This is a genomic window from Streptomyces sp. NPDC030245, from assembly GCF_055572995.1.
Map to the genome: position 1 here is coordinate 1 of NZ_JBVICF010000011.1, position 56230 is coordinate 56230.

At 70.5% G+C, this 56230-nt stretch carries 55 protein-coding genes (1 of these 55 cut by a window edge); 21 read left to right on the forward strand and 34 right to left on the reverse strand.

From position 1 onward, the window contains the following. Positions 1-201, forward strand: a 201-nt coding sequence (locus ACZ4Z4_RS27125; RefSeq protein WP_468332568.1) for a fructose-bisphosphatase class II, incomplete at its 5' end; no start/stop codon positions are given. Positions 202-285: 84 nt separating this feature from the next. On the opposite strand, the gene ACZ4Z4_RS27130 is transcribed toward ACZ4Z4_RS27125, so the two are convergent. Both ACZ4Z4_RS27130 and ACZ4Z4_RS27135 read right to left on the reverse strand, forming a co-directional pair. Further along, positions 286-699, reverse strand: coding sequence for a WhiB family transcriptional regulator (locus ACZ4Z4_RS27130; RefSeq protein ID WP_468332571.1), 414 nt, complete (start codon positions 697-699; stop codon positions 286-288). Positions 700-827: 128 nt separating this feature from the next. Continuing rightward, the gene (locus ACZ4Z4_RS27135; protein WP_468332575.1) at positions 828-1490 is read right to left on the reverse strand and encodes a DUF1707 SHOCT-like domain-containing protein; all 663 of its coding nucleotides are present in this window, start codon (positions 1488-1490) and stop codon (positions 828-830) included. 183 nt (positions 1491-1673) lie between these two features. Here ACZ4Z4_RS27135 and ACZ4Z4_RS27140 point away from each other — a divergent pair, with 183 nt between their 5' ends. Beyond that, positions 1674-3341 carry a fumarate hydratase gene (locus tag ACZ4Z4_RS27140; RefSeq protein WP_468332578.1) on the forward strand — a complete coding sequence of 556 codons (1668 nt, stop codon included), beginning with the start codon at positions 1674-1676 and terminating at the stop codon, positions 3339-3341. Positions 3342-3411: 70 nt separating this feature from the next. Here ACZ4Z4_RS27140 and ACZ4Z4_RS27145 read toward each other — a convergent pair whose 3' ends face one another. Then, positions 3412-4962, reverse strand: a complete 1551-nt coding sequence (locus tag ACZ4Z4_RS27145; protein WP_468332581.1) for a ricin-type beta-trefoil lectin domain protein — start codon at positions 4960-4962, stop codon at positions 3412-3414. A gap of 122 nt (positions 4963-5084) precedes the next feature. Here ACZ4Z4_RS27145 and ACZ4Z4_RS27150 point away from each other — a divergent pair, with 122 nt between their 5' ends. From ACZ4Z4_RS27150 to ACZ4Z4_RS27165, 4 genes are all read left to right on the forward strand, one after another. Beyond that, positions 5085-6497 (forward strand): class II fumarate hydratase, encoded by a 1413-nt coding sequence (locus tag ACZ4Z4_RS27150; protein WP_468332584.1) that lies wholly within the window; start codon positions 5085-5087, stop codon positions 6495-6497. A gap of 106 nt (positions 6498-6603) precedes the next feature. Further along, the gene (fomD, locus tag ACZ4Z4_RS27155; RefSeq protein WP_468332587.1) at positions 6604-7290 is read left to right on the forward strand and encodes a cytidylyl-2-hydroxypropylphosphonate hydrolase; all 687 of its coding nucleotides are present in this window, start codon (positions 6604-6606) and stop codon (positions 7288-7290) included. A gap of 116 nt (positions 7291-7406) precedes the next feature. Continuing rightward, entirely contained in the window at positions 7407-8048 is a 642-nt protein-coding gene (locus tag ACZ4Z4_RS27160) for a class I SAM-dependent methyltransferase (protein WP_468332590.1), read from the forward strand. A 63-nt stretch (positions 8049-8111) separates the two neighbouring features. Next, positions 8112-10157, forward strand: a complete 2046-nt coding sequence (locus tag ACZ4Z4_RS27165; protein WP_468332593.1) for an ATP-binding SpoIIE family protein phosphatase — start codon at positions 8112-8114, stop codon at positions 10155-10157. 78 nt (positions 10158-10235) lie between these two features. Here ACZ4Z4_RS27165 and ACZ4Z4_RS27170 read toward each other — a convergent pair whose 3' ends face one another. After that, positions 10236-12497 (reverse strand): transglycosylase domain-containing protein, encoded by a 2262-nt coding sequence (locus tag ACZ4Z4_RS27170; protein ID WP_468332596.1) that lies wholly within the window; start codon positions 12495-12497, stop codon positions 10236-10238. A gap of 239 nt (positions 12498-12736) precedes the next feature. Between ACZ4Z4_RS27170 and ACZ4Z4_RS27175 the strand changes: the two genes are divergently transcribed. From ACZ4Z4_RS27175 to ACZ4Z4_RS27185, 3 genes are read left to right on the forward strand one after another with little or no spacing between them, the layout of a single operon-like run. Beyond that, positions 12737-13264 (forward strand): PadR family transcriptional regulator, encoded by a 528-nt coding sequence (locus ACZ4Z4_RS27175; protein ID WP_468332600.1) that lies wholly within the window; start codon positions 12737-12739, stop codon positions 13262-13264. Next, on the forward strand, positions 13261-13947 hold the full coding sequence (locus tag ACZ4Z4_RS27180; RefSeq protein WP_468332603.1) for an ABC transporter ATP-binding protein: 687 nt from the start codon (positions 13261-13263) through the stop codon (positions 13945-13947). Before ACZ4Z4_RS27175 ends, ACZ4Z4_RS27180 begins: the two co-directional genes overlap by 4 nt. Next, the gene (locus ACZ4Z4_RS27185; RefSeq protein ID WP_468332606.1) at positions 13944-16289 is read left to right on the forward strand and encodes an FtsX-like permease family protein; all 2346 of its coding nucleotides are present in this window, start codon (positions 13944-13946) and stop codon (positions 16287-16289) included. The genes ACZ4Z4_RS27180 and ACZ4Z4_RS27185 overlap by 4 nt, the downstream gene beginning before the upstream one ends. 82 nt (positions 16290-16371) lie before the next feature. Here ACZ4Z4_RS27185 and ACZ4Z4_RS27190 read toward each other — a convergent pair whose 3' ends face one another. Continuing rightward, positions 16372-17316, reverse strand: a complete 945-nt coding sequence (locus ACZ4Z4_RS27190) for a LysR substrate-binding domain-containing protein (protein ID WP_468333474.1) — start codon at positions 17314-17316, stop codon at positions 16372-16374. Between the two features lie 140 nt (positions 17317-17456). Between ACZ4Z4_RS27190 and ACZ4Z4_RS27195 the strand changes: the two genes are divergently transcribed. Beyond that, positions 17457-18011: a peroxiredoxin gene (locus ACZ4Z4_RS27195; protein WP_384547246.1), complete on the forward strand. Its 555-nt coding sequence runs from the start codon at positions 17457-17459 to the stop codon at positions 18009-18011. A 16-nt stretch (positions 18012-18027) separates the two neighbouring features. Further along, entirely contained in the window at positions 18028-18558 is a 531-nt protein-coding gene (locus ACZ4Z4_RS27200; protein WP_468332609.1) for an alkyl hydroperoxide reductase, read from the forward strand. Positions 18559-18618: 60 nt separating this feature from the next. On the opposite strand, the gene ACZ4Z4_RS27205 is transcribed toward ACZ4Z4_RS27200, so the two are convergent. The 4 genes from ACZ4Z4_RS27205 to ACZ4Z4_RS27220 all read right to left on the reverse strand — a co-directional run bounded on the left by ACZ4Z4_RS27205 (position 18619) and on the right by ACZ4Z4_RS27220 (position 23586). Next, a complete protein-coding gene (locus ACZ4Z4_RS27205; protein ID WP_468332612.1) occupies positions 18619-19947 on the reverse strand; it encodes an AI-2E family transporter in 1329 nt (442 codons plus the stop codon). 138 nt (positions 19948-20085) lie between these two features. Then, complete coding sequence (locus ACZ4Z4_RS27210; RefSeq protein WP_468332615.1) at positions 20086-20805, reverse strand: aggregation-promoting factor C-terminal-like domain-containing protein; 720 nt, start codon at positions 20803-20805, stop codon at positions 20086-20088. 389 nt (positions 20806-21194) lie between these two features. After that, positions 21195-22517 (reverse strand): PhoH family protein, encoded by a 1323-nt coding sequence (locus tag ACZ4Z4_RS27215; protein ID WP_468332619.1) that lies wholly within the window; start codon positions 22515-22517, stop codon positions 21195-21197. A 307-nt stretch (positions 22518-22824) separates the two neighbouring features. Then, positions 22825-23586, reverse strand: coding sequence for an isoprenyl transferase (locus tag ACZ4Z4_RS27220; protein WP_468332622.1), 762 nt, complete (start codon positions 23584-23586; stop codon positions 22825-22827). 129 nt (positions 23587-23715) lie between these two features. Between ACZ4Z4_RS27220 and mgrA the strand changes: the two genes are divergently transcribed. Next, entirely contained in the window at positions 23716-24753 is a 1038-nt protein-coding gene (gene mgrA / locus ACZ4Z4_RS27225; protein ID WP_468332624.1) for an L-glyceraldehyde 3-phosphate reductase, read from the forward strand. A 47-nt stretch (positions 24754-24800) separates the two neighbouring features. On the opposite strand, the gene ACZ4Z4_RS27230 is transcribed toward mgrA, so the two are convergent. The 15 genes from ACZ4Z4_RS27230 to ACZ4Z4_RS27300 form a co-directional block, all read right to left on the reverse strand. Further along, positions 24801-25355, reverse strand: a complete 555-nt coding sequence (locus ACZ4Z4_RS27230; RefSeq protein WP_468332626.1) for a hypothetical protein — start codon at positions 25353-25355, stop codon at positions 24801-24803. Positions 25356-25885: 530 nt separating this feature from the next. Then, positions 25886-26257, reverse strand: a complete 372-nt coding sequence (locus ACZ4Z4_RS27235) for a winged helix-turn-helix transcriptional regulator (RefSeq protein ID WP_468332630.1) — start codon at positions 26255-26257, stop codon at positions 25886-25888. A gap of 28 nt (positions 26258-26285) precedes the next feature. After that, on the reverse strand, positions 26286-27086 hold the full coding sequence (locus tag ACZ4Z4_RS27240) for a class I SAM-dependent methyltransferase (protein ID WP_468332633.1): 801 nt from the start codon (positions 27084-27086) through the stop codon (positions 26286-26288). A gap of 27 nt (positions 27087-27113) precedes the next feature. Beyond that, on the reverse strand, positions 27114-27764 hold the full coding sequence (locus tag ACZ4Z4_RS27245) for an OmpA family protein (RefSeq protein ID WP_468332637.1): 651 nt from the start codon (positions 27762-27764) through the stop codon (positions 27114-27116). Positions 27765-27767: 3 nt separating this feature from the next. Beyond that, positions 27768-28376 carry a hypothetical protein gene (locus ACZ4Z4_RS27250; protein WP_468332640.1) on the reverse strand — a complete coding sequence of 203 codons (609 nt, stop codon included), beginning with the start codon at positions 28374-28376 and terminating at the stop codon, positions 27768-27770. A gap of 32 nt (positions 28377-28408) precedes the next feature. Then, entirely contained in the window at positions 28409-28957 is a 549-nt protein-coding gene (locus tag ACZ4Z4_RS27255; protein WP_468332643.1) for a pilus assembly protein TadG-related protein, read from the reverse strand. Between the two features lie 53 nt (positions 28958-29010). Continuing rightward, entirely contained in the window at positions 29011-29229 is a 219-nt protein-coding gene (locus ACZ4Z4_RS27260) for a hypothetical protein (protein WP_362996249.1), read from the reverse strand. 249 nt (positions 29230-29478) lie between these two features. Further along, positions 29479-30369: a DUF5936 domain-containing protein gene (locus tag ACZ4Z4_RS27265; protein WP_468332646.1), complete on the reverse strand. Its 891-nt coding sequence runs from the start codon at positions 30367-30369 to the stop codon at positions 29479-29481. Between the two features lie 34 nt (positions 30370-30403). After that, on the reverse strand, positions 30404-31351 hold the full coding sequence (locus ACZ4Z4_RS27270) for a type II secretion system F family protein (protein ID WP_468332649.1): 948 nt from the start codon (positions 31349-31351) through the stop codon (positions 30404-30406). Further along, the gene (locus ACZ4Z4_RS27275) at positions 31348-32685 is read right to left on the reverse strand and encodes a CpaF family protein (RefSeq protein WP_468332652.1); all 1338 of its coding nucleotides are present in this window, start codon (positions 32683-32685) and stop codon (positions 31348-31350) included. The genes ACZ4Z4_RS27270 and ACZ4Z4_RS27275 overlap by 4 nt, the downstream gene beginning before the upstream one ends. 34 nt (positions 32686-32719) lie before the next feature. Next, positions 32720-33058: a TadE/TadG family type IV pilus assembly protein gene (locus ACZ4Z4_RS27280; RefSeq protein WP_468332655.1), complete on the reverse strand. Its 339-nt coding sequence runs from the start codon at positions 33056-33058 to the stop codon at positions 32720-32722. A 113-nt stretch (positions 33059-33171) separates the two neighbouring features. Next, the gene (locus tag ACZ4Z4_RS27285; RefSeq protein ID WP_468332658.1) at positions 33172-34785 is read right to left on the reverse strand and encodes an AAA family ATPase; all 1614 of its coding nucleotides are present in this window, start codon (positions 34783-34785) and stop codon (positions 33172-33174) included. 10 nt (positions 34786-34795) lie between these two features. Continuing rightward, positions 34796-35506, reverse strand: a complete 711-nt coding sequence (gene cpaB / locus ACZ4Z4_RS27290; RefSeq protein WP_398300693.1) for a Flp pilus assembly protein CpaB — start codon at positions 35504-35506, stop codon at positions 34796-34798. Between the two features lie 105 nt (positions 35507-35611). Further along, positions 35612-36523 carry a hypothetical protein gene (locus ACZ4Z4_RS27295; RefSeq protein WP_468332661.1) on the reverse strand — a complete coding sequence of 304 codons (912 nt, stop codon included), beginning with the start codon at positions 36521-36523 and terminating at the stop codon, positions 35612-35614. An 81-nt stretch (positions 36524-36604) separates the two neighbouring features. Further along, entirely contained in the window at positions 36605-37936 is a 1332-nt protein-coding gene (locus ACZ4Z4_RS27300) for an Nramp family divalent metal transporter (RefSeq protein WP_468332664.1), read from the reverse strand. A gap of 320 nt (positions 37937-38256) precedes the next feature. Here ACZ4Z4_RS27300 and ACZ4Z4_RS27305 point away from each other — a divergent pair, with 320 nt between their 5' ends. After that, the gene (locus ACZ4Z4_RS27305) at positions 38257-39600 is read left to right on the forward strand and encodes a M14 family metallopeptidase (RefSeq protein WP_468332667.1); all 1344 of its coding nucleotides are present in this window, start codon (positions 38257-38259) and stop codon (positions 39598-39600) included. A 1123-nt stretch (positions 39601-40723) separates the two neighbouring features. Here the strand turns inward: ACZ4Z4_RS27305 and ACZ4Z4_RS27310 are convergent. Beyond that, complete coding sequence (locus ACZ4Z4_RS27310) at positions 40724-41227, reverse strand: ATP-binding protein (protein ID WP_468332670.1); 504 nt, start codon at positions 41225-41227, stop codon at positions 40724-40726. A 285-nt stretch (positions 41228-41512) separates the two neighbouring features. On the opposite strand from ACZ4Z4_RS27310, the gene ACZ4Z4_RS27315 reads away from it, so the two are divergent. Together ACZ4Z4_RS27315 and ACZ4Z4_RS27320 are read left to right on the forward strand one after the other, a co-directional pair. Then, the gene (locus ACZ4Z4_RS27315) at positions 41513-42364 is read left to right on the forward strand and encodes a helix-turn-helix domain-containing protein (RefSeq protein WP_468332673.1); all 852 of its coding nucleotides are present in this window, start codon (positions 41513-41515) and stop codon (positions 42362-42364) included. Between the two features lie 12 nt (positions 42365-42376). Next, the gene (locus ACZ4Z4_RS27320; protein ID WP_468332676.1) at positions 42377-42568 is read left to right on the forward strand and encodes a hypothetical protein; all 192 of its coding nucleotides are present in this window, start codon (positions 42377-42379) and stop codon (positions 42566-42568) included. 71 nt (positions 42569-42639) lie between these two features. On the opposite strand, the gene ACZ4Z4_RS27325 is transcribed toward ACZ4Z4_RS27320, so the two are convergent. From ACZ4Z4_RS27325 to ACZ4Z4_RS27340, 4 genes are all read right to left on the reverse strand, one after another. Further along, a complete protein-coding gene (locus ACZ4Z4_RS27325) occupies positions 42640-44130 on the reverse strand; it encodes a GntP family permease (RefSeq protein WP_468332679.1) in 1491 nt (496 codons plus the stop codon). 114 nt (positions 44131-44244) lie between these two features. Beyond that, entirely contained in the window at positions 44245-44655 is a 411-nt protein-coding gene (locus tag ACZ4Z4_RS27330; RefSeq protein WP_361055398.1) for a RidA family protein, read from the reverse strand. Between the two features lie 7 nt (positions 44656-44662). Continuing rightward, a complete protein-coding gene (locus ACZ4Z4_RS27335; RefSeq protein WP_468332682.1) occupies positions 44663-45439 on the reverse strand; it encodes an IclR family transcriptional regulator in 777 nt (258 codons plus the stop codon). Continuing rightward, complete coding sequence (locus tag ACZ4Z4_RS27340; RefSeq protein ID WP_468332685.1) at positions 45436-46581, reverse strand: sugar kinase; 1146 nt, start codon at positions 46579-46581, stop codon at positions 45436-45438. The genes ACZ4Z4_RS27335 and ACZ4Z4_RS27340 overlap by 4 nt, the downstream gene beginning before the upstream one ends. Before the next feature lie 29 nt (positions 46582-46610). Between ACZ4Z4_RS27340 and ACZ4Z4_RS27345 the strand changes: the two genes are divergently transcribed. Both ACZ4Z4_RS27345 and ACZ4Z4_RS27350 read left to right on the forward strand, forming a co-directional pair. Further along, positions 46611-47930 (forward strand): amino acid deaminase, encoded by a 1320-nt coding sequence (locus ACZ4Z4_RS27345; protein WP_468332688.1) that lies wholly within the window; start codon positions 46611-46613, stop codon positions 47928-47930. A 489-nt stretch (positions 47931-48419) separates the two neighbouring features. After that, positions 48420-50030 (forward strand): N-acyl-D-amino-acid deacylase family protein, encoded by a 1611-nt coding sequence (locus tag ACZ4Z4_RS27350; protein ID WP_468332691.1) that lies wholly within the window; start codon positions 48420-48422, stop codon positions 50028-50030. A 4-nt stretch (positions 50031-50034) separates the two neighbouring features. Here ACZ4Z4_RS27350 and ACZ4Z4_RS27355 read toward each other — a convergent pair whose 3' ends face one another. Both ACZ4Z4_RS27355 and ACZ4Z4_RS27360 read right to left on the reverse strand, forming a co-directional pair. After that, positions 50035-50925 carry a trypsin-like serine peptidase gene (locus ACZ4Z4_RS27355; protein WP_468332694.1) on the reverse strand — a complete coding sequence of 297 codons (891 nt, stop codon included), beginning with the start codon at positions 50923-50925 and terminating at the stop codon, positions 50035-50037. Positions 50926-51023: 98 nt separating this feature from the next. Continuing rightward, complete coding sequence (locus ACZ4Z4_RS27360; protein WP_468332696.1) at positions 51024-52466, reverse strand: cellulase family glycosylhydrolase; 1443 nt, start codon at positions 52464-52466, stop codon at positions 51024-51026. A 110-nt stretch (positions 52467-52576) separates the two neighbouring features. On the opposite strand from ACZ4Z4_RS27360, the gene ACZ4Z4_RS27365 reads away from it, so the two are divergent. Further along, positions 52577-53173: a hypothetical protein gene (locus tag ACZ4Z4_RS27365; RefSeq protein WP_468332699.1), complete on the forward strand. Its 597-nt coding sequence runs from the start codon at positions 52577-52579 to the stop codon at positions 53171-53173. A gap of 137 nt (positions 53174-53310) precedes the next feature. Here ACZ4Z4_RS27365 and ACZ4Z4_RS27370 read toward each other — a convergent pair whose 3' ends face one another. Continuing rightward, positions 53311-53514, reverse strand: a complete 204-nt coding sequence (locus ACZ4Z4_RS27370) for a cold-shock protein (protein WP_468332702.1) — start codon at positions 53512-53514, stop codon at positions 53311-53313. A 323-nt stretch (positions 53515-53837) separates the two neighbouring features. Further along, positions 53838-54185 carry a MerR family transcriptional regulator gene (locus ACZ4Z4_RS27375; protein WP_468332705.1) on the reverse strand — a complete coding sequence of 116 codons (348 nt, stop codon included), beginning with the start codon at positions 54183-54185 and terminating at the stop codon, positions 53838-53840. A 273-nt stretch (positions 54186-54458) separates the two neighbouring features. Between ACZ4Z4_RS27375 and ACZ4Z4_RS27380 the strand changes: the two genes are divergently transcribed. The 3 genes from ACZ4Z4_RS27380 (at position 54459) to ACZ4Z4_RS27390 (ending at position 55842) form a co-directional block, all read left to right on the forward strand. Then, positions 54459-54836, forward strand: coding sequence for a hypothetical protein (locus tag ACZ4Z4_RS27380; RefSeq protein WP_468332707.1), 378 nt, complete (start codon positions 54459-54461; stop codon positions 54834-54836). Between the two features lie 140 nt (positions 54837-54976). Beyond that, positions 54977-55396, forward strand: coding sequence for an Hsp20/alpha crystallin family protein (locus tag ACZ4Z4_RS27385; RefSeq protein ID WP_468332710.1), 420 nt, complete (start codon positions 54977-54979; stop codon positions 55394-55396). Positions 55397-55443: 47 nt separating this feature from the next. Further along, on the forward strand, positions 55444-55842 hold the full coding sequence (locus ACZ4Z4_RS27390) for a DUF2267 domain-containing protein (protein WP_468332713.1): 399 nt from the start codon (positions 55444-55446) through the stop codon (positions 55840-55842). A 123-nt stretch (positions 55843-55965) separates the two neighbouring features. Here the strand turns inward: ACZ4Z4_RS27390 and ACZ4Z4_RS27395 are convergent, their stop codons facing one another. Continuing rightward, a protein-coding gene (locus ACZ4Z4_RS27395; RefSeq protein WP_468332716.1) for a S1 family peptidase crosses the window boundary here: on the reverse strand, positions 55966-56230 show its end. The gene runs 593 nt beyond the window's last position; 265 of the gene's 858 nt are visible here — the last part of the coding sequence; the start codon falls outside the window, past its right edge; its stop codon occupies positions 55966-55968.

Consider the following 56230-nt stretch of genomic DNA (forward strand, 5'->3'; position numbering starts at 1 on the left):
AAGGGCGACAACGTCTTCTTCGTCGCCACCGGCATCACCGACGGCGAACTGCTCCAGGGCGTCCGCTACCGCTCGGCCACCGCCTCCACCTCGTCACTGGTCATGCGCTCCAAGTCGGGCACCATCCGCAAGATCGACTCCGACCACCGCCTCTCCAAGCTGCGCGCGTACAGCGCCATCGACTTCGACCGGGCGAAGTAGCCCGGAGCGTAGACGTAGCCACGTCGAAGGGGGCGTCCCGTGCGGGGGACGCCCCCTTCGGCGTAGCTGCGCAGATGTCGGGGGCTACCCCGCCGCGGCGATGCCCGTCGCGTGTGCCGCCTTCTGGAGTTCGAGGTCGCGCCTGCGCCGGCGGGCCAGGACCACCCGGCGCTCGGCGGCGGTGAGGCCGCCCCACACGCCGTACGGCTCGGGCTGGAGCAGGGCGTGCTCGCGGCATTCGACCATCACCGGACAGCGGGCGCAGACACGCTTGGCCGCCTCCTCACGGGAGAGCCGCGCCGCGGTCGGCTCCTTGGACGGGGCGAAGAACAGTCCCGCCTCGTCGCGCCGGCACACGGCCTCGGTGTGCCATGGAGCGTCATCGTCCCGATCTCGCACGGGCACCCTTCCCCGAGCACTCGACTCCGCTCGTACAGGGGATACCCCATCGCCCGGAACGGCGGCGACCTGCAGAGACTGACGCGACGGTTGCAGCACGGGTCTACTCCTGACGACGGCTTCGCGAGCGAGAGACGATGCAGCAAGCTCTACCCGCTGTGTGCGCGCCTATGCACTGAGTTCCGATGTCCGGAAGGACGGCCTCCCCGCGCCTGTCCCGTGCGCCGTCAGTGCCCGAGGTGCTTGCGCAGGCGCCGGTGCAGGTCGCGGACGAACTTGCCGCGCCTGGGCCGCGCCTCGATGCTGCCGAGGACCGCGAAGCCGTCCACGTAGACGACGGGGGCGTCCTGGTCCGGGGAGTCCAGCGTGTCCACCTCGAAGCTGCCGAGGACGCCGGTGCCGGTGCCGCGCAGCGACACGTTCTCCGGGACGCGGACCTCGACCGAACCGAAGATCGCGACGGCCTTGATGACCACCTGGCGCTGCTCGAAGATCGCCTCGCTCAGGTCCATCTCGACGCTGCCGAAGATCGCGTACGCGTGCGTGCGGCGCGCCACCCGCCAGCGGCCCCTGCGCACGGAGCCGCTGAGCACCGCGACGAGGTTCTCGTCCGCGACCGGCGGGACGACTCCGGGGGACGGCCTGGACGGCGCGGGCTCCGGCGCCCGCCCCCGGGCTGCCGCCTGCTCGTGACCCGCGGGCAGGTCCCTGATCAGCGGCTCCAGCTCGGCCGTGGTCTTGGCGCGGTAGACCCCGTCGATCCGCTCCGAGTGCTCCTCGGCGGTCAGGCGGCCCTCGGCCAGGGCGTCGCGGAGGATGTCCGCCGTGCGGTCCCGGTCGGCGTCGGATGCGCGGAGCACTGGAGGCTGTTGCTGCTTCTGGAGGTCCACGGAAGCAGCGTACCCAGACGCGATAGATCGCGACCAGACCTGTATCGCGACTATCGCCTCCATGTGTGCCGCTTCTCTACTGAGCCTTACCTCACAGGAACGGTCCGCCGGGCGCGTTCTACGCTGGTTGGCGCGTCGCCAATGGAGGCCGCGCCGCTGTCTGCCGAGTGAGGAATGGCCGTAATGCCAGAGTTTGAGTACTCCGATCTGCTCCCGCTGGGAGAGGACACCACCCCGTACCGGCTGGTGACCTCCGAGGGTGTCTCCACCTTCGAGGCCGACGGGCGTACGTTCCTCAAGGTCGAGCCGGAGGCGCTGCGCAAGCTCGCCGCCGAGGCGATCCACGACATCCAGCACTACCTGCGGCCCGCGCACCTGGCCCAGCTGCGGCGCATCGTCGACGACCCCGAGGCGTCGTCCAACGACAAGTTCGTGGCGCTGGACCTGCTCAAGAACGCGAACATCGCCGCCGCGGGCGTGCTCCCCATGTGCCAGGACACCGGCACCGCCATCGTCATGGGCAAGCGCGGCCAGAACGTCCTCACCGAAGGTGAGGACGAGAAGGCGCTCTCCAAGGGCATCTACGACGCGTACACGAAGCTGAACCTGCGCTACTCGCAGATGGCCCCGCTCACCATGTGGGAGGAGAAGAACACCGGCTCCAACCTCCCGGCGCAGATCGAGCTGTACGCGACGGACGGCGGCGCCTACAAGTTCCTCTTCATGGCCAAGGGCGGCGGCTCGGCCAACAAGTCGTTCCTCTACCAGGAGACGAAGGCCGTCCTGAACGAGGCCTCCATGATGAAGTTCCTGGAGGAGAAGATCCGCTCGCTCGGCACGGCCGCCTGCCCGCCGTACCACCTCGCGATCGTCGTCGGCGGCACCAGCGCCGAGTTCGCCCTGAAGACCGCGAAGTACGCCTCCGCGCACTACCTGGACGAGCTGCCCGCCGAGGGCTCCCCCACCGGGCACGGCTTCCGGGACAAGGAGCTGGAGGAGAAGGTCTTCGAGCTGACGCAGAAGATCGGCATCGGCGCGCAGTTCGGCGGCAAGTACTTCTGCCACGACGTCCGCGTGGTGCGTCTGCCGCGCCACGGCGCCTCGCTGCCCGTCGCGATCGCCGTCTCCTGCTCGGCCGACCGCCAGGCCACCGCGAAGATCACCGCCGAGGGCGTCTTCCTGGAGCAGCTGGAGACGGACCCGGCGCGCTTCCTGCCGGAGACCACGGACGAGCACCTCGATGAGGCTGCCGACGTCGTCAAGATCGACCTCAACCAGCCCATGGACGCGATCCTCGCCGAGCTCACCAAGCACCCGGTGAAGACCCGCCTCTCGCTGACCGGACCGCTGGTCGTGGCCCGCGACATCGCGCACGCCAAGATCAAGGAGCGGCTCGACGCGGGCGAGGAGATGCCGCAGTACCTGAAGGACCACCCGGTGTACTACGCCGGTCCCGCGAAGACCCCCGAGGGTTACGCGTCCGGCTCGTTCGGCCCGACCACCGCCGGGCGCATGGACTCCTACGTGGAGCAGTTCCAGGCCGCGGGCGGCTCCAAGGTGATGCTCGCCAAGGGCAACCGCTCCAAGCAGGTCACCGACGCCTGTGACGCGCACGGCGGCTTCTACCTCGGCTCGATCGGCGGCCCGGCCGCGCGCCTCGCGCAGGACTGCATCAAGAAGGTCGAGGTCGTCGAGTACGAGGAGCTCGGCATGGAGGCGGTCTGGAAGATCGAGGTCGAGGACTTCCCGGCCTTCATCGTCGTCGACGACAAGGGCAACGACTTCTTCCAGAACCCGGCCCCCGAGCCGACGTTCACGCACATTCCGGTGCGCGGGCCCGGCCTGGTCTGATTTCTTCCCGCGGGTGCGCTGTGGCTGGGCGCGCAGTTCCCCGCGCCCCTTCGGGACGCGGGGACAGGCCCTAGGCGAACCGCTGGTTCGCCGCTCCCGTGCACTTCTGGAGCCGCACCGGCTCCTTGGCCCCCGCGAGGGTCAGACAGAGCCCGGTGTCGGCGGCGGGCCGCACCGTGCCGGCCTCCCGGACGAACTTCTGGTTGCCGCCGCCGTGGCAGTTCCACAGCGTCACGGCGGTGCCTTCCCTGTACGAGCCGTCGGGCACGTCCAGGCAGCGGTCCTGGGTCAGTCCGGTGTGCAGGGAGCCGCGCGCGCCGTCGTACCACCACAGCTGGTTGCGGTTGCCGGTGCACTCCCAGCCCTGGACCTTGGTGCCGTTGCGGCTCTTCGAGGCGTCGACGTCGACGCAGCTGCCGGTCGCCTCGTTCTTCAGGGGCTTGAACGCGTCGTCCCACGCCGTCTCGTACAGCTTCGGGCTGCCCGCGCTCGCCGGGTCCGCGCAGCTGGCCTCACGTGCACGGGAGTTGTGGATCTGGGTGAGGCAGGACGCGAAGGCGGCGTGGCCGCGGGCGTTGGGGTGGAAGGACTGGCGTACCGAGTTGGAGTCCGGCGGGAACGGGTTGGACAGGTCCGCGTAGAGACCGCGCGCCCAGGTGTCCTCCATGCAGACCTCGTGGCCGTGGAAGAGGCGCGAGTTGTCGAGGTAGGTCGCGCCCGCGTTCCGCGCGGCCCTGCGCATGCCGGTCTCGAAGGCGGGCACCGCGGTGTTGCGGCCCCACTCGGTGTCGGAGTCGTAGCCGAGGCCGCCGCAGGCGAGCTTGCCCGGGAAGTTCGGGTTGTCGCGGAAGTCCGGTCCGATCGGGCTCGGGTAGCCCATGGCGACGAGTTTGTAGTCGCCCTCCTGGTAGCCCGCGTCCTTCATGACGGTCTTCAGGTCGCGGATGGACTGCTCGACCTTGGGGACGAGGGCGTCGACGCGCGCCTGCCAGCCGTCGTTGTACTTGCCCGCGCACGGGCCCTGGCTGAGGAGGTAGCGGGTGACGCAGTCCGTCATCACGGGGGCGAACTGGAGGTCGTCGTTGGCGCCGATGACGAGCAGGATCGTCTTGATCTTCGTGTTGCGCGCCTTGATGGCGAGGCTGTCGCTCTGCACCAGCTCGTCGGCGTACTGCTTCTGACCGCCGATCCTGATGTTGACGGTCTGCGCGCCCGAGCAGGCGACGTTGTACGTGACGTCGGCGGGGATGCCGGTGCGGTGGATCGCGGCGTCCGGCGAGCGGTGGCACCAGTTGTCGGGGCCGTCCGTGCCCGGTTCGTAGGTGCCGACGCCCTCGCCGGATATCTCGCTGTCGCCGAGCGATATCAGGCCGGTCTTGCGGTCGGCCATGGGGCGCTCGGCCGGGCTGCCGTACAGCTTGGTGGCCTCCGCCGCCCTGATCTTCTCCAGCTCGGGCGGGAGCGGGGTGGCGGCGGCCGCCCGCGCGTCGCTCCCGTCCGCCGCCTGCGCGGGCACGGCCGCCGCCGTGCCGAGCATCGCCGTCATCGCGACCGCCGCCGCGAACGAACCTCGCAGGCGCCTGCGGCCGCTGTTTCGGCCACTGCGTCTGATGCGCTCCATTGCGCCTCCCCGGTGTGGTGTTACCCAGGGTTTTTACTGGTGGGTAGCAGGCTTGGGAATACCTGGAACAAGACAAGTGCTCAACTTTTCACGGGGTTTGAGCGGAGAGGTAGGTTCAGGGCATGACCAGCGACGCCAGCGACGACCGCACCGGCGAGTACCGGACCGAGCACGACTCCATGGGTGAGGTGCGGGTCCCCGCGCACGCCAAGTGGCGTGCCCAGACCCAGCGCGCGGTGGAGAACTTCCCCATCTCCGGGCAGGTCCTTGAACGCGCCCACATCGCCGCCCTCGCACGGATCAAGGCGGCCGCCGCCAAGGTCAACGCGGAGCTCGGGGTGCTCGACAAGGACATCGCGGAAGCGATCGCGGACGCGGCGGCCGAGGTCGCCGAAGGACGCTGGGACGACCACTTCCCCGTCGACGTCTTCCAGACCGGCTCCGGCACGTCGTCCAACATGAACACCAACGAGGTCATCGCCACCCTCGCGACCGAGCGCCTCGGCCGCGACGTGCACCCCAACGACCACGTCAACGCCTCGCAGTCCTCGAACGACGTCTTCCCGTCCTCGATCCACATCGCGGCGACGGGCGCGGTCAGCAACGACCTGATCCCCGCGCTCGAACACCTCGCCGCCGCGCTGGAGCGCAAGGCCGAGGAGTTCGCGGACGTCGTGAAGTCCGGGCGCACGCACCTCATGGACGCGACACCCGTCACGCTCGGCCAGGAGTTCGGCGGCTACGCGGCGCAGATGCGGTACGGCGTCGAGCGGCTGCGCGCCTCGCTCCCCCGGCTCGCGGAGCTCCCCCTCGGCGGCACGGCCGTGGGCACCGGCATCAACACGCCGCCCGGCTTCTCCGCAGCCGTCATCGCCGAGGTCGCGCGGGCCACGGGGCTGCCGCTCACCGAGGCGCGCGACCACTTCGAGGCGCAGGGCGCGCGTGACGGCATCGTCGAGACCAGCGGGCAGCTGCGGACCATCGGCGTCGGCCTGACGAAGATCGCGAACGATCTGCGGTGGATGGCGTCCGGGCCGCGCACCGGCCTCGCCGAGATCAATCTGCCGGACCTTCAGCCCGGTTCGTCGATCATGCCCGGCAAGGTGAACCCGGTCGTCCCGGAGGCCGCGCTGATGGTCGCCGCGCAGGTCACCGGCAACGACGCGACGGTCGCGGCGGCGGGCGCGGCGGGCAACTTCGAGCTGAACGTCATGCTGCCGGTCATCGCCAAGAACGTCCTGGAGTCGATCCGGCTGCTCGCCAACGTCTCCCGGCTGCTCGCCGACCGGACCGTCGACGGGATCACCGCCAACCGCGAGCGGGCGCGCGAGTACGCCGAGTCGTCACCGTCCGTCGTGACGCCGCTGAACAAGTACATCGGGTACGAGGAGGCGGCGAAGGTCGCGAAGCGTTCCTTGGCTGAGCGGAAGACGATTCGTGAGGTCGTCCTGGAGGCCGGGTATGTCGACCGGGGTGCCCTCTCCCTTGAGCAGCTGGATGAGGCGCTGGACGTGCTCCGCATGACGCATCCCTGACCAGCGCCCCACGCGCCGCGCCCGGCACCGTGGGCTGTGCCCACCCGTGCCGCCCTGCGGCACATTTGCCCACAGCGGGAACGGAGGCGGCGTCTAGTATCTGTGCATGACAGACCTCGACGGGAAGACGACGGCCGGTGGCGGGGTGGTGCGGTGGGCGCCCGGGGACCACATCCTGTGGCGGTACCGGGAGAACTCCGGTCACCGGGTGCACATCTGCCGGCCCGTCACCGTCGTCAGGGACACCGACGAGCTGCTCGCCGTGTGGATGGCGCCCGGCACCGAATGCGTGAAGCCGGTGATCGCCGACGGGACGCCCCTGCACCGCGAGCCGCTCGCCACCCGCTACACCAAGCCGCGCGCCGTCCGCAGGGACCGCTGGTTCGGCACCGGCGTCCTCAAGCTCGCGCGGCCCGGCGACCCGTGGTCGGTCTGGCTCTTCTGGGACCCGGGATGGCGGTTCAAGAACTGGTACGTGAACCTGGAGGAGCCCCGCGCCCGGTGGGCCGGCGGCGTCGACTCCGAGGATCACTTTCTGGACATCTCCGTGCGCCCGGACCGCAGCTGGCGCTGGCACGACGAGGACGAGTTCGCCGAGGCCCGCAGGGTGGGCCTGATGGACGCGGACAAGGCCGCTGACGTACGCGCCGCCGGCCGGGCCGCGCTCGACGTGATCGCCGACTGGGGGGCGCCGTTTTCGGACGGCTGGCAGCACTGGCGTCCCGATCCGTCCTGGGTCGTACCGCCCCTTCCGGATGACTGGGACCGTACGCCCGCGCACGTCTCGTCGTGAGACTCTTGATGCGCCCCCGCGGTTCAAACGTAGGATCGTCCTCCGCAAGGGCGCACAACAGCAACTCCGTGGGTCTGCGCGGTGCCTGACAGGACGTCATCGAGGGGCGGCAGAACGTGAGCGAGGACCGCAGAGGTCAGGCCGAGGCCTTTGACGCCATCGGGCAGCAGTACGACAGGGCCTTCCCCCACAAGGAGGGCCAGCTGGCCGCGGGCCGCCGGCTCGCGACGGCGCTCCCGCCCGGCTCCCGCGTCCTGGACGTGGGCTGCGGCACCGGTCTGCCGACCGCCCGCCAGCTGGCCGAATCCGGCCACTCGGTGCTCGGCACGGACATCTCGGCGGGCATGCTGGACCTGGCGGGAAAGAACGTCCCGGCGGCCGAGTTCCGGCAACTCGACATCGCCGACCTGCGGGCCGAAGGGCCGGGCGGAGTCGGCCGGTTCCACGGCGTCGCGTGCTTCTTCGCCCTCCTGATGCTGCCGCGCGCCGAGATCCCCGAGGCGCTGCGGCTGCTGCACGGGCTGCTGCTGCCGGGGGGCCTGATGGAGCTGTCCATGGTCGAGGCCGACCTGGACGACGCGGCGATTCCGTTCCTGGGGCACACAATCCGGGTATCGGGTTACCTGCGGGACGAACTGCGGCAGGTCGTGCGGGACGCGGGCTTCGAGATCACCGGCGAGGACACGTATTCGTACGCCCCCGCGAGCACCGACGTACCACCCGAGCACCAGATCTTTCTGCACTGCCGACGCGGCTGAGCAACGTGCAACGCTGGACGGCGCGCACGCCCGCGCAGCCCCGGACGGACGGATTCGAAACGCGTGACGGAGCACCTCACCCCCCACGAGGGTCGCAAGGCACCAGCTGCCCGGCCGACCGCCCCCGCGGATCCCCGCGGGGCGCTGCTGCGTTCCCCCGAACCCCCGGGCGACGGGCCCGCGGGCGCCCCCGTGCCGCCGTCCGGTGAGCACTCCCAGCCCTCGGCCGCCGAACCCGACCCGCACCGGCCGCGCCCCGCCCCCGAGGGCGGTGTGCCGACGCAGCCGGGACACGCGCCGGCCGCACCGGTCGGCCCGCCGGACGGTGCGGAGCGGCGCTCCGGGCAGCCGAGGCCCGCGGGGTCCGGCCCGGTGGCGATGCGGCGCGACGGCGACCGGCTGCGGTTCGTGGGCGCCGCGACCCGGCGCATCGCACGCGGCATCGACCTCGACGAGATCGTGATGGGGCTGTGCCGGGCGACGGTGCCGACGTTCTCCGACGCGATCCTCGTCTATCTGCGCGACCCGCTGCCCGTCGGCGACGAGCGGCCCACGGGTCCGCTGGTCCTGCGCCTGCGCCGCTCCGACCGGCTGCGCTCCATCGAGGAGGGCGCCGAGGACCCGGACACCGAGAGCGGCGGCACGACGCTGCCCGCGCTCCAGGTCGTCCAGTCCGACATCACCGACGTGATGGGCAGCGCCGAGCTGTGCGAGGTGCGGCCGGGCGGCGCGCTCGCCGAGGTGCTGCGCGGTGTGCGCCCGGTCTTCGCGGACTCGGCGGCGGCCCGCGCCGCGCTGCCCGAACTGCTCGGCGAGGGGCGCACCCTGCCGGGCGGTCAGCGGGGCATCCTCGCGCCGCTGCGGGGCCGCCGCCGGGTGATCGGCGCGGCCGTGTTCCTGCGCCGCCCGGACCGTCCCGCGTTCGAGGCGGACGACCTGCTCGTCGCCGCCCAGCTGGCCACCCACAGCGCGCTCGGCATCGACAAGGCCGTCCTGTACGGCCGCGAGGCGTACATCGCCGACGAGTTGCAGCGCACCATGCTCCCCGAGACGCTGCCGCGCCCGACCGGCGTGCGGCTCGCCTCGCGCTACCTCCCGGCCGCCGAGACCGCCCGGGTCGGCGGCGACTGGTACGACGCGATCCCGCTGCCCGGCAGCCGTGTCGCGCTGGTCGTGGGCGACGTGATGGGGCACTCCATGACGTCGGCCGCCATCATGGGCCAGCTGCGGACGACCGCGCAGACCCTCGCCGGGCTCGACCTGCCGCCCCAGGAGGTCCTGCACCACCTGGACGAGCAGGCGCAGCGGCTCGGCTCCGACCGCATGGCGACCTGCCTCTACGCGGTGTACGACCCGGTCTCGCACCGCATCACCATCGCCAACGCCGGGCATCCGCCGCCCGTCCTGCTGCACCTGGGCGGCCGCGCCGAGGTGCTCCGGGTGCCGCCGGGCGCCCCCATCGGCGTGGGCGGCGTCGACTTCGAGGCCGTGGAGCTGGACGCCCCCGCGGGCGCGACCCTGCTCCTGTACACGGACGGGCTCGTCGAGTCCCGGCTGCGCGACGTGTGGACCGGCATAGAGCAGCTGCGCGAACGACTCGCGGCCACCGCCCAGCTGACGGGCCCGGACCATCCGCCGCCGCTTGAGGCGCTCTGCGACGAGGTGCTCGACATGCTCGGTCCGGGCGACCGGGACGACGACATCGCGCTGCTCGCCGCCCGCTTCGACGGGATCGCGCCGAGTGACGTGGCGTACTGGTTCCTCGAACCGGAGAACGCGACGCCGTCCCGCGCCCGCCGCCTGGCGCGCAGCGCCCTGGTGCGCTGGGGCCTGGAGGAGCTGACCGACTCGGTGGAGCTGCTGGTCAGCGAGGTCGTGACGAACGCCGTGCGGTACGCGTCGCGGCCGATCACGCTGCGGCTGCTCCGCACCGACGTGCTGCGCTGCGAGGTCGGCGACGACGTGCCGCAGCTGCCCCGGCTGCGGCAGGCGCGCGCCACGGACGAGGGCGGCCGCGGCCTGTACCTGGTCAACAAGATGGCGCGGCGCTGGGGCGCCACGCGGCTGAGCACCGGCAAGGTGGTCTGGTTCGAGCTGAACCGGAGCTGAGCACCCGCCCGCGTATACGTCAGGCGCCCCGGACCGTGTCGGTCCGGGGCGCCTCTCGTGTACGCGGGTGTCCGCGGGTCAGTCCCTGCCGGGCCTGCCGTCCTCCGGATCCTCGGGGATCGTGATGGAGCTCGACGGGTCCGGCTCGTCGGTCGGCGGCTCGATCGTCGGGCTCGACGTCGACGGCGAGGTCGGCGGCGTGGACGGCGGCTTGGAGGACGGGGTCTGCGACGGCGACTTCGACGCCGTCGGGTCCTTCTCCGGCTTCGACGGGGTGCTCGACGGCTTCTCCGGCGGCTCCGACGTCGGGTCCGGGGGCGGTGCGATGGCCGCTCCCATGTCCGTGTCGAGGTCGAACGAGCTGGGCGAACCCATCGCGTCGAAGGTGTACGCCGCCCAGATCTGGGCGGGGAAGCTGCCGCCGTCGATGCGCGTCCGGCCACCGGCGCCCCTCATCGACACCTGCTGGCCCTTCTCCTTGGTGTCGGGCGCGCCCTCGCCGAAGAGGCCCACGGAGGTGACCAGCTTCGGCGTGTACCCGGTGAACCAGGCCGACTTGTTGTCGTCGGAGGTACCGGTCTTGCCGGCCACGTCCTGCACGGGGTGGCGCACCGCGCTGCCCGTGCCGTCGTCGACCACGCCGGTCAGGACCGAGGTGACCGAGTCGGCGGTGCCGCGCTTGACGACCTGCTCCCCGATCGGGTCCGGCAGGTCGACCGCGCGGTCCTTGTGCTCGACGGAGCCGACCAGGGCCGGGGTGACCTTCTTGCCGTGGTTGTCGAGGGTGGCGTAGACGCCGGCCATCTCCAGCGGGCTCGCGCCCATCGAGCCGAGGGTCTGGGCGGGCACGGCGGGCAGGCCCTTGACGTCCATGCCGAGCCTGCCCGCCGTCTCCATGACCTTGGGCATGCCCACGTCCACGCCCATCTGCGCGAAGACGGAGTTGACGGACTTGTTCATCGCCTTCTGGACGGTGACGGGGCCGTAGCTGACGCCGTCCTCGTTGGGCGGTGCGAAGGCGACCTCGCTGCCCTTGACGGGCCGCTTGCTGGTGCCGTCGTAGACGGTGCCGGCCGTGATCGGCTTGCCGTCCTGCGTCGTCGCGCCTTCCTCCAGGGCCGCGGCGAGGATCAGCGGCTTGAAGGTGGAGGCGGACTGGTAGTCGCGGCGGGTGGCGTTGTTCGTGTAGTGCTTCACGTAGTCCTCGCCGCCGTACAGGGCGAGGACCTTGCCGTTCCTGGGGTCGACGGACGCGGCGCCCGCCTGGACCCGCGCGTCCGCCTTGTTCTTTTTGCGGTCGAGCCGGTCGTTCAGCTTCTTGTCGACCGCCTTTTCGAGCTGCTTCTGCTTCTTGGGGTCGATGTTGAGCGTGATGGTGTAGCCGCCGGCCTCGAACTCGGCCTCGCTGAGGTCGCTGTTGCGCAGGACCTCGCGCTTGGCCTCGTCGACGAGGTAGCCGATCTGTCCCTCGCGGCCGGGCAGGGCCTTGGGGTCGTCCGGCTTGGGGAACTTCAGACCGGCGCGCTCGCCGGAGTCCAGCCAGTCCTCTTCGACCATGTTGTCGAGGACGTAGTTCCAGCGGGCCTTGACGAGCTTCTTGCCGGTCGGCGTCGCGGCCTGCCAGTCGTACTGGCTGGGGGCCTGGAGCAGGGCGGCGAGGTAGGCGCCCTGCTCGACGTTCAGCTTCTTGGCGTCGACGCCGTAGTAGGCCTGGGCGGCGGCCTGGATGCCGTAGGCGCCGCGGCCGTAGTAGCTGGTGTTGATGTAGCCCGCGAGGATGTCGTCCTTGCTCTTCTCGCGGTCCACCTTCAGCGAGATGACCAGTTCCTTCAGCTTGCGGCTGACCGTCTGGTCCTGCGTGAGGTAGTAGTTCTTCACGTACTGCTGGGTGATCGTCGAGCCACCCTGCTTGCCCTTGCCGGTCAGCGTGTTGAGGACGCCGCGTGCCGTGCCCTTGAAGTCGACGCCCTGGTCTTTGTAGAAGGACTTGTTCTCGGCGGCGACGAAGGTCTTCTGGACCTTCTCGGGCACCTTGTCCAGGTCGACGATCTCGCGGTTGACCTTGCCGTCCCTCGCCAGGATCGTGCCGTCGCTGTACTTGTAGACGTTGCTCTGCCTCTTCGCCGCGGCATTGCCCTCGGGGATGTCGATCACCAGGTAGAGCACGACGAAGGCGCCCATGCCGAGCAGGACGAACCCGAAGAACGTCCCCAGGATCTTCTTCCAGGTGAAGAAGCGGCGTATGCCGGTGCGCTTGGGCTTGCCCCCGCCGGACGGGCGCCCGCGCGCTGCCCTGCGGGCACCGCGCTGCCGCGCTTGTCGTTCTTCGGCTCGGCCCATGACTGAGAGTGCTCCGCTTCCGTCTAGTCAACATGCGTACGTCGAGTCAGCTCATGAAGCTAACACCGCACCCTGGGACAAACTCCTGCCGATCCGGTCTTTTGCGGACGTGACAATGAGCACCTGCCCCTAAGGAACCGACGTTCGCGGGCCCCCGATGGTTGCCCCAGGCCTCGCACAAACGCTCTCTACACAGGGCGTATACACCGCACGTATACACACGGTGTACAGTGCTCGGCATGTCCATTGGCCACACCCTTCTGGGACTCCTGGAGTCCGGCCCCCGGCACGGCTACGACCTCAAGCGCGCCTTCGACGAGAAGTTCGGGCACGACAAGCCCCTGCACTACGGGCAGGTCTACTCGACCATGTCCCGCCTCCTGAAGAACGGTCTCGTCGAGGTCGACGGGATAGAGGCGGGCGGCGGCCCCGAGCGCAAGCGGTACGCGATCACCGAAGCCGGCATCACCGATGTCCAGCAGTGGCTCGCCACCCCGGAGAAGCCGGAGCCCTACCTCCAGTCGACCCTCTACACCAAGGTCGTCCTCGCGCTCCTCACCGACCGCGACGCCGCCGAACTCCTCGATGTGCAGCGCGCGGAGCACCTGCGCCTGATGCGCATCCTCACCGACCGCAAGCGCAAGGGCGACCTCGCCGACCAGCTGATCTGCGACCACGCGCTGTTCCACCTCGAAGCCGATCTGCGGTGGCTCGAACTGACCGCCGCACGGCTCGGCAAGCTCGCCCTGGAGGTGCGCTCCGCATGACCCCCGCAGGTTCCCTTCTCGTGGCCCAAGGACTGTGCAAGTCGTACGGCCCCACCACCGCGCTCGACGGCGCGGCCTTCTCCATCCACCCCGGTGAGGTCGTCGCCGTCATGGGTCCCTCCGGCTCCGGAAAGTCGACCCTGCTGCACTGCCTCGCCGGGATCGTCCGTCCCGACGAGGGCTCCATCACGTACAACGGGCGCTCCCTGACCGGCCTCTCGGACGCCGAGCTGAGCGCGCTGCGCCGCAGCGAGTTCGGGTTCGTCTTCCAGTTCGGCCAGCTCGTCCCCGAGCTCACCTGCGTCGAGAACGTCGCGCTCCCGCTGCGCCTGAACGGCGCGAAGCGCAAGGAGGCCGAGGCCACCGCCCGTACCTGGATGGAGCGCCTGGAGGTCGACGACGTCACCGCCAAGCGGCCGGGCGAGGTCTCCGGCGGCCAGGGCCAGCGCGTCGCCGTCGCCCGCGCCCTCGCCACGAGCCCGCGCGTGATCTTCGCCGACGAGCCGACCGGCGCCCTCGACTCCCTCAACGGCGAGCGCGTCATGGAGCTCCTGACCGACGCGGCCCGCTCCACCAACGCGGCCGTCGTCCTCGTCACCCACGAGACCCGCGTCGCCGCCTACTCCGACCGCGAGATCATCGTGCGCGACGGCCGCTCCCGCGACATGGAGCGGATCGTATGAGTGCCTGGACCCGCGACCTCGCCATGGGCATACGGTTCGCCGCGGGCGGTGGCCGCGAGGGCTGGATCCGTACGATCCTGACCGCCGTCGGCGTCGGCCTCGGCGTCGCCCTGCTGCTCGGCGCGGCCTCCGTGCCGAACATGCTCCAGAACCGCGACGACCGGTCGGTCGCCCGCACGCCGGCCACGGCGACGGACGGCAAGCCGCCGAAGGCGGACGACACGACGATCTTGGTGCGCGACACCGGCACCGAGTTCCACGGGCGCACCCTGACCGGCAGGTTCCTGAAGGCGGACGGCGACCACCCGGTGCTGCCGCCGGGGCTCGACAAGATACCCGCCCCCGGCGAGATGGTCGTCTCGCCCGCGCTGCGCGACCTGCTCGACGACCCGGCGAACACGCTGCTCAAGGAGCGCTTCGGTAAGTACCGCCAGGCCGGGACCATCGGCGAGGCGGGCCTCATGTCCCCTCTTGAGCTCTACTACTACGTGGGCGCCGACCCCCTGACCTCCGCGCACGGCGCCCATCGCGTCGCACGCTTCGGCCAGGACGACTCGCTGCCCCTCGACCCGTTCCTGATGGCGCTCGTCGTGCTGATCTGCGTCGTGCTGCTCACCCCCGTGGCGATCTTCATCGGCACAGCGGTCCGGTTCGGCGGCGACCGGCGCGACCGGCGGCTCGCCGCGCTGCGGCTCGTCGGCGCGAGCGCCCGCTCGGTGCGCAGGATCGCCGCGGGCGAGGCGCTGTTCGGGGCGCTGCTCGGGCTCGTCGCGGGCGCCGTGCTCTTCCTGCTCCTGCGCGAACTGGTGGGCGTGGTCGACCTGACGAACGTCAGCGCGTACCCGTCCGACATGGTGCCCGCGCCCGCCCTGGTGGCGCTGGTCGCGGTGGCGGTGCCGGTGTCGGCGGTCCTGGTGACGCTGATCTCGCTGCGCTCGGTCGCCATCGAGCCGCTCGGCGTGGTCAGGGGCGGCAAGCAGCGCAAGCGCCGCCTGTGGTGGCGGATCGTCGTGCCGGCCGCCGGCATCGCCATCCTGCTCCTCTCCGGCCGCATCGACGCCGACATGGGCAACGAAGCCGTCAACGTGACCGCCATCGCGGTGGGTTCCGCGCTCGCCCTGATCGGGCTCAGCGCGCTGCTTCCCTGGCTCGTCGAGGCGGTCGTGGGACGGCTGCGCGGCGGTCCCGTGCCGTGGCAGCTCGCCGTCCGCAGGCTCCAGTTGACGTCGGGCACGGCGTCCCGCGCGGTCAGCGGGATCACCGTCGCGGTGGCGGGCGCGGTGGCGCTCCAGATGATGTTCGCGTCCATGCACGACGAGTTCAACCAGGTCACCGGGCAGGACCCCACGCGCGCGCAGCTGACGGTCCGCAGCATGACCGGCAGCGGCCCGCTCGCCCAGCGCATGATCGACGACTTCGCCGGGACCGAGGGCGTCACGAAGGTCATCGGGACCGTCCAGGCGTACGTCACGCGGCCCGGCGGCAAGAACGCCGACGGCATGACGCCGACCACGGAACTGACCATCGGCACCTGCGCGACCCTCCGCGAGCTCGCGGAGCTCCGCTCCTGCAAGGACGGCGACACCTTCGTCTCGCACACGGGCAGCCGGGAGCAGAACGACTGGGTGGACACGACGGCACGCCCCGGCAAGCCGGTCAACGTCGGCCCGGACCCCGACTTCAACAAGGGCGCCAAGCCGGTCCTGTGGACGCTGCCGAAGGACACACCCACGGTCCAGGCCAGGCGCAACCCGTCCGGCACCAAGTTCGACGGCATCTTCGCCACGCCCGGCGCGGTCGACATCAAGATGCTGGACGACGCGAGTACGAACTCCTGGGTCAAGCTCGACCCGAACACGCCGGACGCCGACGAACACGTACGCAACGCGGCGGCCCGCATCAGCCCGTTCCTCGGCGTCGACTCGCTGAAGGCGGTGGACCGCGACAAGCAGTACGCGTCGATCGCGCGCGGTCTCCAGATCGGCGCGAGCGTCACGATGGCGCTGATCGCCGCGTCGATGCTGGTGTCGATGATCGAGCAACTCCGCGAGCGCAAGCGCCTGCTGGCCGCCCTCACCGCGTTCGGCACGCGCCGCTCGTCGATGGCGTGGTCACTGCTGTGGCAGACGGCGCTCCCGGTCGCGCTCGGCCTGGCCCTGGCGATCGCCGGCGGCCTCGGCCTCGGCGTGGTCATGACCCGCATGATCGGCAAGAGCGTCACGGACTGGTGGTCGTTCGTCCCCCTGACGGGCGCGGGAGCGGCAATGGTGGCAGTGGTAACACTGCTGAGCCTCCCACCACTACGCAGAATGATGCGCCCGGACGGCTTGAGGACGGAGTAGGTCCCCGAGCGCCCCTGGGCCCCGCAGGGGCCGTCCAGGGGCGCGGGGAACTGCGCGAGCAACCCCCACCGGGCCTGCGGTTTCACACAACCCGCACAGGCAACGGCCGCACCGCCTCCTTCAAGGCAGAGGCCAACTCCTCATACTCGCCGGCCCGCGCAGCCCCCGTACGCATGGCAAGCGCAATCCGCCGAGTAGGAGCGGGGTCGGCGAAATACCCGGTCAGCAGCTGATTGCTGCGGGTCGTCTCGACCCGCACAGCCGTCCGCGGCAACAACGTCACTCCCAACCCACCCGCGACCAACTGAACCAGCGTGGAGAGCCCCGCCGCCGTCGTCGTGACGGGCGCATCCGCTCGGCCCGCCTCACGGCAGATGTCGAGCGCCTGGTCCCGCAGACAGTGCCCCTCGTCCAGGAGCAGCAGGTTCAGCTCCTTCAGCGCCTCGCGCGGGATCCCCTCACGGCCGCCCAGCCAGTGGTCGAGGGGGGTGACGAGCACGAAGTCCTCGTCGAAGAGCGGCAGTTCGGTGACGCCCTGCATGCCGAGCGGGACGGCGAGGAGCAGCAGGTCGAGCCGGCCCGCGGTGAGCCCTTCGAGGAGCGAGGAGGTCTGCTCCTCGTGCACCTGGAGGTCGAGGTCCGGATACTTCTCGTGGACCAGCCCGATCACGGTCGGCAGCAGATAGGGCGCCACGGTCGGGATCACGCCGAGCCGCAGCGCGCCCGTGAACGGCGCCTTCACCGCGTCGGCCTCCTCCATGAGCGCCTCGACCTCGCCGAGGACGGCCTTGACCCGCAGGGAGAGCCGCTCGCCGGCGGGTGAGAGCAGCACCTTGCGCGTGGTCCGCTCCAGGAGCTGGACACCCAGTGCCTCCTCCAGCGCGGCCACGGCCCCGGAGAGCGCGGGCTGGCTCATTCCGATCGCCGCGGCGGCATCGCGGAAGTGCAGATGCTCGGCCACGGCGGCGAAGGCGCGGAGCTGCGCCAGGCTGGGCTGTCTGCCACTGGGTTGCTTGCCCCTATTTATGGCTCGCACTGATAACCACCTCCGATCAACACGACCCACTCTAGCTATTTCCCTAATCAATGCACCCTGTGCCACCATCGACATCAGTCCAACCCCACAGGAAAGTCCTCAAAAGGGACTCTCTCGCGCAAGGAGTACGTGTGCTCACTGTCGGTGACAAGTTCCCCGAGTTCGACCTGACCGCCTGTGTCTCCCTGGAGGCCGGCAAGGAGTTCGAGCAGATCAACCACAAGACCTACGAAGGCAAGTGGAAGATCGTCTTCGCGTGGCCCAAGGACTTCACCTTCGTGTGCCCGACCGAGATCGCGGCCTTCGGCAAGCTGAACGACGAGTTCGCCGACCGTGACGCCCAGATCCTCGGCTTCTCCGGCGACTCCGAGTTCGTGCACCACGCCTGGCGCAAGGACCACCCGGACCTGACGGACCTGCCCTTCCCGATGCTGGCCGACTCGAAGCACGAGCTCATGCGTGACCTCGGCATCGAGGGCGAGGACGGCTTCGCCCAGCGCGCCGTCTTCATCGTCGACCAGAACAACGAGATCCAGTTCACGATGGTGACCGCCGGTTCCGTGGGCCGTAACCCCAAGGAGGTCCTCCGGGTCCTCGACGCCCTCCAGACCGACGAGCTCTGCCCGTGCAACTGGAGCAAGGGCGACGAGACCCTCGACCCGGTCGCGCTGCTCTCCGGCGAGTGAACGGAAGCTGACTGACATGGCACTCGACGAACTGAAGTCCGCCGTCCCGGACTACGCCAAGGACCTGAAGCTGAACCTCGGCTCGGTCATCGGCAACAGCGACCTGCCGCAGCAGCAGCTGTGGGGCACCGTGCTGGCCTGCGCCATCGCGTCCCGCTCCCCGAAGGTGCTGCGCGAGCTGGAGCCCGAGGCGAAGGCGAACCTCTCCCCCGAGGCGTACACGGCCGCCAAGTCGGCCGCCGCCATCATGGCGATGAACAACGTCTTCTACCGCACGCGTCACCTGCTCTCCGACCCGGAGTACGGGACGATGCGCGCCGGCCTGCGGATGAACGTCATCGGCAACCCGGGGGTCGAGAAGGTCGACTTCGAGCTGTGGTCCCTCGCGGTCTCCGCGATCAACGGCTGCGGCCAGTGCCTGGACTCGCACGAGCAGGTCCTGCGCAAGGCCGGTGTCGACCGCGAGACCATCCAGGAAGCCTTCAAGATCGCCGCGGTCATCCAGGCCGTGGGCGTGACGCTGGACTCCGAGGCGCACCTCGCGTAACCACATACGGAAGCGGGGCCCAGAACCACTGGTTCTGGGCCCCGCTTCCGTATGTACGGGTCACTGCGTCGGTGGCTCCGCCGCGGCGGCGTCCGTCGCCGTCGCCCCCCGCGGCTGCGGCGCCTTCTTGAGGGCCGCCTCGCGGGAATACGCCCGCAGATATCCGACGACCGTGTTCGTGACGGCCACCAGCGGCACCGCCACGACCGCCCCGCCGATCCCGGCGACCATGCCGCCCGCGGCGACCGAGAGGATCACGGCCAGCGGGTGCACCCGCACCGCGCGGCCGAGGATGAACGGCTGGAGGATGTGCCCCTCGATCTGCTGCACGGCGAGGACCACCGCCAGCGCCATCACGGCCGTGAACACGCCCTGCGTGACCAGCGCGACGACCACCGCGAGGGCGCCGGAGACCACGGCGCCGACCAGCGGCACGAACGAGGACAGGAAGATGATGACGGCGAGCGGCACCGCCATCGGCACCCCGAGGAAGTAGATGCCGATGCCGATGAAGATGGCGTCGATCATGGCGACTATCACCGTGCCGCGCACATAGGCGGTGAGTGTGCGCCAGGCCCGCGGTCCAGCGCCCGCGATGCCGGGCCGCGCCTGGGCGGGCACCAGCTTCAGGAACCACTGCCAGATGCGCTTGCCGTCGTAGAGCAGGAAGAGCGTCGAGAACATCGCGAGCAGGATGCCGGTCAGCGTCTCGACGATGACCGTGACGCCTTCGAGCCCCGCGGAGGTGAGCTCCTCCGTGTTGGCGCCGACCGCGTCGCGCAGGCTCGTGGCGATGTCGTTGATCTGGTCCTCGGTCACGTGGAAGGGGCTGTTCAGCAGCCACTTGCGCAGGTCCTCGATGCCGTCCTGGACCTGCCGCGACAGTTCGTCGGCGTTCTCCATGACCTGCCAGACCACGAACCAGCCGACCAGGCCCATGATGACGAAGCCGAGGATCGCGGTGACCGCGGTCGCGAGACCGCGCGGCAGGCCGAGGTTCCTCAGCCGGGCCACCGTGGGCTGTAGCAGCGCGGTGATCAGCAGGGCCGCCACGAAGGCGAGCACCACCAGCTGCACCGCGCTGATGACCTTCATCAGGACCCAGAGCGTGCCCGCGAGGACGAGGAGGCGCCAGCCGGCCTCGGCCGCGACCCGCATCCCCCACGGCACGGCCGCAGCGGGGTCGGGTCTCGCCGACACGGCCGGCGCGTAATCGGGCGGCGGGGGCACGTGCTCCTGCTCGTGCTCGCCGGTGACGCCGTCCCCCGGCTCATCGGTCTCGGGGTCGGTGTCCCGGCCTGCGTGCTTCTCACGCCGCTCGTTCAACCGCTCGCCCACCCCGCTCAGCCCGGCGCCGAGCCGGTCGAACCATCCTGGCACTCGCGACATGATCCGTCCTCTTCCCCCGTCTCTCCCCACCACTCCCCCCTGGAGTCGTCCGCACCGACCGTACACGGGAGAAACCCCCCACCGTAGGACGGTGAGGGGTCTCCAGGGGTTGAGCGCGGTACGGCCGTGGTGCGCGGCCTAGTACCAGTTGTGGGCCTGCCAGAAGTTCCACGCGCCGCACGGGCTTCCGTAGCGGTCGTTCATGTAGTTCAGGCCCCACTTGATCTGCGTGGCCGGGTTGGTCCGCCAGTCGGCGCCCGCCGAGGACATCTTGGAGGCGGGCAGCGCCTGGACGAGGCCGTAGGCACCGGACGAGGCGTTGGTCGCCTTGTAGTTCCACGTGGACTCGTGGTTGACGATGTTGCTGAAGCACTGGAACTGGTCCCCGGGGACCATCTGCCGTGCCATCGCCTGGACCTGAGCGACCGTGTAAGAGCTCTGGGGCGCGAAGCTGGCGGCGTCGCGGGTGGAGGAGCGGCTGGCCTTGGTCTCGGCCTTGTCCTCGCGCTCCTTCTTGGCGGCGGCCTTCTTGGCGGCCTCCGCCTTCTCCGCGGCCTGCTGCTTCTCGATCGCCGATGCGGCGGCCTGCTTGCGGGCCTCCTCCGCGGCGGTCTTCTTCGCGGCGGTGTCGGCGGCCATGGCCTGCGCGTCGGCCTGCTGCGTCAGGGACGCGGTCTGGACCTGGGCCTGCTGACCCGCGGGTATGTCTGCGAGGAGCGTCGCGTCGCTGGCCGCTGCCTCGATGTCGTTCGGGTTCGAGGACTGGGTGTCGCCCGAGGCGACACCCACGACAGCGCCGACGGTGGTGACCGCGGTGGCAGAAGCCACGGCGAATCCCCGGACCGAAATCCGGCTCACACGGTTTCCTTCCAGCATCGCCCGCATAGGTGACCTCGCGGACGCAATCGTGCCCCTGGCACTGGCCTCCGCTTGCGATCGGTCACGGGAGGCACGGACCCGGTGGACAACTCCCGTGCGGGGAGCGCCGCGTGGTGCTCGGGCGGCATGCGACGGTCACTATGAAGTTCTGTTGTTTCGTACCGCTGGGGGTACACGTGTGTCGCATGCGGGGCCTGACAGGACCCAGACTCTGCCCCAGCCGGACACCGCTAGGCAATTCTCCGTTGCGTGGGAAAGCTCACACCCCGTTTGCCCCACGAGTTTTACGGAAACACGGGCACGCGAAGACGCCGCCCGGCTAGGCTCGCTCGCTTCGCCGGACGGCGCCAACCACCGTGCAATACGCGTCAGATGTGGCCGTCCTCCAGCATTTCGGTCACCAGCGCCGCGATCTGCGAACGCTCCGAGCGCGTGAGCGTGACGTGCGCGAAGAGCGGATGACCCTTCAGTTTCTCGACGACGGCGACCACTCCGTCGTACCGCCCCACGCGGAGGTTGTCGCGCTGGGCCACGTCATGGGTCAGTACGACGCGGGAGTTCGCCCCGATCCGGGACAACACGGTCAGCAGGACGTTCCGCTCCAGGGACTGGGCCTCGTCCACGATCACGAACGCGTCGTGCAGGGAGCGGCCGCGGATGTGGGTGAGCGGCAGCACTTCGAGCATCCCGCGCGCCGTGACCTCCTCGATGACCTCCTTGCCCGCCACCGAGCCGAGCGTGTCGAAGACCGCCTGCGCCCACGGGCCCATCTTCTCGGCCTCGGTGCCCGGCAGATAGCCAAGCTCCTGCCCGCCCACCGCGTACAACGGCCGGAAGACCATCACCTTCTGATGCTGCCTGCGCTCCAGGACGGCCTCCAGGCCCGCGCAGAGCGCGAGCGCCGACTTGCCGGTGCCCGCGCGGCCGCCCATCGAGACGATGCCCACGGCCGGGTCGAGGAGCAGGTCGAGCGCGACCCGCTGCTCGGCGCTCCTGCCCTTGATGCCGAACGCCTCACGGTCGCCGCGGACGAGCCGGACGTTGCCCTCGGCCGTGACGCGCCCGAGGGCCTTGCCCTTCTCCGACTGGATGGTGAGGCCCGTGTGGACGGGCAGGTCGGCCGCCTCCGGGACGTACAGCTGGTCCTCCTCGAAGAGGAGGTCCACCTGCTCTCCGGAGAGGGTCAGTTCGGACATGCCGGTCCAGCCGGAGTCCGTGATGGCGAGCTCGGCGCGGTACTCCTCGGCGAGCAGCCCCACCGACGAGGCCTTGATCCGGAGCGGGAGGTCCTTGGAGACGACGGTGACGTCGTACCCCTCGGCCTGGAGGTTGCGTGCTACGGCGAGAATCCGAGAGTCGTTGTCCCCCAACCGGTAGCCGGCCGGGAGCACGCCGGGATCGGAGTGGTTGAGCTCGACGCGCAGCGAGCCGCCCAGGTCCCCGATCGGGATCGGGGCGTCCAGGCGGCCGTGCCGGATACGGAAGTCGTCCAGCAGGCGCAGCGCCTGCCGGGCGAAGTAGCCGAGCTCCGGATGGTGCCGCTTGGCCTCCAGCTCCGTCACCACGACGACGGGCAGCACGACTTCGTGCTCGTCGAAGCGGGTCAGGGCGTTCGGGTCGGCCAGCAGGACGCTGGTGTCGAGAACATAGGTGCGCCTGTCGGGCATGCGGCGCTTTGTGCTGGTCACCACGGAAGGACGTACCCCCTCGGATGAGGTCGGGGAGCGACGGGAGGGTTCTGGACCGGGCACGGGCCACGATGCGTGGGCCGAGCGCCGGCCCTCCACGTCGCCCGTGTTCCGCACACGGTCGTCCTGGTGCAAAGGGCCTCCCGGGCGGACGGCCCGATGCCGTCCGCTGAGATACGACGTCCCTTTCGGATACTGCACGGACGTCGACCTGGAAGGCTTATTCCCTCGAACAAGCGCAGCCATGCCAGGGCATATGACGACGCGTTGGTTAACTCCCGGTTACCCCGACCTCAGAGGGGTGGAGGGGTCAGCCGCCGTAACGCCGGTGGCGGGCGGCGTAGTCACGCAGCGCACGCAGGAAGTCGACCTTGCGGAAGGCCGGCCAGAAGACTTCGCAGAAGTAGTACTCCGAGTGAGCGGACTGCCAGAGCATGAATCCGGAGAGTCGCTGCTCGCCGCTGGTCCGGATCACCAGGTCGGGGTCCGGCTGGCCGCTGGTGTAGAGGTGCTTGGAGATCTGGTCGATGTCGACGCTCTCCGCGACCTCCTCCAGCCCCGCGCCCTTGGCCGCGTGCTCCAGGAGCAGCGAGCGGACGGCGTCGGCGATCTCCTGGCGGCCGCCGTAGCCGACGGCGACGTTGACCAGTATTCCCTTGTTGTGGTGGGTCGCCTCTTCGGCTTCCTTCATCACCATCTGGGTGTGGGCAGGCAGCAGGTCGAGCGCGCCGACGTGGTGGACACGCCAGCGGCCGTCCGCGACGAGCGAGCGGACCGTGGCCTCGATGATGCCGAGGAGCGGCTTCAGCTCGTCGTCGGGCCGGTCGAAGTTGTCCGTCGAGAGCATCCACAGCGTGACGACTTCGACGTCCGTCTCGGCGCACCAGCCGAGGAACTCCTCGATCTTGTGTGCGCCCGCCTGGTGGCCCTGTGCGGTGGTCCCGCCCGCCGCCTTCGCCCAGCGGCGGTTGCCGTCCAGGATGACCCCGATGTGCTTGGGCACCTGGTCGTGGTCGAGGCGGCCTTCCACCCGGCGTGCGTAAAGTCCGTACACCAGGTCGCGCAGGTTCACGTGTGTCAGCCTCCAGCAGATGGCGGTCCTCAAGGGGCGCGCCCAGAGCAACCCCGAGGGCGACACCCTACCGCCGCTCGAGCGTCCCTCCACAGTCGGGGCGCGGGCCGCTCAAGTAGTTTCGTGCCCATGAACGACACGTCTACGTATCGCGCGGCAGCGGACCGCTACGACTCGATGGAGTACCGGCGCACGGGCCGCAGCGGTCTGAAGCTGCCCGCCGTCTCGCTCGGCCTCTGGCACAACTTCGGCGACGACAAGGCCCTCGACACGCAGCGCGCGATCCTGCGCCGCGCCTTCGACCTGGGCGTCACCCACTTCGACCTGGCGAACAACTACGGCCCGCCGCCCGGGTCCGCCGAGCTCAACTTCGGCAAGATCTTCGCGCAGGACTTCGCCGCGTACCGCGACGAACTGATCATCTCGACCAAGGCCGGGTACCTCATGCACCCCGGCCCGTACGGCGAGTGGGGCAGCCGCAAGTACCTGCTGTCGTCGCTGGACGCGTCGCTCGCGCGGATGGGTCTCGACTACGTCGACATCTTCTACTCGCACCGCTTCGACCCGGACACCCCGCTGGAAGAGACGATGGGCGCCCTCGCCTCGGCCGTCCAGCAGGGCAAGGCGCTCTACGTGGGCGTCTCCTCGTACAACAGCGAGCAGACCGCCGAAGCGGCCCGCCTGCTGCGGGAGATGGGTGTCCCGGCGCTCATCCACCAGCCGTCGTACTCGATGATCAACCGCTGGACCGAGGAGGACGGTCTCCTCGACACGCTGGAGGCGGCCGGGATGGGCTGCATCTCCTTCGTGCCGCTCGCGCAGGGCCTGCTCACGAACAAGTACCTGAACGGGATTCCGGAGGGTTCGCGGGCGACGCAGGGCAAGTCCCTGGACCCCGAGCTCCTGAGCGACGAGGTCGTGCGCCGGCTCAACGGTCTGAACGACATCGCGGCCGGCCGCGGCCAGTCCCTGGCGCAGCTCGCCCTCAACTGGGTGCTGCGTGATGAGCGCATGACGTCCGCGCTGATCGGTGCCTCCAGCGTCAGGCAGCTGGAGGAGAACGTGGCGGCGCTCGCGGGCCCGAAGTTGACGGACGCCGAACTGACCGCGATCGACACGTTCGCGGTGTCGACGCCCGGCACGAACATCTGGGCCGGCCGGGGCTGACCCGGCGGCGCCCCGGGCCGGACAGTTGTGGCCCGGGGCTGCCCAAGTCAGGCGCGCGGGCGCTTGAACCACGCGCCGGTGGCGCCCTGCGAGAGCAGCACGACGGCGGCGATCGAGCCGAGCAGGGGCAGCAGGCCGCCCGGATTGCCGGCGGCCGCGCCGCCGAGCGTGAACAGGATCTGCACGCTCATCAGGACGATGCAGGTCACGCGTATGCCGTTGCCCGCGGTGTTGAAGCGGAAGGCCATGCCGGCCGCGACCAGGAGGCAGATGTTCGCGCCGAGGGCGGCGCCTCCCGTCTCCGGGTCGGAGAGGGCGATCAGCAGGATGCTGCCGATGACGGTGAGGCCGCCGAGCACCCAGATGACGATCTGCGCGGCGCGGACGACACCCGGCATGCGCGGGGGGCCCATCGGGCCGGGCCCGTATGCCGGGCCGTAGCCCTGGCCGTATCCATATCCGGGTGCGGGGCCGTACCCGGGGGCGGAGCCGTATCCGGGGCCGTAGGCGTGTGCGGGGTCCTGGGCCGGGCCGTTGTAGGTGGGCAGGCCGGACTGCGGGTCGGGCTGGGCGGGGGGCGGTGGGGGGAATTGGTTCGACATGTCCCTGACGATAACGGGATGTCGATCTTCGCTCTCGCCGCGGATCGCGGACCGGCGCGCGGGCACAAAAAACGGGCCGGTCCGTGGGGGGGAGACGGACCGGCCCGAGGGGGGGTTTCCACCATAACCCTTCGTAAGTGCTGCTGGGTGCATCGGCGGGAAACAACTACTCTCCGAGACCGGCCGACGACTGCGCGATCCCGTTCCACCGGCGGAATTCCGGGTTCGAGGGCGTATTTCGGCCGGGCGTGGCGGTACCCCGAGAGAGGGACCCCCGTGAGGTTCACGCGCTTGACGGCGCGGGTGCGGGGCGGGTGACGGCTCGCGGTGCCGCGCGGCCCCCTCCACCGCGCGGCACCGCCCGCGCAGGTTTGCTCACGCGAATTAGCCTTGGTCTGAACTTACGCGACGTTCAGGGGTGGATCGAGCCAGTATTGATAACGATGCGGAATCGCGACTTCTCTTACGGTCCATACGTCACGAAGTGCGACACCTCAGCCGCTCCATGGAGATCTGCCCGAATTACGGGACTACGCCGCGCTGTCCGCCGCGTCGCCGGCGTCGGCCTTGTTCGCGATCACCTGCTGCATGTGCTCGTCGCCCCACAACCCCAGGGGAAGCAGCGCCGCGTTGAGGGACTCGCCGAGTTCGGTCAGTGAGTACTCGACCTTCGGCGGCACCTCGCGGTAGACCTCGCGGTGCACGATGCCGTCGGACTCCAGCTCGCGCAGCTGCTGGATCAGCATCTTCTCGCTGACACCGGCGATATGCCGCCGGAGCTCGCCGAAGCGCAGCGTCCTGCCCGAGTGCAGCGCCCACAGGATCATGGGCTTCCACTTGCCGCCGACGACGTCCACGGCGGCGTCGAGCCCGCAGGCGTACGGCTTACTGTCCTTCGGCACGGCCAACTCCTCTGCTCCGCCCGCTCACTTACCGGTCGACACTCGACAGTACCGGCTTGCGGAGGTCGAAGAGGTGGCGCGTGCTGTGGGCCACGAAGGGCCCCTCCGCCCGGATACGGTCGTGCAGCTCGCGCAGGCGCGGGCGGTACTCCGCCACGGTGAAGCCGGGGACCATCCACACCACCTTGCGCAGGAAGTGGACAACCGCGCCGACGTCGTGGAACTCCATCCGCAGCCGCTCCGCCCGCAGGTCGACGACCTCCAGGCCCGCCGCCTCGGCCTCGGCGCGCTCCAGGTCGGGGTGCCGGGTGTTCCTGACCTCTGCCGGCTGCGGCCCGAGGAAGTACTCGACGACCTCGAAGGCGCTGGCGGGTCCGACGTGCTGGGCGAAGTACGTGCCGCCGGGGCGCAGCACGCGGGCGATCTCGTCGAAGTGGGCCTTGACCGGGTGCCGGCTGGTGACCAGGTCGAAGGCCTCGTCCGCGAACGGCAGCGGCGCGTCCTCGGGCGAGGCGACGACGGCGACGCCGCGCGGGTGCAGCCGGGCGGTGGCCTTGGCGACGTTCGCGGGCCAGCCCTCCGTGGCGACGGCGAGGGGCGGCAGGGTGGCGGCGGAGGCCAGCACCTCGCCGCCGCCGGTCTGGATGTCGAGGCTCGCGGTGGCCTGCGCGAGCCGGTGCGCCATCGCCTCGGCGTACCGCCATGAGGGCCGCGCCTCGGTGGCCCTCCCCTCGAACCAGGAGAAGTCCCACCCTTCGGTGGGCGCGGCCTCGGCTTCGGCGAGGAGGTCGTCGAAGGAACGGGGGGCCTGGCTGTTGTTGCTGCTCATGGGGGCAATAGTGCCGCAGCAGGCGGCTCAGCCGGTGGTTTCGGTCCCCGTCCCGGTCGCGCCGCGTGGGAACGAGACCTCGACGCGGCGGTTCTTCTTGCGGCCCTCCTCCGAGCCGTTGTCCGCGATGGGGTAGTCCTCGCTGTAGCCGCGCACGGAGTAGGTGACCTCGGGGCCGAGGTAGCTCGACAGCCTGTCGTGGACGGCTTCCGCGCGCTCGCGGGAGAGCTTCTTGCCGTGGCCGTAGGACCCGAGGTTGTCCGTGAAGCCGAACACCCGCACGTCGGTGGCCTTCTGCGCCTCGGCCTCCTCCGCGATCGCCTTGATCCGGGCGTTCGCGTCCGGGTTCAGCCTCGCGCTGTCCTTGGGGAACAGGACCTCCGCCTGCAACGCGAACTTCACGTCGGTGTTGGTGTCCTCACGCCGCTCCTCGCCGCCGAGGTCCTCGACGACGGACTTGATGTCCAGCACCTTGGCAGGCGCGAGCGTGGCCCCGTCGGCAAGCTTCAGCCCCGGGCTGTTGGAGTCGACTTCGGGGGGTGGGGAGGTGGTGGTGCTGCCCGGTGGGGCGGTGGGGTCGTCGTCGGCCCAGCTCGGTGCGGGGCCGAGCAGCAGGGCCAGCGCGGTGAGGGTGGCGGTGCCCGCGGTGCCGGCGGTGCGGCGGAGGTGGCGGGTCATGGGTCACTCGCCCTCGGAGATCTCGATGGGGGCGGGGGGCATGGCGCCCACCTGGAAGGTGACCTTGGTGGTTTCTTCGGGCGGGGCGGGGAACTGGGCGAACCAGTCGGCAGTCTGGCCCGGCTTTACGCCGCCTGTGAATTTGGTGCACAGGCAGCGGCCTTCGGTGTCCCTGAGTACGAGGTACTTCTTCTTGCCGTCGTTGTCGATCAGATTCGCACCTGCCACGGACGAGCCGTTCTTGTTCAGCTCTCGTTCTTCGCCGCGCCAGTTGGCGGCCGCCCAGAACCTGCCGCCGTTGTTCGTCACTTTTCCGGAGACCGTCACGAAGCCTCCCTCGTCGCGCACAGCGGACGTGACCGTCAGGGTGATGCTCTCCTCGCCCTTGACTTCGGCCAACACCTCGTCCGTCGCCGGGGCCTCGTCGTCTCCCTTGTCCTTCTCCTCATCGTCTCCGCCCTGCTGGGCGGATGACGTGGGAGAAGACTTCTTCTCGGACTTGTCACCATCACCATCTCCACCGCCGCATCCGGCTACCGTGAAGACCAGCCCAGTCGTGATCGCCACAGCGGTCATTGCCCTGCGGGTCATCGACGTACGCCGAATACTCATTGCTACGGCTTCCTTCTCTCGTCGATCGCTTGTCACTCGGCCAGCTGGACGGAGAACAGCACGGAACCGTCCGGGAGATCGTCCAGTTCGAAGTCGTCCGGATCGATGTCGAAGGATTCACCGCCGTCGCACTCGAACTCCACGGCCTTCTCGGGGTCCGATGACGGGGTGAGGTCACAGCGGGGTTTGATGATCGCGGTGGCGTCGGCCTTCGCGTGCTTGGATTCTGTACCCGGAATGATCGAATCGCCGACGGTGTACAGGGTCTCGATCTCCGCGCGGAAGCCCGGGTAGCCGTTCACTTCGACGGGCGAGACGGTGACGGTCGCGTCGTTGTCGGCAGCCAGCGCCTCCGCCGCGCCCTGGGCTCCACCCCCGATGAAGTTGTCGCCCGCCAGCCAGTCCAGCCAGTCGTCACCCTCACCGATGGACAGCCCCAGCCCGTCCACGAGTTCATCCCTGGCATCTTGGGCTGCCGCCAGCGCAGAGGCGTCGGCAGCGGTCTGCGCGCCGTTTCGCGCGGATGCGGCCTGAGCGAAGGCAAAGAACGCGAGTGCAACAAAGAGCAGAATCCCCGTCAACCAGATGTAGATAGGGAGTGTCTGCCCTCCGTCATCGCGGAAAAGACCGCGCCTCAGCCGCCGACCACGTCCGAAACCGCGTCCTGAATCGCTCCGGAGATCTGGCCGTCGAGACCCAAGCCGTCGATCAGGACGAAGATCCCCGCAATAAGAATCATCAACCCCGCATACTCCACAAACCCCGCCCCCGCATCCCGCTCCCGCCCCCGAACCCGGGACGCCACGGAAACCGTCCAGTAGACCCAGACATTGAGCACGCGTTCCTTCAGCACGACGGACCCTTCTCTCCCACCCGATACCGCGCCCTTTGTGGTCAGAGGCAACGTACGCCACACGGCGTGCTTCGGCAGCAACTCTGCGCGACGTATGCGGTAACCGGGGTGCCGGGACCGCAAGTTGGCGGGTTCTCTTCCCCCTCGGTGAGATCACCATGCACGAAGTCCCCTCCCGCGAACCGTGAACTCAGAACTGACTGTCCCACATCGAGTTGCAGCCGCGAAGGCCTTTCGCGAACATTCGTCTCAACGCCCAAGAATCGAACCGAAGTCGGAACCCGAGCCGAGGAACATTCCCGAGGCGATCAGGATCATCGTGGCCGGGAGCATGAAGACCAGCGTCACCATCGTCGCCTTGGGGATCGTCTTCGCCGCCCTGCGGCGGGAGTTCTGCGCGTCCGTGCGGCGCATGTCCGTCGCGATCTGGATCAGCGTGTCAGCGATCGGGGAGCCCAGCTCCTCGCCCTGCTGGAGGGCGGAGACGAACTGGGCCACCTGCTCGGACGCGTTGCGGCGGCGCAGCTCGTCGAAGGCCTGGCGGCGGCTGACGCCCATGTCCATCTGGCGGAGCGTGATGCGCAGCTCGTCCGCCCACGGCCCCTCGTACCGCTCCGCCACGCGGTCCAGCGCCTGGCGGAAGCCGAGGCCCGCCGAGACGACGACCGCGAGGACGTCGAGGAAGTCGGGCAGGGTGCGGTCGATGACCTCGCGGCGTTCGCGGATCGCCTGCCAGATCAGCGCGTCCGCCGCCACCGCCCCGAAGGCCAGGGTGAGCAGGCCGAAGAGCGGCGAGCCGTTCACGAAGAACACCAGGCCGAGGACGAGGCCGAAGACGCCGTAGACGGCCCGCCGCGCCGCGTAGCGGTCTATCGTGAGGCCGCCCGGGTTGCCCGCCATGTCGATCCTGCGGCGTTTGGCGTCGACGCGCTTCGGGCCCATGACGCGCAGGACCAGGGGCGCGAAGCGCATGCCCAGGCGGTCCACCGCCGAGCCCGCCGCCGAGACGCGGGTCGCGCCGACCTCCAGGGCCACGGCCAGGTCGGAGGGGAGCTTCGCGTCCGCGCGGTACATGCGGATGCCCTGGCAGACTCCGGCCACGGCGAGGCCCATCGCCACCGCCAGCAGCAAGCCCAGCAACGTAATTCCCTCCTCGGCTTCTCTCGGACTTCCTTCAGACTTCGATTTTTCCCAGGCGTCGGATCACGAAGAATCCGACGCCGTACAGGCCCAGCGAGATCAGGATCAGCGTCTGACCCAGGGGTGAGCCGGTCACGCGCTCCAGCGCCCCCTCGTTCGAGGAGTTGATGAGGAGCAGGGAGCCGAGGCCGAGCAGCGGGACCGTGAACGCCGTCGCGTGGACCTCCGACAGCATCGTGCGGACCTCGCGGCGCGTCTCCTTCCTGTCCTCCAGGGTCTGCGTGAGGTTGCGCAGGGAGTTGACCACCGTGCCGCCCGCCTTGTTGGAGAGGACGAGGGTGGTGACCAGGACGATCAGCTCGCGGGACGGGAGGCGTTCCGCCAGTTCGCCGAGTGTGTCGTCGATGGAGCGGCCCAGCGTCAACTGGTCGGCGACGTGCGAGAGTTCCTCGCCCGCCGGTGCTTCCAGTTCCTCCGCCGCCATCGCCAGCGACGTGCGCAGGGCCAGGCCCGCCGCCGTCGCGTTGGCCAGGATGCGGGCCACGTCCGGGAGCTGGTTGATGAACGCCTCGATGCGTTTCTGGCGCTGCCAGTTGAGGAACGCCGTCGCGCCCCACACCGCGACGACGCCCGCGATCGGGCCGAAGAAGGGGGCGAGGGTCGCGGCCGCTATCAGCCAGAGCGCGGCGACCACCGCGACGACGTACGTGAAGAACTCGCCCGCCGTCAGGTCGAGCCCCGTCGAGGACAGCCGCAGGTGGATCGATCTGCCCAGGCGGGTCCGGCGCAGTCTGCGGTCGACGGCGGCGAAGCGGCGGGCGCGGCCGGGCGGGCCGCCGTCCCCCGTGCCGGGGCCGAGCGCGAGCCGGTCGACGAGGGCCTGGCGCTGGGCGCGGCCCGACGCGTACGTGTGGACGCCCGCGACCGCGAGCGTGCCGGTCAGGAGCGTGGCACCGAGGGCGAGGAGTGCGGGGTCGGTCATCCGATCGCGTCCCTTGCGTCCAGTACGTCGATGGCCTCCGCCACGCCGAACGCCGGCGGCACCGGTTCGTTCGCGACGTACAGCTTGTCGGCGATCTCGCGCGGCAGCGGCAGGTGTTCGAAGTGGCCGTGCACGATGCGGTCGGCGCCGAGCGGGTAGGGCACGAAGCGGGTGACCGGCACGATGCGGAACTGCTGGCGCCCGCGCGAGACGAGCAGCACGATCTCGGCGACCTTGCGGGAGCCGTCGCCGTGCCGGGCGAGCTGGATGACCACGTCGACGGCCGAGTTGATCTGGTCCTTCAGGGCCTCGAAGGGGATCTGGACCTCCGACATGGAGCCGAGGGTCTGGAGGCGCATCAGGGCGTCCTCCGCCGTGTTGGCGTGGACGGTGGCGAGCGAGCCGTCGTGGCCCGTCGACATCGCCTGGAGCATGTCGAGGGTCTCGCCACCGCGCACCTCGCCGACGATGATGCGGTCGGGGCGCATGCGGAGGCTGTTGCGGACGAGGTCGCGGATGGTGATGTGGCCCTTGCCCTCGACGTTGGGCGGCCGGGATTCGAGGCGGATCACGTGCTCCTGCTGGAGCTGGAGCTCCGCCGAGTCCTCGATGGTGATGATGCGCTCGTGGGCCGGGATCAGTCCGGAGAGCGCGTTGAGGAGCGTGGTCTTGCCGGTGCCGGTGCCGCCGCTGACGATGAGGTTGAAGCGGGCCCGCACGAACGCGGCGAGCAGCATCAGCATGTGCTCGTCGAGCGATCCGAGGCCGATGAGCTCGGGGAGCGTGTAGGCGCGCGGGAAGCGGCGGATCGTGAGGGTGGCGCCGGTCAGGGCGAGCGGCGGGATGATCACGTTGACGCGCTCGCCGGTGGGCAGGCGTGCGTCGACCATGGGGTTCGACTCGTCGACGCGGCGGTTGACCGTCGAGACGATGCGTTCGATGGTCTGCATCAGCTGTTCGGCGGAGGCGAAGCGGAGGGGGAGCTGTTCCACCCGTCCTGCGCGCTCGACGAAGATCGAGTCGGGGCCGTTCACCATGATCTCGGTGATGGAGGTGTCGGCGAGGAGCGGTTCCAGTACGCCGAGTCCGAGGGCCTCGTCGACGACGCGGCGGATCAGCTGGGCGCGCTCGGAGGTGGAGAGGACGGGGCCCTCGCGGCTGATGATGTGGCCGAGGACGCGCTCCAGGCGGACGCGGCGGTCCGCCGCCGCGAGCGACGACATCTCGGCGAGGTCGATCTCCTCCAGGAGCTTGGAGCGGTAGACGGCGACGAGGCCGTCGTCGCGGCTCGGCTCGGTCTGGCGGGTGGGGGCCACGCGGTCGCGCAGGCTCATGGCGTCCTTCAACCTCCTTGTCGTGTACGCGGGTTCAGCCGGTGTCGGCGTCGGCGGCGTCGTCGTCGTTCGGCATCGTGGCCTCCTTCGTGACGCTCCAGTCCGTGTCCACGAAGGGCAGCAGCGTCGGGACCTGGACCTCCACGGTGGCCGTCGTGGTCGCGCCGCCCCGGCTGACGCCGATGGAGGAGGTCAGGCCGCCGTCCATGGCCGCCGCCCCCGCCGCCTCGCCCGACTCGCCCTGCGAGGCCGCGCGGGCCGCCGCGCGGGCGCCGGAGCCGGCCTGGTTGGCCGCGTAGCCGACGAGGCCGAGCTGGATCGCGGCGAGGCCGATGAGCAAGAGGATCGGCAGGAATCCGGCGAACTCCAGCATGGACACCCCCCGGTCGCCCCAACAGCGCCGGTTGGGCGCCCTCTTGCCCGCACCCGGCACCGGGGGCTGTGCCCACCCGTTCCGCCGTGCGGAACGCCTGCCCACAGCGGTGATCACCCGTCCTCCCCCTCCTTCGCCGCCCCCGCCTCCCCGCGAACCTCCCAGCCCGCGTCGAAGCCCGGGAAGAAGACGGGTACGTCCACCGAGACGCGGGCCTTCCACACCGCGCCCTCGTCCGTGCAGGACACGGACGCGCCCTGCCAGGCGTCGGGCAGGTGTTCCCGGGCCGCCGCGGAACAGGCGCCCGCCGCGCCCTCCCCCGCCGCGTACGCCGCCGTGGCGGCCCGCGCCGCCTCGTCCGCCGCGTTCCCCGCGAGGGAGTACGTGTAGCCGTACAGCGCGCACTGCCAGAGGATCGCCATGACGGCGAGCAGCAGGGGGAACATCCCGGCGAATTCGAGGGTGACCGCGCCCCGGTCGCCGCCCGCCGCCTTTCGGCGCAAGGACAGGGCGCCCCGTCTGCCGGCTGCGGACGGCTCCGGCTCGATCAGGCCGAGTTCGCCCGCGAGGCCCCACAGGGCCTGTTTCACCGTGGAGCGGCTGTCGAGGTCCTGCATGCGGCCCGCGTCGACGGCGGCCTGAAGTTCCTTGAAGCCCGCGGGCACGGTGGAGCGGGCCGTCCGGGTGCCGGTGACGCGTTCGACGAGGGAGGGCTGGATGTCGGTGCCCTTGCCGTGCCGGTTGACGACGGTGACGGTCTCCTCGGCCTTGCGGATCTGGAGGCGGTCCCAGAGGCGCACCATGCGCTTGGCGGCGCGGACGGCGACCACGTCGGGGGTGACGAGCAGCAGGGCCTGGTCGGCGAGTTCGACGGCGGTGGCGTTGGCGCCGGTGACGTAGGCGCCGCAGTCGACGACCACGACGTCGTAGCGGGCGCGGAGGGCGCCGATGGTCTGGCGGGCGACGCGGTCGGTGACCTCCTCGCCGCGCTCGCCGTCGGCGGGCGCGAGGAGGAGGCCGATGCCGGTCTCGTGGGTGTAGACGGCGTCCTGGAGGACGCGGGGGGTGATGTCGGTGATGGCGGCGAGGTCGGCGATCGAGCGCCGGAACTGCACGTCGAGGTAGGAGGCGACGTCCCCGGACTGGAGGTCGAGGTCGAGGAGGGCGACGGAGCGGCCGGAGGCGGCGGTGGCGAGGGCGAGCTGGACGGCCGTCACGGTGGTTCCGACGCCGCCCTTGGCGCCGCTGACCGCGACGACGGTGCCGGTGCCGGGGCCGGTGCCCGCGTACAGTTCCAGGCCGCCGTTGCCGTTGCCGAGGTGGCGCCGCATGCCGGTGGACCAGGAGGCGGCGGCCTGGACGCGTTCGGCGAGGCCGTCGTAGGCGAGCGGGAGGCCGACGATGCCGCGCGCCCCGGAGTCCATAGCGGCGGTGAGGAGTCCGGGGCTGGTGTCGGCGGTGATCAGGACGACGCCGACCGCCGGGAAGCGCAGGACGAGGTCCCGGATCAGGTCGAGGGCGGGGACGGGTCCGATCCGCTCGTGGACGAGGACGACCTCGGGCAGTTCGTCGACGGACTCGGCGGCGAGCCGCGCGAGGGTGTCGAGCAGCGCCGTGGAGTCGGCGACGGGCGGCGCGGGTTCGGTGTCGGGCAGCTGTCCGGTCAGGGCGGAGAGCGCGCGGGCCGCGTCGATGTCGCCGACGGCCGGGAGGATCCGAGTGGTCATCCGTGACCTCCTACTTGTCCTCGTCGAGGGTGTACGTCCGGTCCCGCGGCGGCACCGTCGCGTCGCCGCCCGCGCCGACCAGGGCGAGCCGGACGTGCGTGGCGAACGACTCGGCGTACGCGACGCGCTGCGCGTCCGCCGTGCCGAGGGCGAAGGTGATGGGCACCGCCTCCGTGGCCCTGCGGCGCGTGCGGTCGTCCTGGTCGGGTTCGAGCGGGGTGAGCTTGCCGACGTCGAGCACCTTGGCGCCCTCCACGATGACTTTGGACTGGTCCTTCGCCTTGTCGGTCTCGCCCTTGAAGGTGGCGTAGATGTTGACCTTCGAGCCCGGTGTGATCTTGCCTGCGACGCCGGTCGCCGCGTCGATCATGATGGCGATCTCCTGCTGCCCCGGGCCGAGTTCGGGCCGCCCGACGATCATGTCGGACTGGAGCAGCGAGCCCTTGCGCAGCTGGGTGACGGCGATCTTGCCGCGGATCTGGCCCAGGTCCGTGACCGCGTTGTCGGACAGCCACCGCTCGGGCATCTCGACCTTCTCGAACTGGTCGGCGGTCAGCTCCTTGTAGGGCGCGATGTCCCCCTTGAGCTTGTACGCGGGCACCTCGGGGCCGACCTTCGAGTTGGCGTCGCGGATCACCGAGAGGACGCCCGCGAACGCGCCGACCGCGCACAGGACCGACAGGATCAGCAGGATGACACCGCGGCGCTGGCGAGAGTTCATGGGCCGGACTACCTCGATCGAATGCGGTTGGCTACGGACAGTGAGCGGGGTGGCGCACGTGCGGTCGTCGGTCGCGTACGAGGTGCGGGGTCGGTCGGTCCTGGCCTAGGTGGCGCCGCGCGGCAGGGCGGTGGTGCCGTGCGCGGGGGTGCGCTGCGCGGGGCGTTCGGAGGGCGGTGGCAGCGGGGCCGCGCAGAACACGCAGCGGTCGCCGATGAGTTCGAGTCCGCACCAGTGGCAGTCGTCGCGGCGGACGGACGACACCAGTTGGTAGAGGACGGAGATGTCGGGGATGGCGGCGGCGAACTCGACGAGTCTGCCGGTGGCCCACCAGCGCGCGGACTCGCCGGGCAGCCGGGCCTCGGTGACCTCCTGGGAGTGCCAGGCGGGGGCGAGGGTGTCGGTCACCCAGCCGGGCGCCAGCTTGCCGGGGGCGTAGAGCAGCCGCGTGGCGAATCCCGGCCCCGGCAGGTCCGCCCCGTCGCCGCCCGACACCTTCGTCAGCTCGGGCCGCGGTGTGGCGAGGACCGCGAACTGGGCGCCCGGGAGCCAGGACTTGGCGTGCGACTGGAGGCTGACGGGCACCCGGTCGAGCTTGGCGACGGAGCCGAGCAGGGCGCCGGCGTAGATGTAGTGGGAGAGGAGGCGGGCGGCGGAGGCCAGGACGCCCGGACTGAAGTCACAGATCGACAACTGCCGCAGCTGGAGGGCGAGTACGGCGAGTGCGAGCGGGGGCAGGTCGGAGCGGACGACGGCGATGCGGTCGCTCTCCAGGACCGAGCGGACCGCGTGCAGGCGCTGGTGGACGGACGCGGGCGCGGAGGACGGGCAGAGGACGATCACGTATCCGTGGTGCTCGATGAGGGTGTGCATCTCGGTGAGCGCCTGATCGAGCGAGTACGCGCGCGGGGACCGCACGGCCGACTGGAGGACGGCGGCCGACGGGGTGTGCCGGTCGGGCGACGGCAGCACGAGGTCGGGTCCGGTGACGGCTATGGCGGTCGGCAACGCGTACACCCCCGGTCCTCGTGCACTTCTGCCTCAGCACCATATCCACGTCATGGGTGCCTCAACACCCAACTTCCCACTGTTCATGAGTTAGAAGAAGCTGCCCCAGTCCTGGTCGGTGATCTGCTTGACGCACAGGATCAGGAAGAGCAGACCGGCGATGGTCAGCATGCCGTTGCTGAGCCAGCCGTTGCGCCACTCCCGCGGCGTGCGCGTGGAGTTGAGGAGCCAGACCAGGGTGAGCGCGAGGAAGGGCATGAAGGCCGCGCCCAGGACGCCGTAGATGATGATGAGGCGGAACGGCTGCCCCTGGAAGAGCAGGATCATCGGCGGGAACGTCAGCCACAGCAGGTACGCGCGGAACGGCACGGACTTCTCGTGGCTGCCGGACGCGACTTCCTCGCCGGTCAGCGCCTGGTCCCCGGCGCCGACGCGCTGCTTGCGGTAGCGCTCCACGAAGTCCGCGAACATCAGGCTGACGCCGTGCCACACGCCGATCAGGGAGGTGAACGAGGTGGCGAAGAAGCCGACGAGGAACAGCTTGGCGGTGGCGTTCCCGTACTCCTTCTCCAGGATGTCGGAGAGCTGGACGAGTCCCTTGTCGCCACTGGCGATGGCGACGTTGGCCGAGTGGAGGAGCTCGGCGCCGACGAAGAGCATGGAGACGACGAAGACGCCGGTGGTGATGTACGCGACGCGGTTGTCGAGCCGCATCACTTTCATCCAGCCGGTGTTCGTCCAGCCCTTGGCGTTGACCCAGTAGCCGTACGCGGCGAGGGTGATGGTGCCGCCGACGCCGCCGATCAGGCCGAGCGTGTTGAGGACCGAGTCCTTCTCGTCGGGCAGGACGGGCAGCAGGCCCGCGAAGGCGTCGCCGAGGTGCGGGGTGACGCGGACGGCGAGGTAGACGGTGACGACGAACATGATGCCGACGAGCACCGTCATGACCTTCTCGAAGACGGCGTACTTGTTGAACCAGACGAAGACCAGGCCGACGAGCCCGGTGAGGATGCCCCACCACTTGAGCTCCATGACGTCGGGGAAGAGCGCCTGGAGTGGCAGCCCGGACGACGACATGGCGGCGGCCCCGTAGACGTACCCCCAGATCACGACGTAGACGACGAAGAACCACGTCGTCCAGCGGCCGAGGCTCGCCCAGCCGTCGAAGAGGGTGCGGCCGGTGGCCAGGTGCCAGCGTCCCGCCGCCTCGGCGAGCGAGATCTTGACGACGCAGCCGATGACGGCGGCCCACAGCAGCGTGTAGCCGAAGTTGCTGCCCGCGATCAGGGTCGCCACGAGGTCGCCCGCGCCGACGCCGGTCGCCGCGACGACGATGCCGGGACCGATGTACTTCCAGCTCGACTTGCGCGGCCGCGGTGCCGCGTCGCCCGTGCCGGTGGCGCTGCCTGTGGTTTCAGCCATGCGATCAAGAAAGCGCATGGACGGCCGGGGCACAAGGGGTCGGTACGCGGCCGTGCTCCTCTGCGGTTCCGCGCCCGCGGTGCGCGCGCCCCGCACGGATTGGCCAAAGACAGCGTTGACGGGGGCATGCCACGCGCGCACGATGGGCCCGCGCGTCACCCCGCACGCCATGCCGCACGACGCACCCGTACGTCGCACGCGTACGACGCACCCGTACGTCGCGCCCGTATCCGCACCCGCACAGCGCTCCCGCACGTCGCACCCCGACGTGGCGCCCCGCACGTCGCACTGAACAACCCCCCCACCCCTGAGGAGACTTCATGCGACTCCGCATACGCGGCAGGAGATCCGCCGCCCTCGCGGCCCTGCTCGCCCTCGCCCTCGCGGCGCCCCTCTCCGCCAACGCCTCGTCGGGCGAGGCAGGCCCGGCGCCCCGCAGCGCGGCCACCGTCGCCGACGAGGAAACGCGCCAGTACCAGATCCCGCTGCGCGACGACCGTGCCGCGCGCACCGCGCTCGCCCGCACCGGCGTCACGATCGACGAAGTCGACGCCCACGCGGTGGTCGTCTCGGCGGACGCCACCGAGGCCGCGGCGCTGCGGAAGGCCGGCTACGAGCTGAAGCCGCTGGCCGGGCCACCGAAGCGGACGAACGGTGATCCGGTGGAGGCCAAGGACTTCCCGCCCGCCGACTCGCGCTACCACAACTACGCGGAGATGACCGCGGCGATCGACCAGCGCGTCGCGGCCCACCCGAACCTCATGAGCAAGCGGGTCATCGGCAAGTCCTACCAGGGCCGGGACATCGTCGCCATCAAGATCAGCGACAACGTCGGCACCGACGAGGCCGAGCCCGAGGTCCTCTTCACCCACCACCAGCACGCCCGCGAGCACCTGACGGTGGAGATGGCGCTCTATCTGCTGCGCGAGCTGGGCGACGACTACGCCACCGACGCCCGGGTCAAGAAGATGGTCGACGAGCGCGAGATCTGGATCGTGCCGGACCTGAACCCGGACGGCGGCGAGTACGACATCGCGTCCGGCTCCTACCGCAGCTGGCGCAAGAACCGCCAGCCCAACGCCGGTTCGTCGAACGTCGGCACCGACATGAACCGCAACTGGGCCTACCGCTGGGGCTGCTGCGGCGGCTCCTCCGGCAGCACGGGGTCCGAGACCTACCGCGGCCCGAGCGCCGAGTCGGCCCCCGAGGTGAAGGTCGTCTCCAACTTCGTCCGCAGCCGCGTCGTCGGCGGCAAGCAGCAGATCAGGGCCGCCATCGACTTCCACACGTACAGCGAGCTCGTCCTGTGGCCGTACGGCTACACCTACAGCGACACCGGCCCCGGCCTCACCCAGGACGACCGCGACGCGCACGCCGCCGTCGGCCGCAAGATGGCCGCGAGCAACGGCTACACGCCCCAGCAGTCCAGCGACCTCTACATCACGGACGGGTCGATCAACGACTGGCTGTGGGGCAGCCAGAAGATCTTCAGCTACACCTTCGAGATGTATCCGTCGTCCGCCGGCGGCGGCGGTTTCTACCCGCCCGACGAGGTGATCGAGCGCGAGACGTCCCGCAACCGCGACGCGGTCCTGCAACTCCTGGAGAACTCGGACTGCATGTACCGCTCGATCGGCAAGGAACAGCAGTACTGCACGGGCTGACACTTACGGCCCACCGGAGTCCCCGGAGGCTTCGGTGGGCCGGTGTCGTTGATGGGTACCGGGGCCGCCCGGTTTTTGCGGAGTGTGGCGGTTCCGGGCCGGCAGTAAAGGGCGCTCCGCTGCGCTGCGCGTCGGCTGCGCCGATTCCGCTTCGCTCCACCCTTGACTCCCGTCCCTCCACCGCACGTTGACTTCGACCCGGACGGCCAGGGGTGGGGCCGACGGAAACTCTGGGTGGGGCCCTCCCCTCTCGTCGCCGGGTGCGGACCGGCCCAACGTGCGCCGACGTCACGATCGGGCCTCGGCCCCCGGCTTCGCCGCTCGGGTCATCGGCTTTCGCGGCCGGGTGCGGACCGGCCCAACGTGGGCGGCGGCTCGGGCACCTACTTTGGAAAAGTAGTGAACCAGGAGGTCGCGCGCCCCCCATTCACATGCGATGCGCCGCCAGGCCGAAGGGCGAGGCCGGGAGGGAGAGGCTGCCGTCCGGCCGAAGAGCGAGGCCGGGAGGGAGAGGCTGCCGCCCGGGGACCTACTTTGGGGAAGTTGCGAATGCGTGTGCCGCACGCCCCCCCGAACGGCCAATACGCCCCCCCAACCAAGCGGCCCCGCCGCCCCCCAACCCCACCCCTGAGCGGCTGTGCGCGACGGCGTGCGGGGCGTGGCAGGGGGCGCGCACCCATCCCATTCACAACTTTCCCAAAGTAGGTGCCCGCCCGGCAGCCCCCACTGTCCGACGGCACCCCAACCACGCCGGGCACGCCACGTTGAGCCGGTCCGTACCCGGCGGCGAGAGCCGATGACCCGAGCAGCCAAGCCGGGAGCCGGGAGGCCGAGCCCCGACCGTGACGTCGACCCACGATGGACCGGGCCGCACCCGGCAGCGAAAGGGGATGACCCGACAGACAGTACCCGTCGGCCCCACCCCTGGCCGTCCGGGTCGAAGTCAACGTGCGGTGGAGGGACGGGAGTCAAGGGTGGAGCGAAGCGGAATCGGCGCAGCCGACGCGACCGCAGGGAGCGCCCTTTACTGCCGGCCCGGAACCGCCACACTCCGCAAAAACCGGGCGGCCCCGGTAACCATCCAAGGCACGGGCCCACCGAAGTCCCCGCCCCGCGCCCTCCCTCAGCCGGGCGTCCCGTACGTCACGCCCCCTCCGTACGGCACCGTCGCCCACATCCGCGTACCGCCACCCGGCTCCCGCGCCTCCCCGAAACCCCAGTCGCCCTCGCACGCCCGCGCCACGCAGGCGAGCAGCCTCAGCGCCGCCCGGCGGCGGGCGTCGCAGGCGGCGGCGAGGCGGGGGTGCGTGTGGCGGGGGTGGCCGTCGTAAACGATGACGCGGAGCGTGCCGTCGCGGAAGCGGAGGGAGAGGTACACCTCGGGCGTCGCGTTGAACGTGCAGGCCACGGCGGTCAGTTCGGCGACCGCCTGAGTCGCCGGGTCCACCAGCGCGGCCAACCCGTGCGCGGTGAGCACGGTGCGGGTGAGGGCGCGGGCGATCGTCGGCGACGTGAGGGCGGAGGGCAGGGTGAGGCTGTACGCGAGGGTGTCGGGGGTGGGGGCGGAGGCGTCGCCCCGGGCGGGGCAGGCGGTGATCCCGTCGGGCGGGGAGGCGGTCGTGGGCATGGCGAACTCCCTTGGCGTTGCGTGAGATTGACTGACGTTGAGCGTTGGACTGACTTGGCCGCCGGTGGCTCGTCTCCCTGACGCGGACCCACCCTCTCCCAGGGAAGGAGATCGAGGCCAGGTCCACGTGATGCACTGCCGGTAGCTTCGGCGTGTGACTGGTGCGTTACCCAACGTACCGACAGTGGGGCCTAATTTGGCACTCTTCAGTGAAAGTTGCGCCTAACGTGGTCCGGTCGCACACGCGCACGGCAGACTGCGGGGACCGCATGCGGAAGGAACGGCATGGCAGCGAGAACCTCACCCACGGAGCGCCAGAAGCGGCTGGGCGCCGAAGTCCGGAGGATGCGTACGTCGGCAGGGGTCTCCGCCGAGTACGCGGCCGGGCTGCTCGGTGTGGACCGGGGCAAGATCTCCCACATCGAGTCCGGGGTGCGCGCCATCAGCCCGGAGCGGCTGCGCACATTGGCCTGCAATTGCGAGTGCCGGGACAACGCGTACGTCGACGCGCTGGTGGAGATGGCCCAGCTGGGGCAGAAGGGCTGGTGGGACAAGTACCGGGGGACGCTCCCGCAAGGGCTGCTGGACATCGCGGAGTTGGAGGCACATGCCGTGCGCATGCGTGCCGCCTACTCCGTGCACATCCCCGGCCTGCTCCAGACGTCGGACCACGCCCTGGCGCTGTTCCGTGTCGTGATCCCTGAACTGCCGCCGCACGAGGTCGCTCTACGACTGGCCCATCGCGTGGAACGTCAGCAGGTTCTGGAGGGGGACGGCGCACCGGAGTTCGTAGCCCTGGTCCACGAAGCGGCGCTGCGCATGCAATTCGGCGGCCGGGATGTGGCGCGTGCGCAACTCGAACACCTACTGAAGAAGTCCGAGCAGGCCAATGTGACGCTCCTGGTCATCCCGTTCGAAGCGGGTGCCTTCCCCGGCGCCGGGCAGACGGTGCTGTACGCGGAGGGCCCCGTACCGCGACTCGACACCGTACAGGTCGACAGCTCCCACGGGCCCGACTTCCTCCATGCCGAAGGACAGTTGGCGAAGTACCGAGCGCACTTGGACTGGATGGAGAACATCGCACTCTCCTCCGAGGACTCACACAGGTTCATCCGCACCATCGCAGGCCAAATCTGAGGAGACGTTCCAATGCCCGACATCAATTGGGAAGACCCCTTCTGCGGCGAGGGAAACTCCTGCTTCCGCATAGGCACCGACGCGACCGGCAACGCCTACATCGCCGTCGCAGGCCAAGAAGACAACCCCCTCACCGACACCCGCGAAGCCCTCCGCACCCTCATCCGGGACATCAAGGCAGGCAAGGCCGACCACCTCCTGTGACAACGGACTGACGACGCATCGACGGGGTGCCCGGCGATCCGCCGGGCACCCCGTCCACGTACCAGAAGCCGCTACACGAACAGGCTGACCAGCGCGGCCACCGCGAAGCCCGCCACCGACAGGACCGACTCCAGCACGGTCCACGTCTTCAGCGTGTCCCGCTCACTGATGCCGAAGTACTTGGCGACCATCCAGAAACCGCCGTCGTTGACGTGCGAGGCGAAGATGGAGCCCGCCGAGATCGCCATGATGACCAGGGCGACGAACGCCTGCGAGTGGTCGCCCTCGGCGAGGAGCGGGGCGACGATGCCGGCCGTCGTGACGATCGCGACCGTCGCCGAGCCCTGGGCGACGCGCAGGACCAGGGAGAGCAGGTAGGCGAGGACGATGATGGGCAGGCCCACGTCCTGGAAGGTGTCCGAGAGGGCCTTGGCGACGCCGCTCGCCTTGAGGACCGCGCCGAAGATCCCGCCGGCGCCGACCACGAGCAGGATGTTGCCGACCGGCTTGAGGGACGCGGTCGACACCGTCTCCAGGGACTTGCGGGACCAGCCGCGCCGGATGCCCAGCAGGTAGTACGCCATCAGGAGCGCGATCGTCAGCGCCACGAACGGGCTGCCGAAGAACTCGATCACCGAGCGGAACGTCGAGGGATCGAAGGCGATCGAGGAGAACGTCGCGAGGAGGATCAGGAACAGGGGCGTGCCGATGATCGCGAAGACGATGCCCAGCGGCACCGGCTTCTCGCGCGGCTCGACACCGGCGGCGCGCTGCTCGGCGACGACCGCCGCCTTCGCCTCCTCGGCGGCCTCGACCATGTCCTGCGGCACGGGTACGAAGATGCGCTTGCCGATCCACGCGGAGAACGCCCAGGCGGCGACCACCGCGGGGAGGCCGCAGACGATGCCCATCAGGATGACCCAGCCGAGGTCCACCTTCAGCAGACCGGCGGCGGCCACCGGGCCGGGGTGCGGGGGCAGGAACGCGTGGGTCATGGAGAGACCCGCGAGCAGGGGGAGGCAGTAGAGAAGGATCGACTTGCCGCTGCGCTTGGCGGCGGCGTAGACGATCGGCGCGAGGACGAAGATGCCGACGTCGAAGAAGACGGGGATGCCGAAGATCAGACCCGTCAGACCCATGGCCAGGGGGGCGCGCTTCTCGCCGAAGAGGCCGAGCAGGCGGGAGGCGAGCACCTCGGCGCCGCCGGAGACCTCCAGGATCGCGCCGAGCATCGTGCCGAGGCCGATGATGATCGCCACGTGCCCGAGGATGCCGCCCATGCCCGACTCGATGACCGAGACGGCGTCGGACTTCTGGACGGTGCCGAAGAGTTCGGTGACGGAGAGGCCGGCCGCGAGGCCGACGGCTATGGAGACCGCGAGGAGCGCCACGAAGGGCTGCAACCTGACCTTGATGATCAGGAAGAGCAGGAGCAGGATGCCGAGCGCGGCGACGGTGAGCAGGCCCGCCGTGCCGTCGATCAGGGCGAGGAGACCGCCGGTGTGCGGTGGTGCCTCGGCGGCGGGGGCGGCCGCGAGCACGGCGGTGTGGGACGGGGACATCGTTGACCTCGTAAGTGCATGGGGCTTTCGAGCAGGGGGGATCGCGGCACGGCGCCTCGTGCGGGTGAGGCGCCGTGCCGTGACGACGTACGGCTTGCTGGGTGGTGATGCGGGTCAGCTCAGGACGGCGAGCGCGTCGATCTCGATGAGCAGGCCCTTGGGCAGACCCACGTAGACGGTGGTGCGCGCCGAGGCGGGGGCCTTCAGGCCCTGCTCCTCGAAGTACGCGTTGTAGATCTCGTTCATCTCCGCGAAGTGGTCCACGTCCGTGAGGTAGACGCGCATCATCATCACGTCGTCCCAGGTGGCGCCGCCCTCTTCGAGGATCGCCTTGACGTTGGCGAACGTCTGGAGGGTCTGCTCGCGCAGGGTCGGGCCCGCGGGGGTGGGGGCCTTGCCCTCCTCGGCGGGGAGGAAGCCGACCTGACCGGCGACCTGGAGGATGTTGCCCTTCTTCACGCCGTGGGAGAACTTCGCGGGCGGGGTGGTGTGGGTGGCCGGGGTGAGTGCGGTCTTCTCGGTCATTCGCTGATCAGGCTTCCTTGTGAGGGACGGTTTTCGCATCGGGGGCAGCGCCGGAGTACTCCCGGCTGATGGCGTCCGCCGTGCGGCGCACCAGCGGGAGGAGGGTGAGGAGTTCCTCGGCGGTGACGACCACGTTCGGCGCGGAGACCGACATGGCGGCGACGACACGCCCGTCCGCGCCGCGGATGGGGGCCCCGATGCAGTTGATGGACTCCTCGTGGCCACCGAGGTCGGTGGCCCAGCCCTGTTCGCGCACCTTGTCCAGCTCCCGGAGGAACGCGGCGGCGTTGGGTGTCGAACGGGACGTGTAGGTGGGGTAGTCGAGCTTCTCCGCGATCGCGCGGCGCTCGGCTTCCGGGAAGTCGGAGAGCAGCAGTTTCGCCACGGCGGCGACGGTGATGGCCACCGGCTTGCCGATGCGGGAGTACATCCGCACCGGATAGCGGCTCTCGACCTTGTCGATGTACAGCACCTCCTGCTCCTCGTACACGGCGAGGTGGACCGTGTGGCCGCACTTCTCGTTGAGGGCGAGGAGGTGGGGGTGGGCGATCTCGCGCACGTCGAGGTTCTCGACGGCCTCCTGGGCGAGCGCGAACAGGCGCGCGCCGAGGCGGTAACGCTGGTCGGTCTGGCGGAAGACGAGACCGTGTTCGTGGAGGGTGCGCAGGAGCCGGAGCGCCGTGGACTTGTGGACGCCGAGCCGGTCGGCGACCTGGCCCAGGTCGGCGGGGCCCTCGGCGAGCAGCGGCAGGATCGAGAGCGCGCGGTCGACGGTCTGGCTCATGGGTTACGTACCTCCTCGTCGGCCTCGGTCCGTGCCGGGGCGTGATCCGTCCAGCCGGGGCCGAGACGAAGTGTCTCCCAGGCGGCGTCGTCCAGGGCGGCGAGGCGGTCGGCGTGTGCGCGGGCGGGCGGCCGGGCCAGGTCGCCGGGGACGGTGAGCGTGGCGGCGGCCATCAGGTGGCCGTGGCGCAGTCGGTGCGCGGCGGGCAGCCCGCGCAGGGTGGCGGAGAGGAAGCCGGCGGCGAAGGCGTCACCGGCGCCGACGGGTGCGACGACGTCCACGCGCAGGGCGGCCTGGAAGACGGGGTCCTCGCCGCGCCGGAAGACGGTCGCGCCGCGGCTGCCCTGCTTGACGACGAGCGTGGCGGGCTCGGGCAGGGCGGCGCGGATCGCGTCGGGGCCGCCGGTCACGCCCCAGGCCGTCGCGGCCTCGTCCTCGCCGACGAAGACGAGGTCGGCGCCGCGGGCGAGGTCGAGCAGGACGGCGGGCCCTTCCGGGGCGCCCTGCCACAGTCCCGGGCGGTGGTTGACGTCGAAGGAGACGAGGGGGCCGCGGTCGGGGCGCCGGGCGCAGAGGTGGCGTACGAGACGCAGGCAGTCGGCGGAGAGCGCGGGCGTGATGCCCGACAGGTGCAGGATGCGGGCCGCGGTGAGGGCGTCCTGGTCGACGGAGGCCGGCGACATGGCGGAGGCGGCGGAGCCCGCGCGGTAGTAGACGACCTCGTGGGTGTCGGTGTCGCGGTCGTCGGCGGTGCGGAAGTAGATGCCGGTGGGGCGGTGCGGGTCGCGGCCCACGGCGGAGGTGTCCACTCCGAAGCGGGCGACCGTCTCGACGAGGTGGTCGCCGAAGCCGTCGGTGCCGACGCGGCTGACCCAGCGGGTGGTGTGCCCGGCGGCGGCGAGCGCGCACAGGACGTTGGACTCGGCGCCGCCGATCCCGCGGTCGAAGGAGGGCACGTCGGCGAGGCGGCCGGGCCGTGCGGGCAGGAAGGTGACCATGGACTCGCCGAGCGCCACGACGTCCACTGCTGCCTGTGCGGTCACTGTCTTCCAGCCCCTCAACCGACTCTCCGGATCCGTTGACCCGGCGTTGGCTCGGATGTTAGACAGCAGTAAGCGACATACGCAATGACTGTTGCACATGCTGCAACGCACCTCTGGAGGAGGCGCCCATGGCCGCCGACGACGCCGTCGACACCGCCCTCGAAACCGCCGGCGACCGGTCCGCCGACGCGCTGGCCGCGCTCGCGGACGAGCGGGTCGACCACCGCTTCAAGGGGCTGCCGCCGGACGCGGCGGGCCTCACCGTCGGCGAGCTCGCGGCCCAGCGCAGGAACCTCTTCACCGGCGGCTTCACCACCCCGGTCCTCGCGCTCTCCGCCGAGCGCCTGGAGCACAACCTCGCCCTCATGGAGACGTACGCCGAGCGCCACGGCCTCGCCTTCGCGCCGCACGGCAAGACGTCCATGGCCCCCCAGCTCTTCGCCCGACAGATGGAGCGCGGCGCCTGGGGCATCACGCTCGCGGTCCCCCACCAGGTGCGCGTGGCACGGGCGTTCGGCATCGCACGGATCTTCCTGGCCAACGAACTCGTCGACGCGGCCGCGCTGCGGTGGATCGCGGGCGAGCTCGACGCCGACCCCTCCTTCCGCTTCATCTGTTACGTCGACTCCGTACGCGGCGTCGAACTGATGCACGCCGCGCTCGGCGAGGCGGGCGCGAGCCGCCCGGTGGACGTGGTGATCGAGCTGGCCGCGGGCGACGGGGCGCGCACCGGCGTGCGGACCGAGGCGGAGTGCTTCGACATCGCCAACGCCGTCGCCGCCGCGGACACGCTGCGGCTCGTCGGCGTCGCCGGGTACGAGGGCGAGGTGCCGGAGGCGTCGACCGGGACGGTCACGGCGTGGCTGCGCCGGCTCGTCGCGCTCCTCGTCGACCTCGACGAGGCGGGGCGGTTCGCGGACCTGCCGGAGGTCGTGGTCAGTGCGGGCGGCAGCGCGTGGTTCGACGCGGTGGCGTCGGTCTTCGCGGAGATCCCCGAACTGTCGGTGCCCGTCCTGAAGTTGCTCCGCTCCGGCGCGTACGTCTCCCATGACGACGGCCACTACCGGCATCTCACGCCCTTCAACCGCGTCCCGGAGGAGGGTGCGCTGGAGCCCGCCTTCCGCCTCTGGGCGCAGGTCGTGTCGCGGCCCTCCGCGGAGCAGGCGTTCCTCAACGCGGGCAAGCGGGATGCGGCGTACGACCTCGACCTGCCCGTGGCGCAGGTCGTCCGCCGGGACGGCGTGGAGCGGCCCGCGACCGGGGTCACCGTCACCGGCCTCTCCGACCAGCACGGGTGGCTGCGCACCTCGCCGGAGGCGGAGCTCGCCGTGGGCGACTGGGTCGGCATGGGCCTTTCGCACCCGTGCACGGTGTTCGACAAGTGGCAGTTGATTCCCGTGGTGGAGGGGGATGGGGCGGTCGTGTCCTACATCCGCACGCTCTTCTGACCGGGGGGTCTTGGGCGGGTGTACTGCCCCGCCGCTTCGCGGCGGATACGGCTCGGGGGTCCCCTCCCGGCCGTGGGTGGCGCCCCTGTCCCGCCGCTTCGCGGCGGATACGGCTCGGGGTCCCCTCCCGGCCGTGGTGGGTGGCGTTCCTGTCCCGCCGCTTCGCGGCGGATACCTCCCACCCACCCACCCGTTCACCCCGCACCGCAGAGCCCGAGTAGGAACCACCACTCGCCGCCGACGGCGAGCAAGCCCCGCGAGGCCCGCCGCTCCGCGGCGGATACCTCCCACCCACCCACCCGTTCACCCCGCACCGCAAAGCGGGAGTAGGAACCACCGGTCGCCGCCGACGGCGGGCCACCCCCGCTCGGGCCACCCGCAGTCGACGACGAAAGTCGCACGGGTGGTGCGGGTGGGAAACGAGAAGACCCGGCCGGAGGCCGGGTGCAGCACCCAGCAGTCGCAGCCGAACGCAGAGGAGAGGCACCCATGGACCTGGTCATCCGGGACGCGCGCGTCATAGACGGCACCGGAGGTGCCTCGTACCGCGCCGACGTCGGCGTACACGAGGGCAGGATCACGGAGATCCGGAGGGAGGGGGAGGGCCCCCGGCCGACCGGGCGGGCCACCCTCGATGCCCAAGGACTGGCGCTGGCCCCCGGCTTCATCGACATGCACGCCCACAGCGACCTCGCCCTCCTCCGCGACCCCGAACACACCGCGAAGGCCGCCCAGGGCGTCACCCTGGAGGTCATCGGACAGGACGGCCTGAGCTACGCCCCCGTGGACGACCGCACGCTCGCCGCGGTCCGCCAGGCCATCACCGGCTGGAACGGCGACGGCAGCGACATCGATTTCACCTGGCGCACCGTCGGCGGGTATCTCGACGCCCTCGACTCCGCCCACGGCGGCCGGGGTACCGCCGTGAACGCCGCGTACCTCATCCCCCAGGGCACCGTCCGCATGTACGCGCTGGGCTGGGACGACCGCCCGGCGACCCCCGCCGAGCTGGAGCGGATGAAGCAGCTCGTGGCGGAGGGGATGCGCGAGGGCGCCGTCGGGATGTCGTCGGGCCTCACCTACACCCCGGGCATGTACGCCGACGACTCCGAGCTCACCGAACTCTGCAAGGTCGTCGCGGCACACAACGGCTACTACTGCCCCCATCACCGCAGTTACGGCGCCGGCGCCCTCCAGGCGTACGAGGAGATGGTGAACCTCACCCGGACCGCGCGCTGCCCCCTCCACCTGGCCCACGCCACCATGAACTTCGGGGTGAACAAGGGGAAGGCGCCGGATCTGCTCGCCCTCCTCGACGACGCGCTGGCGCGGGGCGCGGATATCACCCTCGACACGTACCCGTACACCCCCGGCTGTACGACCCTCGTCGCGATGCTGCCGAGCTGGGCGAGCGAGGGCGGGCCGGACGCGATCCTCGCGAGGCTCCGGGACGACGAAACTGCCGAGAAGATCCGCCACCACATGGAGGTCATCGGCGCCGACGGCTGTCACGGCGTACCCATCGAGTGGGACACGATCGAGATCTCCGGGGTGAGCGACCCCGGGCTCGCCTCCTGCGTGGGGAAGACGATCCAGCAGTCCGCGGACGCGCGCGGCGAGGCGCCCTGGATCACCGCCCGGCGCCTGCTCATCAACGACAACCTCGGCTCGACGATCCTCCAGCACGTCGGCCACGAGGAGAACGTCCGGGCGATCATGCGGCACCGGGTGCACACGGGCGGCAGCGACGGGATCCTGCAAGGGTTCAAGCCGCACCCGCGCGCGTACGGCACGTTCCCGCAGTACCTCGGGCGGTACGCGCGGGAGCTGGGCGTCATGTCGCTCGAAGAGACCGTCGCCCACCTCACCTCGCGGCCCGCCGCGCGCCTGCGGCTCCCCGACCGGGGCGTCGTCCGCGAGGGCTACCGCGCCGACCTGGTCCTCTTCGACCCGGAGACGGTCGCGGCGGGGTCGACGTTCGAGGCTCCCCGCACGTATCCGACCGGCATTCCGCACGTCCTGATCGACGGCCGGTTCGTGATGCGGGACGGCCGGCGCACGGACGTCCTCGCGGGACGCGCCGTACGCCGGACGCCGTGACGCGTCAGGCGGGACGGGGCAGCTTGCAGCCCTTGCGGCCCAGGTCGATCACGCTGCCCTTGCCGACGCACGGCACGATGCCGTACGTCTGCTGGGCGTAGTTGATGCCCTGGCGCACGGTCACGTTGCCCTTCCGGTCCACCTCACAGGGGTTGTTGACGGTGCAGCGCTCGCCGTCCTCGTTCCCCGTGTTGTTGACGGCGGTGACCTTGCCGGTCTTGTGGTCGATCACCGGCGAGCCGGACGTGCCGCCGATGGTCTGGCAGGCGGGGGTGTAGCGGACGGAGTCCTTCCAGGTCCACTCCCCCTCCTTCATGCGGTACACGAACCCGTCGATGTTGCAGCTGTAGGTCTTCTTCCAGTACCCGGAGACCACCGTGATGGCCCGCCCCTTCACCGGGTGGTCGTCCTCCAGCTCCAGCGGCTTGATGCCGTACTTCCGCGTGATGTCGCGGTAGCTGCTGGTGAGCCGGTAGAGGGTGATGTCGGTGTCCGTCATGGTCGCGTAGGCAATCCTGGACGCCTGGAGCGTGGCGACGTCGTTCGCCTCCGCGTCGAGCAGTTTGAAGGTGCGGGTGGACGGCCGGTCCACGACGACCTCACCGGCGGCGGGGAACCCGGTCTCCAGGCAGTGGCCGTTGGTGAGGACGAGGGCCGGGTCGCCCGGCTTGGACTTGGGCGTGCGCACGACGGAGCCGGAACAGTTGCTGAGCGCCACCGTCCCCGCGAAGTCGACCGCCTTCGCCTTGGCCTTGGCCTCCCCCTTCGTGGTCTGCGCCTGCCCGGTCTGCCGGTCGCTCGCCCCGGTGTTCCCCGCGAACGCCGGGATCGCGCTCGCCCCGGTCAGCGCCAGGGCGATCAGCCCGCCCGCGACCACGTTGCTCTTCTTGCCCATCTGTGGAGCCCCCCTCGTGACGTACGCCTGTCGGGTGATTGTCAGACGGCATTCTTGGGGTCCCTGTGCAGCCGGACAAGGGGTGGAACCCTTCCCTTTCACCCACGGGGTGTGATGCGGACAGAGTGGACACCCGGTCCCGAACGGAGCGTGAGCGTCCGGGATTCGGGCTGCCACGACTGCCGTTCACCGCCCTCGACCCGGGCCCCCGCGGGAAAGTGCCGCGCCGGCAGATACACCTCCGTGCCGCCCCGCACGCCCGCCTCGCCCCGCCAGCTCACCGTCAGTGTCTTCCGCGCCCCGTCCCACCGGTAGGCGACCGGGTCCCCCGCGACGGCGCGCGGGTAGGGCCGGTCGAGGACGGGCAGCAGCGCGGTCGGCCGCATTTCGGCGTCCCAAGGGGCCCAGGTCCCGGGGTCGTTGGACCAGTACGCGAACCCCGCCCCCATGTCGTCGGCCATCCGCTGCACCTTCTCGACGTACTCCATGGCCCCCGGCAGCCCCACGTCGAGCCCGAACTCGCCGATGACCACGGGCGCCCCGAGCCGCCGCGCGGTCCTCTCCGTCTGCTCGCGCCACGCCCGCAGGGACGCGTCGACCCGCCCCTTGGTGTCGCCGGTGTAGCCGCCGCCGAGGTCCATGGGGAGGGGGTAGAGGTGGGGCGCGTACGCGATGCGCGCCGCGTCGCCGTCGCCCCGTGGGTCGTCGAGGCGCGGAAGCCCGGTGGCGAAGCCCCAGTTGGCGCCGATGGCGGACGGTTCGACGAAGATCCAGTGGTCGCGGTCGACGGTGCGGATGGCGTCGATGCCGTCCTGGTAGAGCCGGGCCAGCGGCCCCGACTCGAACGCGGGGCCCTGCACGCTGCCGCCCCACGGCTCGTTCATCAGGTCGTACCCGATGACGGTGTCGTCGCCGGCGAAGTACCGGGCCACCTCCCGCAGGGCGCCGACGTAGTGCTTGCGCAGATCACGCCCGCCGCCTTCGACCGTCCCCCAGAAACGGTCGAAGGCGCGGACGGTCCCGGGCTCGGCGTAGCCGAGTTCCCAGGGGTCGGTGGGGGCGGACGTCAGACCGTCCGTCTCCGTGGCCCACGCGGGGGCGCCGTTGCCGCCGACGCGCGGCCCGTACAGGTCCTGGTGCATGTCGAGCAGGACGTGGTAGCCCCGCTCGCCGTACCACCGCACCCGCTCGGCGACCCGCTTCAGATACGTCCTGTCGTACGTCCCCGGGGCCGGCTCGACCTTGCGCCACTGGAGGAGGAAGCGGACGAAGTTCGTGCCCAGCTCACGCCGTTCCCGTGCGACGTCCTTCTCCGCGATCCACGGCATGCCGTCCGCCGCCTGCTTGGCGCTGCTCGCAGTGGACAGCCCGCGCAGGACCAGGGCGCGCCCCTGCCGGTCGGTGATCCACCGGTGGCCGCTCGCGGTGTCGGCGCGGCCCGCCCCCGCGCCCTGTGGCCCCACGGCGACCAGCAGCGCGGCGGCGACGGCGAGGACCACCGCACCGACCGCCCAACTGCGCCACGCGGCGGGGGACTTCATGGCCCGGATGGTAGATCGCGCGACCCCCGCCGCAACAGACCTGAGCATTGTTCACTTTCTTCGGCCGTGCCCCTGTCGGCGGCGGCCGGGGCGGCCTACAGTGGCGCGCCATGCGGACGTCGATCGACGCGTTGCGGGCCCGGGCGGACGCCACGGCCGTGGTGGCCTGCGTCTGTCTGCTGCTCGTCCTGGCGCACGGCAGCGCCACGCTGCTCACCGCGTGCACGGCGCGGGCGGGCCTCTCTGTCGTGCCGAGCGCGCTCGGCGTGCCCTTCGCGCTGCCGGGGCTGCGGGCGACGCCGCTGGGCGCGACGGACTGGTCCTGGCAGCTCTGCGAGGACTTCGCGGCCCTGCTCCTGGTCGCGGCGGCCACCGCGCGCATGCGCCGTCACCTGCGCGTGCGGCCCGGCGCGGGCCGGGGCCGCCGGCTGCTCGCGGGCTGGACGGCGCTGATCGCGGGCGCGGCGGTGGCGGGCACGTGGCGGGGCATGGTCACGGCCCGCATGATCGAGGCGGGCACCTTGGGCTGGCTGCTGCTGCCGGTGACGGGTGCCCTGTTCGGCGCCCTGTGGGGATTGCTCCTCGGCTGGCTGCCGGGCGCGGCGGCACTCGCGACACCACGCGCGCCGCGCGCCGGCGCGTGGTGCCCCGCGGGGAATTCCCGGGAGGCGCCGACAATCACCGGAACGGCCGAGGTGAATGAATAAGCATTCCCCGCTGCCGGTGAATTCATTCCCGTTTCGACCGGCGAAAAGCGTTGCACTTCCCATAACACAACGAGCTGGGGCCCGCACTCAAGGTGCGGGCCCCAGCTACGAAATGCGCGTGGGCGTGAGCCTCAGCGTCAGGCGGGAACGATGTTCTCGGCCTGCGGGCCCTTCTGGCCCTGCGTGACGTCGAAGGTCACCTTCTGGCCCTCCTGCAGCTCACGGAAGCCCTGGGTGGCGATGTTCGAGTAGTGGGCGAAGACGTCGGCGCCGCCACCCTCCTGCTCGATGAAGCCGAAGCCCTTTTCCGAGTTGAACCACTTCACGGTGCCAGCAGCCATGTCATATCTCCTTCGGGGCAGTGCCCAGGAGCCCGCACTGTGCGGACTCCGCGTCGCCGCGATGATTACCCCGTCCGGAAATGACCGGCAATACAAAGCGCTCCTGCCGGCACCTATCACCGGCGGAGCACTTGGAGTCTCTGGAAACCACAACTGCAACTGATAACGACACTAGCACGGCATCGATCTCCGCGCAGGGTTTTCTATATCGCTCGCCGGTCGGCCGATAAACCCTCATCGCGCATCACGCGAAATTCTGCATTTGCCGTCACAGATATGCGGTCGGCGCGGGACACCCTTTGCCGAGCGGGAGGCGGCCGGCCTCAGGACGCGGGCGCCCCCTCCGAGCCTGCGCCGGAACGGCGCAGCTCCTCGTTCATCCGCAGCGCGTCCTCCAGCTGGTCCTCGAGGATGACGATGCGGCAGGCCGCCTCGATCGGCGTGCCCTGGTCGACGAGTTCACGGGCGCGCGCCGCGACGCGCAGCTGGTAGCGGGAGTAGCGGCGGTGGCCGCCCTCGGACCGCAGCGGCGTGATCAGGCGGGCCTCGCCGACCGCCCGGAGGAAGCCGGGCGTGGCGCCGATCATCTCGGCGGCCCGGCCCATGGTGTAGGCGGGGTAGTCGTCGTCATCGAACCTGTCGTTGCCGCGCGAGGGGTTCTCTGGGGGCATTTGCACCTCTGCTGGAACGCGTCGAGGGGCCTGGTGCCGTACAGCACCAGGCCCCGAGGGGTATTCACATCGTCGACCGGCCCCGCGGGCCGGACATCTGTTACCGCATGGGCGCCCGGTCGAACGTACGGGCATTGCTCTTCGTATGGCTATGCCAGGAACTCTAACAACGGGACTTACGCATGTCTATTCCAGCCGCGACAGATTTTCGGAAGTGGAGGAAGAGGTATCCGGGCACCCGTCGGCCCCGCCACGTCGGTAGGCTGACCAGTCATGTCGAAGCCTGACGAGCTGCTCGTTGACATCGCCGCCCTGGTGGAGTCCGAGCACAGCAATCAGATGTCCCTCACCGTGGTCGTCGCCGGCGCGGTCATCACCGGACGACTGGCCCCCGAAGCCCTGTGGCGGCGCCGTGTCGCCGAAGTCCTGAAGGACTCCGACCGGCTGGCGCCCTTCGCCTCCGCGTTCGTGACGCCCGAAGCGGACTCCGGTCCGCCGCGGGACGCCGAGCCGCCCACCCACCTGCACTTCCACCTGGCCCGGATCCTCCAGGGCAGCCTGGGCCTGCCCGAGACCGGCGGGATGTACCGCATCGCCCTGCGGGACGTGAGCGCCTGGACCGTGGGAGACCTCAGCTACTCCGACAGCTGATCCGAAACCAGCCGACACCCGCCCGGACAAGCCCCGCCTCAGCCCATACCTGAGTCGGGGCTTGTCAATTTTTCTCCTCCGAGCTATATAGAAAACCGTAGGGCATCGCACCCAGCACCTGACGAGAGGAGTGACCCGTGATGCTCATGCGTACCGACCCCTTCCGCGAGTTCGACCGTCTCGCCCAGCAGGTCTTCAGCAGCGCCCGCCCGGCCGGGATGCAGATGGACGCCTACCGAGAGGGCGACGACTTCGTGGTCCACTTCGACCTGCCGGGCGTCGACCCCGAGTCGATCGACCTGGACGTCGAGCGCCACGTCCTGAACGTACGGGCCGAGCGCCGCTCCCCCGCCCCCGAGGGCGTGGAGATGATCGCGGCCGAGCGGGCCACCGGCAGCTACGCCCGCCAGCTGTTCCTCGGCGACACCCTGGACACGGAGCGGATCGACGCCTCGTACGAGGCCGGCGTCCTGACGCTCCGCATCCCGGTGGCCGAGCGGGCCAAGCCGCGGAAGATCCACATCAGCGGCGGCAGCGACCGCAAGCAGATCGACGGCTGACCGCACAGCCGACCCGACCGATCGACGAAACGGAGGAGAAGGACACGATGGGGTGGAGCGAACTCATCGAGGCGGTAAGGGAATCCGGCCAGTACGCGAGCACCGCGGAGGCCGAGCGCGTGACGCGCGTCGTGCTGGCCGCCCTCGGCAGCCACGTGATCGGTGACGAACGCGTCGACCTGGCGCGGCAGTTGCCCCCGGAGGCGGCACGGCTGGTCGCCGACCAGATTCCCGCCGCGCGGCCGCTGACGGCCGCGGAGTTCGTCGAGAGCGTGGCGCTGCGCCTGCCGGGTGCCACCCCGGCGACCGCCCGATGGGACGTCAGCTCCGTCCTGACCGCCGTGGCACGGGCGGTCGACGCGGACCTCGTCGACCGCCTGCTCTGCCTGCTGCCGTCCGGCTACGCGCTGCTGTTCGGCAGGGCCGAGCTGGCCCCGGCCGCCTGAGGGCCCGAGCTCCTGAGCTCCTGAGCTCCTGACGCGCGGGTGCCGCCCGGGAACCCCGGAAACGGGGCTTCCGGGCGGCACCCGCGGCCGTGTCCGCGGCGGCCTGCCGTGCCGCGGCGGTGGCTACTTCACCCCGGCCGGCTTCGGCAGCCGGCAGCCCGCACGGCTCAGGTCGATCTTGTTGCCCGCGCCGACGCACGGCACGATCCAGTAGGTCTGCTGCGCGTAGTTGATGCCCTCGCGGACCGTGACCGTGCCGTTCTCGTCCACCTCGCACGGGTTGTTGTCCGTGCACCTGCCACCGCTCTCGTTGCCGGTGTTGTTGACGGCGACGACCTTGCCGGTCGCGTCGTCGATCACCGGGGAGCCCGAGGTGCCGCCGATCGTC

Coding starts and splice junctions, on each gene's coding strand:
- ACZ4Z4_RS27140 (WP_468332578.1), top strand. CDS start 1,674: ATGCCAGAGTTTGAGTACTCCGATCTGCTCCCGCTGGGAGAGGACACC.
- ACZ4Z4_RS27145 (WP_468332581.1), bottom strand. CDS start 4,962: ATGGAGCGCATCAGACGCAGTGGCCGAAACAGCGGCCGCAGGCGCCTG.
- ACZ4Z4_RS27150 (WP_468332584.1), top strand. CDS start 5,085: ATGACCAGCGACGCCAGCGACGACCGCACCGGCGAGTACCGGACCGAG.
- fomD (WP_468332587.1), top strand. CDS start 6,604: ATGACAGACCTCGACGGGAAGACGACGGCCGGTGGCGGGGTGGTGCGG.
- ACZ4Z4_RS27170 (WP_468332596.1), bottom strand. CDS start 12,497: ATGGGCCGAGCCGAAGAACGACAAGCGCGGCAGCGCGGTGCCCGCAGG.
- ACZ4Z4_RS27175 (WP_468332600.1), top strand. CDS start 12,737: ATGTCCATTGGCCACACCCTTCTGGGACTCCTGGAGTCCGGCCCCCGG.
- ACZ4Z4_RS27180 (WP_468332603.1), top strand. CDS start 13,261: ATGACCCCCGCAGGTTCCCTTCTCGTGGCCCAAGGACTGTGCAAGTCG.
- ACZ4Z4_RS27185 (WP_468332606.1), top strand. CDS start 13,944: ATGAGTGCCTGGACCCGCGACCTCGCCATGGGCATACGGTTCGCCGCG.
- ACZ4Z4_RS27200 (WP_468332609.1), top strand. CDS start 18,028: ATGGCACTCGACGAACTGAAGTCCGCCGTCCCGGACTACGCCAAGGAC.
- ACZ4Z4_RS27205 (WP_468332612.1), bottom strand. CDS start 19,947: ATGTCGCGAGTGCCAGGATGGTTCGACCGGCTCGGCGCCGGGCTGAGC.
- mgrA (WP_468332624.1), top strand. CDS start 23,716: ATGAACGACACGTCTACGTATCGCGCGGCAGCGGACCGCTACGACTCG.
- ACZ4Z4_RS27230 (WP_468332626.1), bottom strand. CDS start 25,355: ATGTCGAACCAATTCCCCCCACCGCCCCCCGCCCAGCCCGACCCGCAG.
- ACZ4Z4_RS27240 (WP_468332633.1), bottom strand. CDS start 27,086: ATGAGCAGCAACAACAGCCAGGCCCCCCGTTCCTTCGACGACCTCCTC.
- ACZ4Z4_RS27245 (WP_468332637.1), bottom strand. CDS start 27,764: ATGACCCGCCACCTCCGCCGCACCGCCGGCACCGCGGGCACCGCCACC.
- ACZ4Z4_RS27250 (WP_468332640.1), bottom strand. CDS start 28,376: ATGAGTATTCGGCGTACGTCGATGACCCGCAGGGCAATGACCGCTGTG.
- ACZ4Z4_RS27270 (WP_468332649.1), bottom strand. CDS start 31,351: ATGACCGACCCCGCACTCCTCGCCCTCGGTGCCACGCTCCTGACCGGC.
- ACZ4Z4_RS27275 (WP_468332652.1), bottom strand. CDS start 32,685: ATGAGCCTGCGCGACCGCGTGGCCCCCACCCGCCAGACCGAGCCGAGC.
- ACZ4Z4_RS27280 (WP_468332655.1), bottom strand. CDS start 33,058: ATGCTGGAGTTCGCCGGATTCCTGCCGATCCTCTTGCTCATCGGCCTC.
- ACZ4Z4_RS27285 (WP_468332658.1), bottom strand. CDS start 34,785: ATGACCACTCGGATCCTCCCGGCCGTCGGCGACATCGACGCGGCCCGC.
- cpaB (WP_398300693.1), bottom strand. CDS start 35,506: ATGAACTCTCGCCAGCGCCGCGGTGTCATCCTGCTGATCCTGTCGGTC.
- ACZ4Z4_RS27300 (WP_468332664.1), bottom strand. CDS start 37,936: ATGGCTGAAACCACAGGCAGCGCCACCGGCACGGGCGACGCGGCACCG.
- ACZ4Z4_RS27305 (WP_468332667.1), top strand. CDS start 38,257: ATGCGACTCCGCATACGCGGCAGGAGATCCGCCGCCCTCGCGGCCCTG.
- ACZ4Z4_RS27310 (WP_468332670.1), bottom strand. CDS start 41,227: ATGCCCACGACCGCCTCCCCGCCCGACGGGATCACCGCCTGCCCCGCC.
- ACZ4Z4_RS27315 (WP_468332673.1), top strand. CDS start 41,513: ATGGCAGCGAGAACCTCACCCACGGAGCGCCAGAAGCGGCTGGGCGCC.
- ACZ4Z4_RS27320 (WP_468332676.1), top strand. CDS start 42,377: ATGCCCGACATCAATTGGGAAGACCCCTTCTGCGGCGAGGGAAACTCC.
- ACZ4Z4_RS27325 (WP_468332679.1), bottom strand. CDS start 44,130: ATGTCCCCGTCCCACACCGCCGTGCTCGCGGCCGCCCCCGCCGCCGAG.
- ACZ4Z4_RS27330 (WP_361055398.1), bottom strand. CDS start 44,655: ATGACCGAGAAGACCGCACTCACCCCGGCCACCCACACCACCCCGCCC.
- ACZ4Z4_RS27335 (WP_468332682.1), bottom strand. CDS start 45,439: ATGAGCCAGACCGTCGACCGCGCGCTCTCGATCCTGCCGCTGCTCGCC.
- ACZ4Z4_RS27340 (WP_468332685.1), bottom strand. CDS start 46,581: ATGTGCAACAGTCATTGCGTATGTCGCTTACTGCTGTCTAACATCCGA.
- ACZ4Z4_RS27345 (WP_468332688.1), top strand. CDS start 46,611: ATGGCCGCCGACGACGCCGTCGACACCGCCCTCGAAACCGCCGGCGAC.
- ACZ4Z4_RS27350 (WP_468332691.1), top strand. CDS start 48,420: ATGGACCTGGTCATCCGGGACGCGCGCGTCATAGACGGCACCGGAGGT.
- ACZ4Z4_RS27355 (WP_468332694.1), bottom strand. CDS start 50,925: ATGGGCAAGAAGAGCAACGTGGTCGCGGGCGGGCTGATCGCCCTGGCG.
- ACZ4Z4_RS27360 (WP_468332696.1), bottom strand. CDS start 52,466: ATGAAGTCCCCCGCCGCGTGGCGCAGTTGGGCGGTCGGTGCGGTGGTC.
- ACZ4Z4_RS27365 (WP_468332699.1), top strand. CDS start 52,577: ATGCGGACGTCGATCGACGCGTTGCGGGCCCGGGCGGACGCCACGGCC.
- ACZ4Z4_RS27370 (WP_468332702.1), bottom strand. CDS start 53,514: ATGGCTGCTGGCACCGTGAAGTGGTTCAACTCGGAAAAGGGCTTCGGC.
- ACZ4Z4_RS27375 (WP_468332705.1), bottom strand. CDS start 54,185: ATGCCCCCAGAGAACCCCTCGCGCGGCAACGACAGGTTCGATGACGAC.
- ACZ4Z4_RS27380 (WP_468332707.1), top strand. CDS start 54,459: ATGTCGAAGCCTGACGAGCTGCTCGTTGACATCGCCGCCCTGGTGGAG.
- ACZ4Z4_RS27385 (WP_468332710.1), top strand. CDS start 54,977: ATGCTCATGCGTACCGACCCCTTCCGCGAGTTCGACCGTCTCGCCCAG.
- ACZ4Z4_RS27390 (WP_468332713.1), top strand. CDS start 55,444: ATGGGGTGGAGCGAACTCATCGAGGCGGTAAGGGAATCCGGCCAGTAC.